The organism is Microbacterium testaceum (assembly GCF_003075375.1).
Classification (GTDB): domain Bacteria; phylum Actinomycetota; class Actinomycetes; order Actinomycetales; family Microbacteriaceae; genus Microbacterium; species Microbacterium testaceum_E.
This window is the reverse complement of record NZ_QDFT01000026.1, coordinates 1-46,453: the sequence shown is the minus strand read 5'-3', so window position 1 is coordinate 46,453 and position 46,453 is coordinate 1. Positions and strand designations below refer to the sequence as shown.

At 70.4% G+C, this 46,453-nt stretch carries 43 protein-coding genes, 4 tRNA genes and 1 pseudogene; 13 read left to right on the top strand and 35 right to left on the bottom strand.

Translation table 11 applies throughout. The annotated features are described in order from the left end of the window. From DC432_RS11055 to pdxS, 10 genes are all read right to left on the bottom strand, one after another. Positions 1 to 1,186: RelA/SpoT family protein (locus DC432_RS11055; RefSeq protein WP_133177924.1), on the bottom strand; the 1,186-nt coding region annotated here is incomplete at its 3' end. 90 nt (positions 1,187 to 1,276) lie between these two features. Then, the gene (gene secF, locus DC432_RS11050) at positions 1,277 to 2,263 is read right to left on the bottom strand and encodes a protein translocase subunit SecF (protein WP_108318172.1); all 987 of its coding nucleotides are present in this window, start codon (positions 2,261 to 2,263) and stop codon (positions 1,277 to 1,279) included. Next, positions 2,263 to 3,969, bottom strand: coding sequence for a protein translocase subunit SecD (gene secD, locus DC432_RS11045; RefSeq protein ID WP_116537936.1), 1,707 nt, complete (start codon positions 3,967 to 3,969; stop codon positions 2,263 to 2,265). The genes secF and secD overlap by 1 nt, the downstream gene beginning before the upstream one ends. Before the next feature lie 44 nt (positions 3,970 to 4,013). Further along, complete coding sequence (locus DC432_RS11040; RefSeq protein ID WP_116537935.1) at positions 4,014 to 4,466, bottom strand: preprotein translocase subunit YajC; 453 nt, start codon at positions 4,464 to 4,466, stop codon at positions 4,014 to 4,016. Between the two features lie 81 nt (positions 4,467 to 4,547). After that, entirely contained in the window at positions 4,548 to 5,594 is a 1,047-nt protein-coding gene (gene ruvB, locus DC432_RS11035) for a Holliday junction branch migration DNA helicase RuvB (protein ID WP_108318169.1), read from the bottom strand. Further along, on the bottom strand, positions 5,587 to 6,207 hold the full coding sequence (gene ruvA, locus DC432_RS11030) for a Holliday junction branch migration protein RuvA (RefSeq protein ID WP_116537934.1): 621 nt from the start codon (positions 6,205 to 6,207) through the stop codon (positions 5,587 to 5,589). Before ruvA ends, ruvB begins: the two co-directional genes overlap by 8 nt. Positions 6,208 to 6,216: 9 nt before the next feature. Further along, the gene (ruvC, locus tag DC432_RS11025; RefSeq protein WP_108318167.1) at positions 6,217 to 6,819 is read right to left on the bottom strand and encodes a crossover junction endodeoxyribonuclease RuvC; all 603 of its coding nucleotides are present in this window, start codon (positions 6,817 to 6,819) and stop codon (positions 6,217 to 6,219) included. Between the two features lie 49 nt (positions 6,820 to 6,868). Continuing rightward, the gene (locus tag DC432_RS11020) at positions 6,869 to 7,627 is read right to left on the bottom strand and encodes a YebC/PmpR family DNA-binding transcriptional regulator (protein ID WP_108318166.1); all 759 of its coding nucleotides are present in this window, start codon (positions 7,625 to 7,627) and stop codon (positions 6,869 to 6,871) included. A gap of 10 nt (positions 7,628 to 7,637) precedes the next feature. Further along, on the bottom strand, positions 7,638 to 8,258 hold the full coding sequence (gene pdxT, locus DC432_RS11015) for a pyridoxal 5'-phosphate synthase glutaminase subunit PdxT (protein WP_116537933.1): 621 nt from the start codon (positions 8,256 to 8,258) through the stop codon (positions 7,638 to 7,640). Beyond that, positions 8,248 to 9,132 (bottom strand): pyridoxal 5'-phosphate synthase lyase subunit PdxS, encoded by an 885-nt coding sequence (gene pdxS / locus DC432_RS11010; RefSeq protein ID WP_116537938.1) that lies wholly within the window; start codon positions 9,130 to 9,132, stop codon positions 8,248 to 8,250. The genes pdxT and pdxS overlap by 11 nt, the downstream gene beginning before the upstream one ends. A gap of 98 nt (positions 9,133 to 9,230) precedes the next feature. Between pdxS and DC432_RS11005 the strand changes: the two genes are divergently transcribed. Next, complete coding sequence (locus tag DC432_RS11005) at positions 9,231 to 10,580, top strand: aminotransferase class I/II-fold pyridoxal phosphate-dependent enzyme (RefSeq protein ID WP_116537932.1); 1,350 nt, start codon at positions 9,231 to 9,233, stop codon at positions 10,578 to 10,580. Then, positions 10,577 to 11,428: a pyridoxal kinase PdxY gene (gene pdxY / locus DC432_RS11000; protein WP_116537931.1), complete on the top strand. Its 852-nt coding sequence runs from the start codon at positions 10,577 to 10,579 to the stop codon at positions 11,426 to 11,428. Before DC432_RS11005 ends, pdxY begins: the two co-directional genes overlap by 4 nt. A 10-nt stretch (positions 11,429 to 11,438) precedes the next feature. Here pdxY and DC432_RS10995 read toward each other — a convergent pair whose 3' ends face one another. From DC432_RS10995 to thrS, 3 genes are all read right to left on the bottom strand, one after another. Beyond that, on the bottom strand, positions 11,439 to 12,044 hold the full coding sequence (locus DC432_RS10995; RefSeq protein ID WP_116537930.1) for a hypothetical protein: 606 nt from the start codon (positions 12,042 to 12,044) through the stop codon (positions 11,439 to 11,441). 123 nt (positions 12,045 to 12,167) lie between these two features. After that, positions 12,168 to 12,674, bottom strand: a complete 507-nt coding sequence (locus DC432_RS10990) for an HIT family protein (RefSeq protein ID WP_108317241.1) — start codon at positions 12,672 to 12,674, stop codon at positions 12,168 to 12,170. Positions 12,675 to 12,751: 77 nt separating this feature from the next. Beyond that, positions 12,752 to 14,737: a threonine--tRNA ligase gene (gene thrS, locus DC432_RS10985; protein ID WP_116537929.1), complete on the bottom strand. Its 1,986-nt coding sequence runs from the start codon at positions 14,735 to 14,737 to the stop codon at positions 12,752 to 12,754. A gap of 82 nt (positions 14,738 to 14,819) precedes the next feature. Between thrS and DC432_RS10980 the strand changes: the two genes are divergently transcribed. After that, positions 14,820 to 15,971 (top strand): SLC13 family permease, encoded by a 1,152-nt coding sequence (locus DC432_RS10980; RefSeq protein WP_116537928.1) that lies wholly within the window; start codon positions 14,820 to 14,822, stop codon positions 15,969 to 15,971. A gap of 4 nt (positions 15,972 to 15,975) precedes the next feature. On the opposite strand, the gene DC432_RS10975 is transcribed toward DC432_RS10980, so the two are convergent. The 7 genes from DC432_RS10975 to DC432_RS10940 all read right to left on the bottom strand — a co-directional run bounded on the left by DC432_RS10975 (position 15,976) and on the right by DC432_RS10940 (position 19,184). After that, positions 15,976 to 16,368, bottom strand: coding sequence for a TIGR03618 family F420-dependent PPOX class oxidoreductase (locus DC432_RS10975; RefSeq protein WP_116537927.1), 393 nt, complete (start codon positions 16,366 to 16,368; stop codon positions 15,976 to 15,978). A 39-nt stretch (positions 16,369 to 16,407) separates the two neighbouring features. Continuing rightward, on the bottom strand, positions 16,408 to 16,791 hold the full coding sequence (locus DC432_RS10965; protein ID WP_116537926.1) for an ATP-dependent DNA ligase: 384 nt from the start codon (positions 16,789 to 16,791) through the stop codon (positions 16,408 to 16,410). 186 nt (positions 16,792 to 16,977) lie between these two features. After that, positions 16,978 to 17,391 carry a PPOX class F420-dependent oxidoreductase gene (locus tag DC432_RS10960; RefSeq protein ID WP_116537925.1) on the bottom strand — a complete coding sequence of 138 codons (414 nt, stop codon included), beginning with the start codon at positions 17,389 to 17,391 and terminating at the stop codon, positions 16,978 to 16,980. A gap of 311 nt (positions 17,392 to 17,702) precedes the next feature. After that, entirely contained in the window at positions 17,703 to 18,755 is a 1,053-nt protein-coding gene (locus DC432_RS10955; RefSeq protein ID WP_116537924.1) for a hypothetical protein, read from the bottom strand. Positions 18,756 to 18,876: 121 nt separating this feature from the next. Beyond that, a tRNA-Val gene (locus DC432_RS10950) sits at positions 18,877 to 18,948 on the bottom strand. A gap of 27 nt (positions 18,949 to 18,975) precedes the next feature. Then, positions 18,976 to 19,046, bottom strand: a tRNA-Cys gene (locus DC432_RS10945). A gap of 65 nt (positions 19,047 to 19,111) precedes the next feature. After that, positions 19,112 to 19,184, bottom strand: a tRNA-Gly gene (locus DC432_RS10940). A 151-nt stretch (positions 19,185 to 19,335) separates the two neighbouring features. On the opposite strand from DC432_RS10940, the gene DC432_RS10935 reads away from it, so the two are divergent. After that, positions 19,336 to 19,408: transfer RNA gene (locus DC432_RS10935), tRNA-Val, on the top strand. 248 nt (positions 19,409 to 19,656) lie between these two features. On the opposite strand, the gene DC432_RS10930 is transcribed toward DC432_RS10935, so the two are convergent. From DC432_RS10930 to zapE, 6 genes are all read right to left on the bottom strand, one after another. Further along, positions 19,657 to 20,901, bottom strand: a complete 1,245-nt coding sequence (locus DC432_RS10930; RefSeq protein WP_116537923.1) for a hypothetical protein — start codon at positions 20,899 to 20,901, stop codon at positions 19,657 to 19,659. After that, positions 20,898 to 21,221, bottom strand: coding sequence for a type VII secretion target (locus DC432_RS10925; protein ID WP_165801252.1), 324 nt, complete (start codon positions 21,219 to 21,221; stop codon positions 20,898 to 20,900). The genes DC432_RS10930 and DC432_RS10925 overlap by 4 nt, the downstream gene beginning before the upstream one ends. Beyond that, the gene (locus tag DC432_RS16435; RefSeq protein WP_165801251.1) at positions 21,211 to 21,594 is read right to left on the bottom strand and encodes a YbaB/EbfC family nucleoid-associated protein; all 384 of its coding nucleotides are present in this window, start codon (positions 21,592 to 21,594) and stop codon (positions 21,211 to 21,213) included. Before DC432_RS16435 ends, DC432_RS10925 begins: the two co-directional genes overlap by 11 nt. 102 nt (positions 21,595 to 21,696) lie before the next feature. After that, entirely contained in the window at positions 21,697 to 22,218 is a 522-nt protein-coding gene (locus DC432_RS10920; RefSeq protein ID WP_116537921.1) for a type II toxin-antitoxin system PemK/MazF family toxin, read from the bottom strand. A gap of 150 nt (positions 22,219 to 22,368) precedes the next feature. Then, the gene (locus DC432_RS10915; protein WP_116537920.1) at positions 22,369 to 23,643 is read right to left on the bottom strand and encodes an ammonium transporter; all 1,275 of its coding nucleotides are present in this window, start codon (positions 23,641 to 23,643) and stop codon (positions 22,369 to 22,371) included. Positions 23,644 to 23,809: 166 nt separating this feature from the next. Further along, entirely contained in the window at positions 23,810 to 24,847 is a 1,038-nt protein-coding gene (gene zapE, locus DC432_RS10910; protein WP_116537919.1) for a cell division protein ZapE, read from the bottom strand. A gap of 118 nt (positions 24,848 to 24,965) precedes the next feature. On the opposite strand from zapE, the gene DC432_RS10905 reads away from it, so the two are divergent. After that, the gene (locus tag DC432_RS10905; RefSeq protein ID WP_116537918.1) at positions 24,966 to 25,868 is read left to right on the top strand and encodes a sulfurtransferase; all 903 of its coding nucleotides are present in this window, start codon (positions 24,966 to 24,968) and stop codon (positions 25,866 to 25,868) included. A 43-nt stretch (positions 25,869 to 25,911) separates the two neighbouring features. Continuing rightward, the gene (locus DC432_RS10900) at positions 25,912 to 26,352 is read left to right on the top strand and encodes a SufE family protein (protein ID WP_207770806.1); all 441 of its coding nucleotides are present in this window, start codon (positions 25,912 to 25,914) and stop codon (positions 26,350 to 26,352) included. A gap of 43 nt (positions 26,353 to 26,395) precedes the next feature. Here the strand turns inward: DC432_RS10900 and DC432_RS10895 are convergent, their stop codons facing one another. Further along, positions 26,396 to 27,601: an alpha/beta hydrolase family protein gene (locus tag DC432_RS10895; protein WP_116537916.1), complete on the bottom strand. Its 1,206-nt coding sequence runs from the start codon at positions 27,599 to 27,601 to the stop codon at positions 26,396 to 26,398. Between the two features lie 25 nt (positions 27,602 to 27,626). Between DC432_RS10895 and DC432_RS10890 the strand changes: the two genes are divergently transcribed. The 4 genes from DC432_RS10890 to DC432_RS10875 all read left to right on the top strand — a co-directional run bounded on the left by DC432_RS10890 (position 27,627) and on the right by DC432_RS10875 (position 32,821). Continuing rightward, positions 27,627 to 28,217, top strand: coding sequence for a DUF3000 domain-containing protein (locus tag DC432_RS10890; protein ID WP_116537937.1), 591 nt, complete (start codon positions 27,627 to 27,629; stop codon positions 28,215 to 28,217). Next, positions 28,210 to 29,406, top strand: coding sequence for a ribonuclease D (locus DC432_RS10885; RefSeq protein WP_116537915.1), 1,197 nt, complete (start codon positions 28,210 to 28,212; stop codon positions 29,404 to 29,406). The genes DC432_RS10890 and DC432_RS10885 overlap by 8 nt, the downstream gene beginning before the upstream one ends. Before the next feature lie 71 nt (positions 29,407 to 29,477). Further along, complete coding sequence (locus tag DC432_RS10880; RefSeq protein ID WP_116537914.1) at positions 29,478 to 30,686, top strand: thiolase family protein; 1,209 nt, start codon at positions 29,478 to 29,480, stop codon at positions 30,684 to 30,686. After that, positions 30,683 to 32,821 (top strand): 3-hydroxyacyl-CoA dehydrogenase NAD-binding domain-containing protein, encoded by a 2,139-nt coding sequence (locus DC432_RS10875; RefSeq protein WP_116537913.1) that lies wholly within the window; start codon positions 30,683 to 30,685, stop codon positions 32,819 to 32,821. Before DC432_RS10880 ends, DC432_RS10875 begins: the two co-directional genes overlap by 4 nt. 224 nt (positions 32,822 to 33,045) lie before the next feature. Here the strand turns inward: DC432_RS10875 and dxs are convergent, their stop codons facing one another. The 5 genes from dxs to dut form a co-directional block, all read right to left on the bottom strand. Further along, positions 33,046 to 34,995: a 1-deoxy-D-xylulose-5-phosphate synthase gene (dxs, locus tag DC432_RS10870; protein WP_116537912.1), complete on the bottom strand. Its 1,950-nt coding sequence runs from the start codon at positions 34,993 to 34,995 to the stop codon at positions 33,046 to 33,048. A gap of 200 nt (positions 34,996 to 35,195) precedes the next feature. Further along, positions 35,196 to 38,036, bottom strand: coding sequence for an aconitate hydratase AcnA (gene acnA / locus DC432_RS10865; RefSeq protein WP_108318995.1), 2,841 nt, complete (start codon positions 38,034 to 38,036; stop codon positions 35,196 to 35,198). A 133-nt stretch (positions 38,037 to 38,169) separates the two neighbouring features. Further along, positions 38,170 to 38,925 (bottom strand): DUF3159 domain-containing protein, encoded by a 756-nt coding sequence (locus tag DC432_RS10860; RefSeq protein ID WP_116537911.1) that lies wholly within the window; start codon positions 38,923 to 38,925, stop codon positions 38,170 to 38,172. After that, the gene (locus DC432_RS10855; protein ID WP_116537910.1) at positions 38,922 to 39,551 is read right to left on the bottom strand and encodes a DUF3710 domain-containing protein; all 630 of its coding nucleotides are present in this window, start codon (positions 39,549 to 39,551) and stop codon (positions 38,922 to 38,924) included. Before DC432_RS10855 ends, DC432_RS10860 begins: the two co-directional genes overlap by 4 nt. After that, positions 39,548 to 40,003, bottom strand: coding sequence for a dUTP diphosphatase (dut, locus tag DC432_RS10850; RefSeq protein ID WP_181373550.1), 456 nt, complete (start codon positions 40,001 to 40,003; stop codon positions 39,548 to 39,550). The genes DC432_RS10855 and dut overlap by 4 nt, the downstream gene beginning before the upstream one ends. Before the next feature lie 12 nt (positions 40,004 to 40,015). Here dut and DC432_RS10845 point away from each other — a divergent pair, with 12 nt between their 5' ends. Next, positions 40,016 to 40,507, top strand: coding sequence for a DUF3093 domain-containing protein (locus DC432_RS10845; RefSeq protein WP_116537909.1), 492 nt, complete (start codon positions 40,016 to 40,018; stop codon positions 40,505 to 40,507). Here DC432_RS10845 and DC432_RS10840 read toward each other — a convergent pair. Then, entirely contained in the window at positions 40,482 to 40,775 is a 294-nt protein-coding gene (locus tag DC432_RS10840; protein WP_058233180.1) for a DUF4193 domain-containing protein, read from the bottom strand. The genes DC432_RS10845 and DC432_RS10840 overlap by 26 nt on opposite strands. Positions 40,776 to 40,995: 220 nt before the next feature. Here DC432_RS10840 and sepH point away from each other — a divergent pair, with 220 nt between their 5' ends. Next, positions 40,996 to 42,036, top strand: coding sequence for a septation protein SepH (sepH, locus tag DC432_RS10835; RefSeq protein ID WP_116537908.1), 1,041 nt, complete (start codon positions 40,996 to 40,998; stop codon positions 42,034 to 42,036). A 54-nt stretch (positions 42,037 to 42,090) separates the two neighbouring features. Here the strand turns inward: sepH and DC432_RS10830 are convergent, their stop codons facing one another. Continuing rightward, the gene (locus tag DC432_RS10830; RefSeq protein ID WP_116537907.1) at positions 42,091 to 43,218 is read right to left on the bottom strand and encodes an alkaline phosphatase family protein; all 1,128 of its coding nucleotides are present in this window, start codon (positions 43,216 to 43,218) and stop codon (positions 42,091 to 42,093) included. A gap of 72 nt (positions 43,219 to 43,290) precedes the next feature. Between DC432_RS10830 and DC432_RS10825 the strand changes: the two genes are divergently transcribed. Next, entirely contained in the window at positions 43,291 to 45,747 is a 2,457-nt protein-coding gene (locus DC432_RS10825; RefSeq protein ID WP_116537906.1) for a DNA gyrase/topoisomerase IV subunit A, read from the top strand. Between the two features lie 234 nt (positions 45,748 to 45,981). Here DC432_RS10825 and DC432_RS10820 read toward each other — a convergent pair. Further along, positions 45,982 to 46,453 (bottom strand): annotated as a pseudogene (locus DC432_RS10820) (DNA topoisomerase IV subunit B); the annotation flags it as partial.

The window sequence follows — 46,453 nt, the reverse complement described above, 5'->3', positions numbered from 1 at the left end:
CCGCCTGCCAGTCCGAGATGTGGGCGATCCAGGCCATGTCGGCGTCGACGGCCTTGGCATCCGCCTTCCCGCCCGCCATGCGCTCCTTGTACTTCCAGTGCGCGGCGACGCCGAACTCGGCCTGCTGGTGCATCTCGTTGGTGCGGATCTGGATCTCGACGGTGCGACCGCCGGGCCCGATCACCGTCGTGTGCAGCGACTGGTAGAGGTTGAACTTGGGGGTGGCGATGTAGTCCTTGAACCGGCCGGGCAGGGGCGTCCACCGCGCGTGGATGGCGCCGAGCACCGCGTAGCAGTCGCGGACCGTGCCGACCAGGATGCGGATGCCGATCAGGTCGTAGATGTCGTCGAACTCGCGACCGCGCACGACCATCTTCTGGTACACGGAGTACAGCTGCTTGGGGCGCCCCATGACGCGACCGCGCACGCGGAGTTCGCGCAGGTCGGCGTCGACCGCGTCGATGACGTTCTGGACGTACTGCTCGCGCTGGGGCGTGCGCTGCTTGACCAGGCTGTCGATCTCGGCGTAGAGCTTGGGGTGCATCACGGCGAACGAGAGGTCCTCGAGCTCGCTCTTGATGGCCTGGATGCCGAGGCGGTGCGCGAGGGGCGCGTAGATCTCGAGGGTCTCGGTCGCCTTCTTCGCGGCCTTGTGCGGCGGGACGAACCCCCAGGTGCGGGCGTTGTGCAGGCGGTCGGCGAGCTTGATGAGCAGCACACGGATGTCTTTCGACATCGCCACGATCATCTTGCGGACGGTTTCGGCCTGCGCGCTGTCACCGTACTTGACCTTGTCGAGCTTGGTGACGCCGTCGACGAGCATGGCGACTTCGTCCCCGAAGTCGGCGGCGAGCTCGTCGAGCGGGTAGCCCGTGTCCTCGACGGTGTCGTGCAGCAGGGCGGCCGCGATGGCTTTGGGGCCGAGGCCCAGCTCGGCGAGGATCTGCGCGACGGCGAGCGGATGCGTGATGTACGGCTCGCCGCTCTGGCGCTTCTGGCCGTCGTGCGCCTTGTCGGCGACGGCGTAGGCGCGCTCGATGATCGCGAGATCGCCCTTGGGGTGGTGCGTGCGCACCGTGCGCAGCAGCTTGTCGACGTCATCGCGGCGGGCGGCGCGCGAGAAGATGCGCGGAACCAGGCGCCGCAGAGAGGACGGCGGTGGCGCGGAGGACGCGGTCTCGGTCATCGCCACACCTTCCTCACGGCCAGTCGGACAAGTCTATGCCCCGCGCGGCCCGGTGAGCGGGCCGCGCGGGGGCGGGAGCGGGTTGCGGCGTCAGGCCGGGACGCCGGCCTTCTCGCGCGCGGCGCGGACGCGACCGTCGCGCTGGGCGATCGGCTTCTCCTTCTCGCGCAGCAGCGCGTACATCGGCACGGCGACGAACAGCGTCGAGTAGGCCGCGACGATCGTGCCGACGAAGATCGACAGCGAGATGTCGCTCAGCGTGCGCGCCCCCAGGGGGACGCCGATGAAGAGGATCGCACCGACCGGCAGGATGGCGACGACCGTCGTGTTGATCGAGCGGATCAGCGTCTGGTTGGCGGCCAGGTTGACCGACTCGGCGAACGTGCGCCCCGAGATCTCGCCGTCCTCACGGGTGTTCTCGCGCACCTTGTCGAAGACGACGGTGGTGTCGTAGAGCGCGTACGAGAGGATCGTGAGGAAGCCGATGACGGCTGCCGGAGAGATCTCGAAACCGAACACGGCGTACACGCCGATCGTGATCACGAGGACGTCGACGAGACCGATGATCGCGGCGACCGACATCTTCCACGTGCGGAAGTACAGCGCGAGGATCAGGAACGTCAGCGCGAGGAAGATCGACAGACCCCACAGCGACTGCCGGGTGACGTCCGCACCCCAGGTCGGGCCGATGAACGAGTCGGTGACCTCGGAACGCGGCACCTCGTACGTGGTGGACAGGGCGGCAGAGACCGCCTGCGTCTCGTCGGGACCGAGCTGGTCGGTCTGCACGCGGATGGCCTGATCGCTGATCGTGGTCACACGCGTGGTCGCACCCGGTACGACCGACGTGACGGCCTGGGTCGCCAGACCCTGATCGAAGGATGCCGGGTTGGACACCGTGAACTGCGAACCGCCGGTGAACTCGATGGAGAACTGCACGGGGCGGAACAGCGGCACCAGCGCGGCGCCGATCACGAGGACCGCGGCGATGATGAACCACAGGCGACGACGCTGGACGAACGGGAAGGACGTCTTGCCCGAGTACAGGTCGTTGCCGAGCTGCGACATGGAGCGCATCAGTCGTCTCCCCCCTTCGTGGAGCGGCTATCGCCGCGGGCGGCGGCCAGCTCCGCCTGCTTGCGTTCGGCGATCGTCTGGCGACGGGCGGCCTCGCCGCGCGAGCGCTTGGCGCGACCGGCATCCGCCACGGGGGTCCGGAACTGCGCCCGGCCGCGGTAGACCGCGCCGAGGGCGTTGGGGTCCATGCCCGAGAGCGGGTGGCCCGAGCCGAAGAAGCGCGTGCGGGCGAGCAGCTGCATCACCGGGTGGGTGAACAGGATGAAGATCAGGACGTCGATCGCCGTCGTGAGGCCGAGCGTGAACGCGAAGCCCTTCACCGTGGCATCCGCGAGGATGTACAGCACCACCGCGGCGAGGACGTTGATCGACTTCGAGATGTAGATCGTCCGCTTCGCGCGCGACCAGCCGTCTTCGACCGCGGCCGTGATCGACTTGCCGTCGCGCAGCTCGTCGCGGATGCGTTCGAAGTAGACGATGAACGAGTCGGCGGTGAAGCCGATGGTCACGATCAGACCCGCGACGCCGGCGAGCGACAGGCGGAAGCCGGCGCGCCAGGCCAGGATGCACAGCGCCAGGTAGGTCAGTACCGCCATCACGGCGAGGGAGGCGATGATCACCGTCCCCAGCGCGCGGTAGACGATGAGCGAGTAGATCGCGACGAGGCCCAGACCGATCAGACCGGCGATGAAGCCGACCTGCAGCTGCTGGGAGCCCAGCGTCGCCGAGACGGTGTCGCTGCTGACGACCTGGAAGCTCAGGGGCAGGGCACCGTACTTGAGCTGGTCGGCGAGGGCCTTCGAGGACTCCTGCGTGAACGACCCGGTGATGCTGGGGCGGCCGTCGAGGATGATGCCGTTCATCGACGGCGCCGAGAGAACGCTGCCGTCGAGGACGAAGGCGAACTGGTTGAGCGGAGCCTGGGCGCCGTACAGGCGCTGGCTGATCTCGCCGAAGGTCTGGGTGCCCTGGTCGTTGAACGCCAGGTTGACCGCCCAGCGGCCGGTGTTCTGCTCCTGGCCGTTGGTCGCGTCGGTGATGTCGGTGCCGTCGAGCTCGACGGGGCCCAGGATGTACTTCTGTCCGTCGTTCAGTCCGCAGGTGATGAGCGGCTGGTCCGTGGGCGCCTGGGCGGGGTTGCTCGGCGGGTTGGCGCAGTCGTATGCCAGGAACTGGGCCTGGAGCGCGGGGGTGATGTACGCCGGGTCGCTGGCGTTGGTCGGCGATGCCGTCGGCGTGGCCGGCAGGCTCGGATCGGGCATGGGGTACGGCGTCGACTGCCCGTCCTCCCCCACGAACGTCGTGGCGGGCGAACCGGCGAACAGCACCGGTCGCAGCTGGAGCTGCGCCGAGCTCTGGATGCGCTCGCGCGTGGCGTCGTCGGCCTGACCGGGGATCTGCACGACGATGTTGCGTCCGCCCTCGGTGGCCACGTCGGCCTCGCCGACGCCCGAGGCGTCGACGCGCTGGCGGATGATCGTGACGGCCTGCTGAAGCTGCTCGGCGTCGGGCGCAGCGCCGTCGGTGGTCTGGGCCTGCAGGATGATCTGCGTGCCGCCCTGGAGGTCGAGCGCGAGCTCGGGGCTCCAGGAACTGGCGTTGTAGACGTACACGCCCAGCGCGTTGATGCCGAAGAGCACGCCGGTGATGGCGAGCAATCCGGTCAAGACGCGCCAGGCGTGACGGACGGGTGTTGAGGGCGCCACGGAGTCGGCTTTCTATGCGGCGGTGAACGGGAAAGTCGGGTCGGTCAGACCGCGGGGCGGTCCTTGTCGTCGCGGTCGGCGTCGGTGGCGCGGGAGGAGCGCTTGTCGTCGCTGATCGAGGTGATGTCGCCGTCGGCGACGCCCGCGACGTACTCTGCCTCGGCCTCTTCGGCCTCGATGTACTCGTCCTCGGTCACGGCGCCCTCGACGGGGTCGACGATGCGCAGGACGGCCTGGCTGTGCACCTTGATGACGACGCCCGGGGCGATCTCGACCAGGGCGGGCTTGTCGAGGTCCTCACCGTCGTAGTCGACGATGGTGCCGTAGAGGCCGCCCTGCAGCAGCACCTCGGCGCCGGGCACGGTCTCACGGGCCTTCTTCTCGAGCTCGGCCTTCTGCTTCTGCATGCGACGGCGCGAGCTGTAGAACATGAAGACCAGCAGGCCGATGAGCAGGATGATGAGACCGTAGTCGGAGAAGAACCGGGCGATATCCATCGAGGCGGTGCACCTTTCGAAATCAGGCGCGCCGTGCGGCACTGCCTAGCGGGGGTCGGGGAATCCCTCGCCGAGTATAGGTCATGACCCCTGACCGAACCGGAGCAGCCCGTCGGGGTGGGGGGCGCCCAGGTGGTCGTAGGCCTCGGGCGTGGCCACGCGGCCGCGGGGCGTTCGACCCATGAAGCCGATGCGCACGAGGTACGGCTCGACGACGGATTCGATCGTCTCGGGCTCTTCGCCCACGGACACCGCGAGCGTGCTCAGCCCGACCGGTCCCCCGCGGAACCGGCGGACGAGAGCGTCCAGGACGGCGCGGTCGAGGCGGTCCAGTCCGATCGCGTCGACGTCGTAGAGGTCGAGGGCGGCGCCGACGACCCGGACGTCCGCGTGCCCGTCGTCGGAACCGGCGGAGGGTCCGTTCACGACCAGGTAGTCGCGCACGCGACGCAGCAGGCGGTTGGCGATGCGGGGCGTTCCGCGCGAGCGCCGGGCGATCTCGGACCGCGCGGTGCCGGGCAGGCCGACGTCGAGCATCGACGCCGAGCGCTGGACCACCTGCTCGAGCTCCTCGGGTTCGTAGTACTCGAGGTGCGCCGTGAAGCCGAATCTGTCGCGCAGGGGGTTGGGGAGGAGCCCCGCGCGCGTGGTCGCCCCCACGAGGGTGAAGGGGGCCAGGTCGAGGGGGATGCTCGTCGCCCCCGCGCCCTTGCCCACCATGATGTCGATGCGGAAGTCCTCCATCGCGAGGTACAGCATCTCTTCGGCGGACCGGGCCATGCGGTGGATCTCGTCGATGAAGAGGACCTCGCCGGGCGTCAATGACGACAGCAGGGCGGCGAGATCGCCGGCGTGCTGGATCGCCGGACCGCTCGACAGTCGCAGGGGCCGACCGCTCTCGTGGGCGACGATCATCGCGAGCGTGGTCTTGCCGAGTCCGGGTGGGCCCGACAGCAGGATGTGGTCGGGCGAGCGCTGCTGGATGCGCGCGGCATCGAGCAGCAGCTGCAGCTGACCGCGCACCTTGTGCTGGCCGACGAACTCGTCGAGCGAGGCGGGCCGCAGGGCCCCCTCGATCGCGAGCTCGGTCTCGTCGTCGGGGGTGCCGGCGTCGCGGACGTCAGCCACCCACGGTCTCCTTGCGGGCGGGGCCGAGCAGCGCGAGCGTGAGTCGGAGCAGCGACTGCACCGAGGCGCGGTCGGCCTCGGAGGCGTTCTCGGTGACGGATGCCACGGCCTCGGCCGCGGTGCGCTCGTTCCAGCCCAGGCCGATGAGCGCCTGCGTGACCTGCATCGGCACCTCTCCCTGCGTCGGGAGGGCGGCGGGGGCGGCGGCGGGCACGACGGCGAGCTTTCCCGCGAGCTGGACCACGATCAGCTTGGCGGTCTTGGGGCCGATGCCCGACACCCGGCGGAAGGGGGCGTCGTCGTCGTCCGCCACCGCCTGCGCGATCTGCGGGACGGTCAGCGACGACAGCACGCCGAGGGCGGACTTGGGTCCGACCCCCGTCACGCTGATCAGCTGAGTGAAGACGGTGAGCTCCTCGCGGGTGTCGAACCCGAACAGCGACAGGGCGTCCTCGCGGACGATGAGGTTCGTGTGCAGGTGGACGTCGTCGCCCACGTGCAGCACGCGCGCCGTCTGCGCCGTCACGGCGACCGAGAATCCGACTCCCCCGACGACGACGACCAATGAATCGTCGGCGACGTGCGCCACCGCACCGTGCAACGAAGAGATCATGCGACCAGCCTACGCGCCGCTTCGTACATGTGTTCGAGCGACACGGGGCAGGGGGCCGCGGCGCTTCTCGGCGTCGCGCCAGGCGCGCTGAGCGGGGGTGAGCGCCGTCTCGGACGAGGGGGATGCCGCTCCCCCGCGCCACGCGTGGCACAGCGCTATCGCGAGGGCGTCCGCGGCATCCGCGGGTTGAGGCAGTTCGGCGAGTCGCAGGACGCGCGCGACCATCGTCTGCACCTGCAGCTTGTCGGCCGAGCCGTACCCCGTGATCGCGGCCTTGACCTCGCTGGGGGTGTGGGTCGCGGCCGGGATGCCGTGCTCCGCGGCCAGCAGCAGGGCGATACCGCTCGCTTGCGCCGTTCCCATCACGGAGTGACGGTTGTTCTGCGCGAAGACGCGCTCGACGGCGACGACCTGCGGGTCATGGGTCGAGAGCACGGAACGGATGCCGGCGGCGATGGCCGCGAGGCGCTTCTCGATCGGGTCGGTGGGAGCCGAGCGCGCGACGCCCACGTGGACGAGCGTCGCGGTGCGGTCGGGTGCGACGTCGACGACGCCGATCCCGCAGCGGGTGAGGCCGGGGTCGATGCCGAGGACGCGCAGAGAACGGGACACGGCCCCCACGCTAAGCGCAGGGGCCGTGTGCACGAGAGAGGGCGCGCCCTTACTCGTCGTTCTCGAGCTCGGCCTGGACCTCGGGGGTCATGTCGAAGTTCGTGTAGACGTTCTGCACGTCGTCGCTGTCTTCGAGGGCGTCGATCAGGCGGAAGACCTTGCGCGCGGTGTCGGCGTCGACCTCGACCTTGAGGGACGGGACGAACTCGACGTCGGCGGAGTCGTACTCGATGCCGGCATCCTGCAGCGCGGAGCGCACCGATACCAGATCGCTCGCCTCGGTGATGACGCCGAAGCCCTCGCCGTGCGGCTCGACCTCTTCGGCGCCGGCCTCGAGCACGGCGAGCATGACGTCGTCTTCGGTGGTGCCCTCGGAGGGGACGACGATGACGCCCTTGCGGCTGAAGTTGTAGGCGACGCTGCCGGGATCGGCGAGGGTGCCGCCGTTACGGCTGAGGGCGGTGCGCACCTCGGCCGCGGCGCGGTTCTTGTTGTCGGTCAGACACTCGATGAGGAAGGCGACGCCGTTGGGACCGTAGCCCTCGTACATGATCGACGAGTACTCGACGGCCTCGCCGCCGATGCCGGCGCCGCGCTTGATCGCACGGTCGATGTTGTCTTTGGGGACCGAGGTCTTCTTGGCCTTCAGAACGGCGTCGAAGAGCGTCGGGTTGCCCTGGAGGTCGGCTCCACCGAGCTTCGCCGCGACCTCGATGTTCTTGATGAGCTTGGCCCACGACTTGGCGCGACGGGAGTCGATGACCGCCTTCTTGTGCTTGGTCGTGGCCCATTTGGAGTGTCCGGACATAGCTTCCAGTCTAGAGCGCGGGGGCGGAGATGCCGCGTCGGCTGTGGACGCGCGAGAGGAATCTGTCGTGGAACCGCGTCTCGCCCGTCGATTCGGGGTGGAACGCGGTACCCAGCAGCGCGCCCTGCTCGATCGCCACGACGCGTCCATCCGAGAGGGATGCCAGGGGCACGGCATCCGGACCCCACTCGACGACCGCGGGGGCCCGGATGAACGCGGCGTGCACCGGCGGCTCGCCGAGGGCGGGCACGTCGAGGTCGGTCTCGAACGACGCGGTCTGGCTGCCGAAGGCGTTGCGTGCGACACGGGCGTCGATGCCGCCGAAGGTGCGCTGACCGGTGATCGCCCCGTCGATGCGGTCGGCGAGCAGGATCAGGCCGGCGCAGGTGCCGTACATCGGCATCCCGTCCGCGATGGCGGCGCGGATCGGATCGAAGAGGCCGAAGGCGCGGGCGAGCTTGTCGATCACGCTCGACTCCCCGCCGGGGAGGACGAGGCCCTCCACGGCGGAGAGTTCCTCGAGGCGACGCACGGGATGCGCGTCCGCCCCGAGGGCGCGCAGCACGGCGAGGTGCTCGCGCACGTCGCCCTGCAGCGCGAGAACCCCGACGCGAAGAGCGTTACCAGCCACGCTCGGAGAGGCGGTGCGGGGCGGGCAGATCGGCCACGTTGATGCCGACCATCGCCTCGCCGAGACCGCGCGAGGCCTCGGCGACGACCTTGGGGTCGTCGTGGAACGTGGTGGCCTTGACGATGGCGGCCGCGCGCTGGGCCGGGTTGCCCGACTTGAAGATGCCCGAGCCGACGAAGACGCCGTCGGCGCCGAGCTGCATCATCATGGCGGCGTCGGCGGGCGTGGCAACTCCCCCGGCGGTGAACAGCACGACCGGGAGCTTTCCGGTCTCGGCGATCTCGACGACCAGGTCGTACGGTGCCTGCAGCTCCTTCGCGGCGACGTACAGCTCGTCCTTGGTCTTGGCGCGCAGGGCGTTAATCTCGCCGGTGATGGTGCGGATGTGCTTGGTGGCCTCGGACACGTCACCGGTGCCGGCCTCTCCCTTGGAGCGGATCATCGCCGCGCCCTCGGTGATGCGGCGCAGCGCCTCGCCCAGATTGGTCGCGCCGCACACGAACGGCACGGTGAAGTCGTACTTGTCGATGTGGTTGACGTAGTCGGCGGGCGAGAGAACCTCGGACTCGTCGATGTAGTCGACGCCGAGCTCCTGCAGGATCTGCGCCTCGACGAAGTGTCCGATGCGCGCCTTGGCCATGACCGGGATCGAGACCGAGGCGATGATGTCGTCGATGAGGTCGGGGTCGCTCATGCGCGCCACGCCGCCCTGCGCCCGGATGTCGGCCGGCACGCGCTCGAGCGCCATGACGGCGACGGCGCCGGCGTCCTCGGCGATGCGTGCCTGCTCGGCGGTGACGACGTCCATGATGACGCCGCCCTTGAGCATCTCGGCGAGTCCGCGCTTGACGCGGGGGGTTCCGATGTCGGTCATGTCCACTCCGATCCGTGCGCGCTCGGGAGGCGCGATTATTGGCTTAGGCCAAACCGTAGCATGGCTCAGGACATAGGCTGGTCGTACTCTGGGGGCGTATGACCATCGACATCACCGGGCGCTCGGCATCCGAGATCTCCGCCGATCTGCGCACGCGCATCGAACGCGGCGAGCTCGCGCCGGGCACCCTGCTGCCACCGGTCCGCACGCTCGCGACCGACCTCGGCGTCAACCGCAACACCGTGGTGGCGGCCTACCGGCAGCTCGCGCAGGCCGGCCTGGTCGAGGCGCGCGGGCGCGGAGGCACGCGCGTCGCCGACCGCGCGGCCGTCGCCCAAGAGGGCTACGCGCCCGACACGGTGCTGCGCGACGTCGGGACCGGAAACCCCGATCCCGCGCGCATCCCCGACCCCACCGCGGCCCTCGCACGCTCCGCCCGCCCTGTGCTTTACGGAGAACCCGTGATCGACCCGGGTCTCGAGGCGTGGGCCCGGGGGTGGATGACCGAGGAGCTCCCCCAGGACGACGTGCGCATCACGGTCACGAGCGGGGCGAGCGACGCGATCGAGCGTCTGCTCGCTCAAGCTCTGCAGCGCGACGACGCGGTCGCCCTCGAAGACCCCTGCTTCCTCTCGGCGCTGCACACGGTCCGTACCGGCGGGTATCGCGCCGTCCCCGTGCCGGTGGATGCCGAGGGCATGACGGTGGACGGCTTGCGCGCGGCGCTGGCTGCGGGTGTGCGCGCGGTCGTGTGCACCCCGCGCGCCCACAACCCGACCGGAGCGAGCCTGAGCGCCGAACGCGCCGCGCAGTTGCGCGCGGTGCTGGCCGCGCATCCGTACGTCCTGGTGATCGAGGACGATCACTTCTCGCTCCTCTCGCGTGCGCCGCTGCACTCGGTCATCGGTCCTTCGCAGCGACGCTGGGCGCGGATCCGGTCGATGTCGAAGTTCCTCGGCCCCGACACGTGCCTGGCCGTCACGGCATCCGATCCCGACACCGCCGACGGTCTGGGCGTGCGCCTGACCCCCGGCACCACCTGGGTGAGCCACATCCTGCAGCGGTTGACGCTCGCGCTCGTCACCGACGACGAGGTGCGGGCCGGGATCGAAGAGGCCGCAGAGCACTACGCGCGCCGCAATGCGGCGTTCGCCGAGGCTCTGACCGCGCGCGGCCTCGCCGTGCGGCCGGGCGACGGCCTCAACCTCTGGGTGCCGCTGCCCGTTCCGGCGGCGGGCGTGCGCGAGGACCTCATGCACCGCGGCTGGCTGGTCCGCGAGGGGGATCCGTTCTTCCTGGGCGAGGGCGAGCGCGGTTCGTTCCTGCGCCTGACCGTGCACGACCTCGACGAAGAAGCCGCGAGGACTCTCGCCGACGACATCGCCGCTGTCGCGGGTGTCTCGGGCGCGCGGCGACCGGGCGCCCGAGGTGGAAGGATCGAGGTATGAAGGTTCTCTCGATCCAGTCCGCCGTCGCCTACGGGCACGTCGGCAACTCGGCCGCGGTGTTCCCCCTCCAGCGCATCGGCGTCGAGGTCCTGCCGGTGTACACGGTCACCTTCTCGAACCACACCGGGTACGGGGCCTGGCGTGGTCCGCTGATCTCGCCCGCGGACGTCGCCGAGGTGATCGCCGGTATCGAGGACCGCGGCGTCTTCCCCGAGATCGACGTGGTGCTCTCGGGCTACCAGGGCGGCGAGGGGATCGGCGACGTCATCATCGACGCGGTGGCGCGGGTGAAGAAGGCGAATCCGGATGCCGTCTACGCCTGCGATCCCGTCATGGGCAACGCGAAGTCGGGCTGCTTCGTCGCTCCGGCGATCCCCGAGCTGCTGCGCGAGCGCGTCGTGCCCGTCGCCGACATCATCACGCCGAACCAGTTCGAGCTCGGCTTCCTGACCGGGACCGAGCCCGGAAGCATCGAATCGACCCTCGCCTCGGCCGACATGGTGCGCGCCCGCGGTCCGCGCACGGTGCTCGTCACGAGCGTCGAGCGGCCCGATCGCGAAGCCGACACGATTGAGATGATGGTCGTCGACGACGCGGGTGCCTGGATCGTCCAGACGCCGCTCATCCCGATGAAGGCCAACGGCTCGGGCGACGTCACCGCTGCCCTGTTCACCGCGCACTATCGCCGCACGAACGACGCCGCCGACGCACTGGCTCGCACCGCGTCGAGCGTTTTCGACCTGCTCTCGAACACGTACGACGCGGGCTCGCGCGAACTGCGACTCATCGAGTCGCAAGAGGCGTACGCGCACCCGCGGCTGCAGTTCACCGTGCGTCAGGTGCGCTGACCCACCCCGGTCAGCCGCCGTACACGTCCTGATAGGCGGCCACCCACGCGTCGCCGTCCTCGGGGCAGAGGAAGGTCGCGCCGAACACCATCACGCTCGCGATCGGCGCTTCGGCCTGGGTGCGTGCTTCGCCCTGCGCGTCCGCGGAGATCAGCTGGGCGAACAACGGCGACGTCGAGACGTGGGCGATGAGGGTGGACGCGTCCACTTCGTGACGGCTCAGGATCGCCGTCTCGCACGCGTCGCCGGCCAGAGCGAGGGCCAGGCTCTCGTCCTGGGCGGACCACGACAGGCCCTGCTGCTCCACGTAGGCGCGCTGCTCGGCGATGAACTGCTGCTGCGCCGGGGTCACCGCCACCAACGGGGTGCCGTCCATGGGCAGCTGCTGCTCGCGGAAGAACTCGTCGCGCTCGGCGAAGACGTCCTCGAAGGAATCGGGATCGACCGTCGCATCGTTGCTCGGACTCGCCGTGTCCGCGGCGGCGGGCGTGGGTCGGGACGCCGACCCCGCGGCATCCGGTTCGAGAGGGCTGGGTAGCGCCAGACACCCCGTCGTGCCGACGAGGATCGCGGCCAGCGTGAGCGACAGCAGGGCGGGGCGAGTGGCGGCGTGCATGCGCCCACGGTAGTCATCCCGACGACCGTGCCGATGGGGGTTGTGGATGACGGGGGGAGCACCGTCGCACGCGACACGCGTGCTGGTCGACGTCCGTGCGGCGGCGGGAGGGCGACGCTCCGCTCAGGCGTCCCAGGCGTCGGCCACGGCGCGCCGGACGTCGCCGAGCAGCTGCGGCAGGGCCTTCGTCTTGGCGATGATGGGGAAGAAGTTCGCGTCCGAGGCCCAGCGGGGCACGATGTGCTGGTGCAGGTGGGCATCGACCCCGGCTCCGGCGATCGCACCCTGGTTCATGCCCAGGTTGAAGCCGTCGCAGTTCGACACGGCGCGCAGCACGCGCATGCCGCGCTGCGTCAGTGCGCCGATCTCGGCGACCTCCTCATCGGTGGCCTGGTCGTACGTGGCGATATGACGGTAGGGGCAGACCAGCAGGTGACCCGAGTTGTACGGGAAGAGGTTGAGCAGGACGTACGCCGTCCTCCCCCGCGCGACGATCAGTCCGTCTTCATCGCTCTTGTCGGGAGCCGCGCAGAACGGGCAGTTCTTCTCCATCGGCTCGCGGCCGGCCGAGATGTAGGCCATGCGGTGCGGCGTCCACAGGCGCTGGAACTCGTCGGGAACCCCGGCCATGCTCGCGGCGTCCACGAGCTCGGGGCCGTCCGCGGCCGACGCCTCGGCGTCGGCCGGGACGGCGTCCGGAGCGTCGGTCACGCCAGGTCCTCGGCGGTGTTGACCAGGGTGCGCTGAGCGATGGCCCCCGTGATGCGGGCCACGGCCTCTTCGACCGGGATGCCGTTGAGCTGCGTTCCGTCGCGGAAGCGGAACGACACGGTGCCGTTCGACCGGTCCTGCTCTCCGGCGATCAGCATCAGCGGCACCTTCTGCGTGGTGTGCGTGCGGATCTTCTTCTGCATGCGGTCGTCGCTGTGGTCGGCCTCGGCGCGGACGCCCCGCATCTTGAGGTCGGCGACGATGCCCTGCAGGTAGTCTCCGTACTCCGCGGCCACCGGCACGGCCACGACCTGCACCGGGGCGAGCCACACGGGGAACGCACCGGCGTAGTGCTCGAGCAGGATCGCGAAGAAGCGCTCGACCGAACCGAACAGCGCCCGGTGGATCATGACGGGGCGGTGCTTCTCGCCGTCGGGCCCGGTGTACTCGAGCTCGAAGCGCTCGGGCTGGTTGAAGTCGAGCTGGATGGTCGACATCTGCCACGTGCGGCCGATGGCATCCCGAGCCTGCACCGAGATCTTGGGGCCGTAGAACGCCGCGCCACCCGGGTCGGGCACGAGCTCGAGGCCCGAGGCCTCGGCGACCTCGCGCAGCGTGTCGGTCGCCTCGGTCCACAGCGCGTCGTCGCCGATGAACTTGGGGTTGCCCTCTTCTTTCGTCGACAGCTCGAGATAGAAGTCGTTCAGGCCGTAGTCGCGAAGGGTCTGCAGCACGAAGTCGAGGCTGTGGGTGAGCTCGCCCTTGACCTGGTCGGCCGTGACGTAGATGTGGGTGTCGTCCTGGGTCATGCCGCGCACGCGCGTCAGACCGGCCAGGGTGCCGCTCTTCTCGTAGCGGTAGACCGACCCGAACTCGCTCAGCCGCAGCGGCAGCTCGCGGTAGCTGCGACCCCGCGAGCGGAAGATCAGGTTGTGGAACGGGCAGTTCATGGGCTTGAGGTAGTACTCCTGGCCCTCGCGCGAGACGTGGCCGTCGGCATCCACCACCTCGTCCAGGACCATCGGGGGGTACATCCCGTCGGCGTACCACTGCAGGTGACCGCTGGTCATGAACAGGTCGCCCTTGGTGATGTGCGGGGTGTTGACGACCTCGTACCCGCTGGCGAGCAGACGCTCGCGCATGTAGCGCTCGATCTCGTAGCGGATGATGCCGCCCTTGGGGTGGAAGACGCTCAGTCCCGGGCCGATCTCGTCGGGGAACGAGAACAGGTCGAGCTCCTTGCCGAGCTTGCGGTGGTCGCGCTTCGCGGCCTCTTCGAGGCGGTGCTGGTACGCGCGCAGCTCGTCCTTCGTGGGCCACGCGGTTCCGTAGATGCGCTGCAGCTGCGGGTTCTTCTCACTGCCGCGCCAGTAGGCGCCGGCGATGCGGGTGAGGTCCCACCCGTTCCCGATCAGACGCGTACCGGGCACGTGGGGTCCGCGGCAGAGGTCCTTCCACGCGGTCTCGCCGTCACGGGTGACGTTGTCGTAGATCGTCAACTCACCGGCGCCGACCTCGACCGAGGCGCCCTCGGCGGCTTCGGCGGACCCGCCCTTGAGCCCGATCAGCTCGAGCTTGAACGGTTCGTCGGAGAGCTCGGCGCGCGCCTCGTCATCGGTGACGACGCGCCGCACGAACCGCTGGTTCTCGCGGACGATGCGCTCCATCTCCTTCTTGATGACCTTGAGGTCGTCGGGGGTGAAGGGCTCGTCGACCTGGAAGTCGTAGTAGAAGCCGTCGGTGACGGGCGGACCGATGCCCAGGTTGGCCTGGGGCTTGACACGCTGGACCGCCTGAGCCAGCACGTGCGCCGTGGAGTGGCGCAGGATCGACAGGCCGTCGGCGCTGTCGATCGTGACCGGCTCGACCCGGTCGTCGGCCGTCACGGTCGTGGCCAGGTCTTTCAGCTCCCCGTTGACGCGCAGGGCGACGACCGAACGGTCGGGGAAGAGGGCGAAGCCATCGGCGGGGAAATCAGTCACAGAACATCTCCTGAAGGGGTCTGCTCCAGGCTACCGGGCGGGCGTGGCCGCGATCGCATCGCGCGTGCCCCATAGTGGAGCGGTGACTCTGGCCATCATCGGCGGCGTGCTCTGGATCCTCGGGATCGTGGCGCTGCTCACCGGCGCCCTCCCCGCCGACGACGCCCTCGCCGTCGCCGACCGGGTGTGGCCCATCCTGCTGTTCGTCGTGGCGGTGACGATCGTCGCCGAACTCGCCTCGAAGGCGGGACTGTTCGACGTCGTCGCCGCGCGGCTGGCGAAGCTCGCGCGTGGTCGTACCGCGCTGCTGTGGGTGCTGGTGGTGGGGCTGGCGACCGTGGCGACGGCGTTCCTCTCACTCGACACCACAGCGGTGCTGTTGACGCCGGTGGTGGTTGCCATGGCGGTGGCGCGCAGGCTCGACCCGCTGCCGTTCGCGTTCGTCACAGTGGTGCTGGCCAACACGGCCTCGCTGGTTCTGCCCGTGTCGAACCTCACCAACCTGCTCGCCTCCGAAGCCCTGGGCGGGGGACACGACCCGATCGCGTTCCTCGCGCTCCTGGGGCCGTCGGCCCTCATCGCGATCGCGGTGTCGGTGGTCGTGCTGACGGTGGTCTTCCTGCGCCGCCTCCCCCGCACCTACCCGGACGCCGCCGCCCCCACCGTGTCGGACCGGGTCCTGCTGCGCTTCTCGGGCATCGTCACGCTCGCGCTGCTGCCGCTGCTGGTCGTCGGACTGGAACCGTGGATGCCGGCCGTCGCCGCCGCCGTCGTGCTCATCGCGGCGTTCGCCGTGCGTGCGCCCGGGGCGCTCGGCATCCGTCTGGTGCCCTGGTCCCTGCTGGTCTTCGCGGGCGGGCTGTTCTTGGCGGTCGGTGCACTCGAGGCGCTCGGGATCGGCGGGGTCACCTCGGTGCTGGCGGGAACCGGTGACGACCTGGTGTCGCTGTGGCAGCTGGCGGGCGTGGGGGCACTGGCGGCCAACGGCATCAACAATCTGCCGGCCTACCTGGCCCTCGAGTCGGTCGCGGGCTCCCCCGTGCGCCTGGCCGCCCTGCTCATCGGGGTCAACGCCGGTCCCATCGTGACGCCGTGGGCGTCGCTGGCGACCCTGCTGTGGCACGACCGGCTCGTCGCCGCGGGCATCGAGGTGCGGTGGAGCCGTTTCGTCGTTCTGGGTGCGGTGATCGCCCCGCTGATCCTCTTGCTCGGCGTGCTCCCGCTGGTGTGGTGAGCGCTCAGTCCTCGTAGGTGCGCGACCACGCCTTGCGCGGTTCGATGAACCACACCGCGAGACCCTCGCGCAGGTCGTAGGGCTCTCCGGTGTACTGCGTCGAGATGCGGTCGACGTACGGCAGCGCAGTCTCGCCGTCGATGCGCTCGACGGCGACACCGCGGACGAAGGCCGATGCGTAGGGGTTGTCGGCGCCGGTCACCGAGATCGCGACGCGGGGGTCGCGGCGGATGTTGCGGTCCTTCAGGGTGTCCGTCACCGTGAAGACCATGAGCCGGTCACCGTCGACGCCGACCCACAGCGGGATCGAATGCGGCGACCCGTCGTGCATCAGGGTGGACAGGTGCGCCACGGCATCCGTCTCGAAGAAGGGCTTCGCGTCGTCCCAGTCGGTCATGCTGCGGGCAACGATCGACGCGTGGTGGGCATTCCCCGTTCAGGAGTGCGCGGGCGCGCCGACCTGATCGTTCGGCACCTCGCGGAAAGTCATCTCCTCGCGCGGCGCGCTCTCGCGCGGGGCGGATTCGTCGGGCTCGGGGATGACGTAGAGCCCGCGTCCCGAGTTCGCGTTGTATGTGAGGGCGTGCAGCCACGCGGGGCTCAGCTGCGGGCTGCGGCTGCCGTGGTACTTGAACACCAGCGACACGTTCGGGTGGATGTAGACGGTCGTGCGGCCTCCACCGGTGCTGATGTCGTCTTTCCACGTGAAGGGGAAGCTCTCCCCCCGGCGCACCTTGGCCATGATCACCGCCTGCAGGTGGGCGAGCAGGCGGTCTTCGAAGTCGACCTTGATGTTGCTGTCGTAGATGAACTTGCCCATGGCGTCTCCTGAACCGGCCCCCGTGTCGTGCGCATCTCCAGGCGAGAAGTCGAACGCGGCAGGCCCGGGGGTGGCGGCCGTCGTACCTGCAGAGTCCCGCGGAAGGACGAGGACCGCAAACCCCCTTGCCCTCACCGCGGTTCGCGGATAGGCGCTGTCGCAATCGGGCCCATCCGCAGGGGTGGCTCAGTCGCGTCGGGAGATGCGGAGCATCACGCGGTCGCCGGGCTTGCGCTGCACGCGTCGCACCAGTCTCTCGAACCCGAGGATGGCCGTGTACTGCCACCGGTACTTACGGCGCAGGGCGGAATCGGCGCGGGCATCCTCGGTCGCCGGTCCGGCGATGCGGCCGTGCGCCTCGACGGTGATGGCGTCGGGCTCGACGGCGCCCATGCGGCTGCAGGGTCGCAGCACGACGCGGGAGTCGTTGCGCAGTCGCTTGACCTTGCCGGTGGTGCGCTCGCTCGTGACGACGAGTTCATCGCCGTCACGCGCGATCCACACCGGCACAGAGACCAGGGCGCCGTTGCGTCGGTACGTACCGAGAGAGACGAAGGGGGATGCCGCGATCTCGCGCCAAAGGGTGTCGGGGACCGCCATGCCGCAACGCTACTGCGCGGGTAGCTGCTTCGTCGGTGGTTGCGCCCGACGGCTGGCGGGTGCAGGCCGCCGGGTTTCTCAGGGCCACCGCAAGATCAGCGCAATGCTTGCGCAAGATGCCGGATTTCGTGTCCCCCATTCGGGGGACATGCCCTAGCGTCGAAGTGTTCCCGCCGCCAGGCACTCCGCAGCCCCCCTTTCTGGCGGCGGGAACAGCCACTCCCCCTCTCGAGCGGATCGAGGCGGCGTCTCTCCGCTCGCGGGATCGCTCGTCTCGGCCCTGGTTCGTGGCGCTGTCCGGTGCACCCGCGTCAGATGTCCAGGACGCCGCCGACCGCCGTCCCGATCGTCGGGAGTCTGCCCGTGGCGAGGTCCTCCATCAGGTGCACCGATGCGTACAGTGGCGGCGCAAATCGTCCCGCGGCGTCGAAGACGCGGAGAACCCGCCGCATCCGTCCCTCCGGAAAGTACGGATGCCGGAAGCTCACCTCGACGCGCGTGGCGGGCCACTCCCCCCGCACCTCGACACGGGGTTCGCTGAGACCGGAGACGAGGGGCGCCGGGTCCTCGGAAGGGCCCGTCCAGTACCGGTCGAGATGAGCGAACTCGTCGGTCACCGCCGTGACCGCGGCCGCGATGTCCGCGGTGCGCAGGGACGCCGGCCTCCACGACGCACGGGGGTCGTCCTCGGCGCGCGGCACGCGTTGCGGGACGAGCGCGCTCATCGCCGTCATGATCTCCGCGTCGTCGACGGGGCGAAGGGGTCGGTCCTGCGTGCGGAGTTCCGCCGGCAGAGGTCCGGGTGACAGGACGAACTCGGCGGTCGCGTAGATCCACCCCCTTGGCGACCAGCGAGGCGGCTCCGTGTGCACGGCCACGCGCGCGCCGGAGGCTCCGGCGTCGATGACCCACGCGATGCGACGGTCCACGCTCATGCGGTGCGACGCGCCGCGCGCCGAGCGGATCTGCACATTGTCCCGCAGCCAGGCGTCGGCTTCATCCGGGTCGCTCGATGCCGCCGGATCACGCAGCCAGAGACCGTGAACGGTCGCGCCGATCAGCTGCGCATCGCCCAGGGGCGCGGCGAACCCGACCGAGGCATCGAGTCCGACATGCACCGCGGCACTGCGGCCGGGTGCGATCGCCTCGTCCTGAGCCTCCTGCGGGCGGTACACGACCCACACTCCCGCCGAGGTGGACAGCACGGTCGCGTCCGCCGCCCGTGCTCCCAGATCGAGGTCGGGCCACGTCGCCACACGTTCGCGCCCGTCCGGGCCGCGCACGACGGCGATCGGCTCGTCGGCCGCGACGGAGATCGTCGCGTTTCCGACGCGGATCCGCTGCCACCCGTACTCCCCCGGCATCCCGTCAGTCTGGCAGGATCGTGCGCCGACAGCCCCATGACAGCTGCCCTTCGCGGCAGTCGTCACCCCCGGGGTATGGAGAAACGAAAAAACCCCCGGCAGAACCGGGGGTTTCATTCGGTGCGCGATACTGGGATCGAACCAGTGACCTCTTCCGTGTCAGGGAAGCGCGCTACCGCTGCGCCAATCGCGCCTATACAGGCTGTTCTGTTGTGAGTTGAGGTGGCGACGGGATTCGAACCCGTGTAAACGGCTTTGCAGGCCGGTGCCTAGCCGCTCGGCCACGCCACCGTGTGTGGTTCGACCCACGTGTCGTGATCCTCCGTCGGTTTCCCAGACGGAGATCCCTCCACTCGAGCGGATGACGAGACTCGAACTCGCGACCCCAACCTTGGCAAGGTTGTGCGCTACCAACTGCGCTACATCCGCATTTCGTTCCCGGGGCTTGCCCCGAGCACTCGTAAGACATTACCCGATCTGAGCGTGTGCGCAAAACGAGGCGCGGCCCGCGCGTGTCTCACCGGATGGTTCGAAGCACGTCTCGGCATCCGGTACGATCGATGAGTCCCGTTCGGGATGCGGGCGATTGGCGCAGTTGGTAGCGCGCTTCCTTCACACGGAAGAGGTCATCAGTTCGAGTCTGGTATCGCCCACCGCAAGGCCCCCGGTTCGCCGGGGGCCTTTCTGGTTCATGTGGTGCTGTCGGTATACGCGAGGTCGGGCGGCCAGACGACGCGAAAGCGTTCGAAGACGATGTCGTCGCTCTCGATCCAGGGAGTCGGCCACGCGGAACCGACGCGCGAGAAGTACCGTCGGTGCCCTCCCGCCGCAGGGACGCGGCGTGAACGCTCGCGATGGGCGCGGTGCTCACACCCTCATGCTGACAGACGCCTCGCGCGGGTCAGGTGTCGGCATCCTGGATCACCACGCGCAGGTCGCGACGACGCTGGCCCAGGCGCGAGCGGGAGCTCGCGGGAGGCGCTCCGGTGCCCGCAACGGGTGCCCGTAGCCCCCCGATCCCCGTCCCTGCTGTCGTCGCCCGGGGTGCGGCGGCGGCCGCCGTCCCGCCGACGGCGCCGCCGAGCAGCCCACCCGTGACCCCGCCGAGCGTGCCGGGCACGGGACCGACGCCGGGCGACGAGCCAGCGTGTCCGAGCGGCGATGTCGGACCGGGACGCGACACGTCGAGGGTGGCGCGGCCGTCCAGGGGGCCGTCGGCGGTGGGCTCCACGCCCGAGAGGGCGACACCGCTCCCGACGCCCGCGACCGTCAGGGGCGCGAAGGCACGGGTCATGGCGTCCGCGCGTTGTCCGGCGGCGCGCAGGTCGTGTGCGGCCGTGCTCGCGTAGCGCGTCGCCGCCGAGGCGTCGACGACCGGGCCCGCATCCAGACGCACCGTCTGCGCTCCCCCGCGCAGCGCCGCGGTGGTGGTGGTGGACATCTCGTCGAACACGCCCCGCAGACGCCGCACGAGCCCCGTCAGGGCCGTCACCGACCCCAGCACGGCCCGCAGCGGGCGAACGACTCTGGTGACCATCTCGTTGACCTTCGTGACGACACGCGCGATCGCGTAGCCCATTCCCAGACCGAACGACGCGGCGACCACCGCCATGGCCTCGATGGCGGTCGCGACGACCTTGGAGATCGCCGTCTTGACCACGCCCTGCATGCGGGTCACGAGAGTGGATGCCGAGACCAGTCCGCTCGCGGCCGCCTCGGCCCATTCGCCCGAGGCGCCGAGGTGCCGCGCGGCGTCGGTGGCGAACCGCACATAGGCCGCGATGCTGCCGCCGCTCATGCCGTCGAGGTCGGTGAGCCGCCGCGAGAGGTCGTCGCCCGCCCGGCGCATCGACGCGCCCGTCGAGGTCCACTGCGCGGCGACCTGCGCGACGTTCGCGGCACTGCCGGTCAGCTGCTCGAGCCACGTGCTGAGCGGCTTCAGATGCTCCATGACCCAGCCCAGTCCGCACGACGTCAGGGTGGCGATGGGGTCCGTCAGCGCAGCCGCGGCATCGCCCAGAGTGTCGAGCAGAGCGGTTCCCCCCTCGAGCCACCGCCCGTCGCGCACGGCGTCGGCCAGGGCCCGGCCGGAGTCGATCACCCGCGAGCCCGAGAACGTCGTCCCGGGCGCCACCTGGGCGCTCATCGCGCACCCATCGCCGCATCGAGCGCGCGCAGCGCCTTGACGGTGTCGTCCTCGAAGCGCTCCCACTGCTCGGCGGTGCGCCGCAGCTCGCCCGCGGTCCGCATCAGCATCGATGCGTCCTCGCCCAGCAGGCCGGTCGCCGCGGCCGAGAGCGCCTGTCCCGGGGGCACGAGAAAGGCGCACAGCAGACCGAAGGCGTCGGGCAGCAGGTCGCCGCCGCGCAGCGCCGAGAGCGCCGATTCCACGTCCCCCACGAGCGAGTCGACGAAAGCCGCGTGCTGACGCAGCAGGTCGACGTCGACGGCGATGTCATCGGCCATGGGCGGTCCTCTCGGAAGCGACGGGGGCGGCGGCATCCCGCAACTGGGCGACGATGGGGTCGTCGGCGCCGAGCAGATCCGACACCGCCCGTAAGGTCGCCCGGTGCGCGTCCGCCTCGGCATCGCGGATCGTCGCGAGCAGGTCGGCCGCCAGACGGCTCGCGCCCCGGGCCAGTGCGGCCTCGCTCAGCCGCAGGTCGACGACGCGCCCGCCCGCATCGACCTGCACGACGATGTCGCGGGCACGCGAACGCCCCGTGCCGCGTGCCGCCGCGATCGCGGCTTCGAACGCGGGCATCTGCGCCGCCCGGATCTCGGCGCGACGCACGTCGGCCTCGACCTGCGCGAAGGCGTCTTCGGGATCCAGGGGCACGCGATCACGCTAGTGTCGCCGCGCGCCGAAACGTAGCGTCGGCAGATGCTTCTTCGCGCAGATGAGAGGACTCTCACACCGCTCTCATGGAGGCGGCTGAGTTCAGCCGCGCGTCCAGCCGTAGCGCGCGCGCAGCGCCGACGCGACGGTGTCGAACCGGGCGCGGTCCAGAGCGGCGGCCTCGCGGCGCATCGCGGCGTCGGGAACGAGGTACAGCTGCTCGACGTCGACCCATGACGGACGCCGCTGCGGGTCCCACTCCCCCGTGCCGAGGGCGAGATACTGACGGTCGCCGTCGTGCGGCTTGCTCGTCAGGCGCACGGCGTAGGAGCGGGTGGCATCCGCTCGTCCGATCACCAGCACGGGGCGGTCCTTTCCGCGTCCGTCGCGTTCTTCGTAGGGCACCCAGGTCCAGACGATCTCGCCCCCGTCGGGGGCGTTGTCGCGCTGCGGCGCGTACGAGAGGGTCAGACGCCTCGGCGGGTCGATCTCGACCGTCTGCGCGCCGGAAGGAGCCGCGGTGGGGCGCCCGGCGGGCGCCCGGGTCGATGCCGGGCGTGCGGGGGCGGGCGCCGAGCGGAAGAGCCCGAGCAGCGCGGACACGAGACGAGACGTGGTTCCCATACCCACACCCTAGGCAGACGCGCGCGTGGCGGATGCCGGCTCGCGCAACCGACGGTGGATGCCGTTCGCACGGGCACCTCAAGACCGCCGGCGCACGGCGAAGGGGGCGCCGCCGACGGATCGGCGACGCCCCCCTCGAGGGGTGGGGACTCAGCCCCGGGTGTCCGAGAGGACGTAGCCCTCTTCACCGTGCACGACGGTGTCGATACCGGCGATCTCGTCCTCGTTCTTGACGCGGAAGCCGATCGTCTTCTCAATCGCGAAGCCGATGATGAAGGCGAGCACGAAGGAGTAGACCAGCACCGCGAGAGCGGCGATCGCCTGCACCAGCAGCTGCGTGAGCGTTCCGCTGTAGATGAGGCCCGTGCCGTTGGCGAAGATGCCGAGGTACAGGGTTCCGAGCAGACCGCCCACGAGGTGGATGCCGACGACATCGAGCGAGTCGTCGAAGCCGAGCTTGAACTTCAGCTCGATCGCGAGGGCGCACACGGCACCGGCGAGGAGGCCGAGGACGATGGCCCAGAACGGCGTCAGCGATGCGCAGGCGGGCGTGATGGCGACCAGGCCGGCGACCGCACCCGAGGCCGCGCCGACCGACGTGGGCTTTCCGTCCTTGATCTTCTCGACGATCAGCCACGACAGCAGCGCGGCGGCAGGGGCGGCGATCGTGTTGACGAAAGCGAGGGCGGCGGTGTTGTCGGCGGCGAGCTCCGAGCCCGCGTTGAAGCCGAACCAGCCGAACCACAGCAGACCGGCGCCGAGCAGGACGAACGGCGGGTTGTGGGGGACGTGGGCGCCCTTCTGGAAGCCGACGCGCTTGCCGAGCACCAGCGCCAGGGCGAGGGCGGCGGCACCGGCGTTGATGTGAACCGCGGTTCCACCGGCGAAGTCGATCGCTCCGACGCCGAAGACGTCCTGCAGACCGTGGGTGATCCAGCCGCCGTAGGCGAAGGAACCGTCATCGGCGAGGCCGAAGTTGAAGACCCAGCTCGCGACCGGGAAGTACACGACGGTGGCCCAGATGGCGGCGAAGATCATCCACGCACCGAACTTGGCGCGGTCGGCGATGGCACCCGAGACCAGGGCGACGGTGATGATCGCGAAGGTGGCCTGGAAGGCGACGAACGCCAGCGGCGGGTACGCCGCACCCTCGGGCGTGGTCAGGACGTTGGCGAGGCCGAAGTCGGCGCCGTCGATGTGCCACGGGGCCTGCGTCGTGCCCTCATCGGTGGCGGGGAACGCGATCGCGTACCCGTAGAGCACCCACAGGACGCCCATGAGGCCCATCGCGCCGAAGCTCATCATCATCATGCTGATGACGCTCTTGGCCTTGACGAGACCGCCGTAGAAGAACGCGAGTCCTGGCGTCATGAGCAGCACGAGTGCCGCTGCTATCAGGATGAATGCGGTGTTGCCTTGATCCATCTCGGAGGAAACCTCTCTGCAGGGACGCAGGTAAAGCGTCGGGTCCCCCCAGTGTTCACAGCCCCGGTTTCCATCGGCGTTCGACTCGTGTTTCAGGGTCGTTACAGGGATGCCCCCGAAGTAAACATCGCGTTTCGCGCACCCGAGAGCGGGTGATGAGAGCGGGTCAGGAGTGCGTGAGCGCCACGAGGCGCGACACCGCGCGCAGGTACTTCTTGCGGTACCCGCCGGCGAGCATCTCGTCGCTGAACACGGTGTTCAGTGGAGCTCCGGTCGCGCGGATCGGGATCTGCGCATCGTAGGCGCGGTCGATGAAGGCGACCAGGCGCAGCGCGGCCGACTGGTCGTGCAGCACCTGCACGGCGCGCAGTCCGATCGTGCTCACACCGTCGATGAGCCGGATGAAGCGCGAGGGGTGCACCCGCGCGAGGTGGCCCACGAGGTCCGCGAACGGATCGTCGGATGCCACTCCTCCGGCCGCGGCGGCATCCATCGCCGTCTGGTAGTCGTCCTCGGACAGCACCTTCGCCTCGCCGTCGATGGCGCGCTGGCGGAAGTCGGTGCCGTCGATGCGGATCGTGCGGAAGCTGTCGGCCATGGACTGGATCTCGCGCAGGAAGTCCTGCGCGGCGAACCGTCCCTCGCCCAGCGCGTTCGGAGGGGTGTTCGACGTCGCGGCGAGTCGGGTTCCGGATGCCACGAGCTCCCCCAGCAGGCGGGTCATGACCATCGTGTCGCCCGGGTCGTCGAGCTCGAACTCGTCGATGCAGAGCAGGTCCGATCCGCGGAACAGCTCCACGGCCTTGGCGTAGCCCAGGACGCCGACGAGGGCGGTGTACTCGATGAACGAGCCGAAGTACTTCCGTCGCGCGGGCATGGCGTGGTAGATCGCGGCCAGCAGGTGGGTCTTTCCGACGCCGAAGCCGCCATCGAGGTACACGCCGGGCTTGACCGGAGGGGTCTTCTCGGCGCGTCGGAAGAAGCCGCCCTTCTTCGCGGGGGCGGACTGCTTTCCGGCGAAGGCCTGCAGCAGCTCCTTCGCCTCCTGCTGCGAGGGGTAGGCGTCGTCCGCCCGGTACGACTCGAAGGTCGCGCCGTCGAACTGCGGCGGCGGCACCAGGGCGCTGACCATCTCGGCGCCCGTGACCGCGGGGACGCGGTCGGTGAGGTGGATGAGGCCGGTCGTCGCGGGCGTAGAGGTCATGGCCGTCCTGTGTCGCAGTCTTACGGGGAGGGTGCGTGCCCCTTGCCGCGGATCTAGGGTCGAAGGTGCGGTGTCCACCCTATGCCGCCGCATCCGCCGTCCCGACCGAGGAGACACCGTGACCGTCGAGTTCGACACCACCTCCCCCAAGTTCGCCGACTACTCCGAGCCGGGCCGGCTCGTCACCGGCGAGTGGCTCCAGCAGCGTCTGGGGCAACCGGGTCTGGTCGTGGTCGAATCCGACGAGGACGTCCTGCTGTACGAGACCGGGCACATCCCCGGCGCGGTCAAGGTGGACTGGCACACCGAGCTGAACGATCCCGTCGTGCGCGACTACGTCGACGGCGAGGGTTTCGCGGCCCTGCTCAGCCGCAAGGGCATCTCGCGCGACGACACCGTCGTGATCTACGGCGACAAGAACAACTGGTGGGCCGCGTACGCGCTGTGGGTCTTCTCGCTGTTCGGTCACGAGGACGTGCGCCTGCTCGACGGAGGCCGTGACAAGTGGATCGCCGAGGGGCGCCCGCTGACGGCCGACAAGACCGAGGTCGCCGCCACCGACTACCCCGTCGTCGAGCGCGACGACTCCCTGCTGCGCGCGTACAAGGACGACGTGCTCACCCACCTCGGCAATCCCCTGATCGACGTCCGCTCCCCCGAGGAGTACTCGGGCGAGCGCACCACCGCGCCGGCCTATCCCGAAGAGGGGGCGCTGCGCGCCGGCCACATCCCGAGCGCCCAGAGCGTGCCGTGGGGCAAGGCCGTGGCCGAGGACGGCGGTTTCAAGTCGCGCGCCGAGCTGGATGCCATCTACCGCGACGGCGCGGGGCTGAACGACGGCGACAAGATCGTCGCCTATTGCCGCATCGGCGAGCGGTCCAGCCACACCTGGTTCGTGCTCAAGCACTTGCTCGGCTTCGATGACGTGCGCAACTACGACGGCTCGTGGACCGAGTGGGGCAGCGCGGTGCGGGTGCCGATCGTCTCGGGCTCCGAGCCGGGCGAGGTCGCGGGGCGCTGACCCCGCCGACCCGGTCGGGCGCGGGCGTGGGAGGATGACGGAGATGTCCGACACCGCCCTCCCCGCCCGCCTCGCCGAGATCCGCGACGAGTTCCTCGAGCTCGACGAACCCGACCGGCTGCAGCTGCTGCTGGAGTTCTCTCAAGAGCTCCCCGACGTGCCGGCCGAGTACGCCGACCACCCCGAGCTCGCCGAGCGCGTCGCCGAGTGCCAGTCGCCGGTGTTCATCATCGTCACGGTCGACGACGACGACCGCGTCGCGATGCACGCGACGGCGCCCGCCGAGGCGCCGACCACGCGCGGTTTCGCCAGCATCCTGTCGCAAGGACTCACGGGGCTGACGGCCGACGAGATGCTGGCCGTCCCCGACGACTTCCCCCAGAGCATCGGTCTGACCCGCGCGGTCAGCCCCCTGCGCATCGCGGGCATGACCGGCATGCTCATGCGCGCCAAGCGTCAGGTACGCGCTAAGCGCCCCTCCTGAGGTCGGCCTCCTCGGATTCGCCGTCGGTGCGCGGCATCCGTCGTCAAGACCGCGCGAGCCCCTGGGCCTCGACCCAGTCGCGGATCGCCTCGGACCACCGCGTCTCGTCGTAGTTCCACAGCTTGGTGTGGCGCGCCACCGAGAAGGTCTGCATCGTCACGAGGTCGGGGCGCGCCGCCACCAACGCGTGCGAGGCGTCGGCGGGGACGAAACCGTCGTCGTCGCTGTGCAGGACGAGGATCGGATGCCGCAGCTCCCCCGCGCGGGCCACGCCGTCGAGGCGGTCGAGCGGGATCGGCTCGCCGCTGCCGAGAACCGCGGCCCCCCAGTTCGACACCATCGTGCTCTGGGCCAGCGCCACGACGGGAGCGGGCAGGCGCATGAGGCGACCCTGGAACGACAGGACCGTGCGCCAGTCCACCACCGGGGACTCCAGCACCAGGCCGGCGATCACGTCGCCGTGCGGTGACTCCAGCGCGGCCTGCAGAGCGAGCGCCCCGCCCATGGACCAGCCCATCACGATCACGCGCCGCGCGCCCTGACGGCGGGCGTAGCCGATCGCGGCATCCAGGTCCCGCCACTCGGTGGCGCCGAGCGCGTACGTGCCCGACGGGCTGCGCGGGGCTTCGCCGTCGTTGCGGTACGACACCACGAGGCTCGAGATGCCGAGGGCGTGGAAGACGGGGACGGCGCGCAGGGTCTCGGCGCGCGTGGTCCCGCGGCCGTGCACCTGCACCACCCACACGTCGGTGTCGCCCGACGCCGGGAACTCCCACGCCGGGCAGGCGCCCACGCCGGTGTCGATGTCGACGTCGCGGAACGGCAGGTGCAGCTGCTCGGGGGCGTCGTAGTACCAGCCGCTGAACGCGGCCTCGGCGGCCAGGTCGCCGTCGGTGGGCACGTGGGTGAGGAGCTTGCGCGTGACCGTCGCGTCGTCCTCGGCCACGACCGCGCCCAGGCGCAGGTACGACGCCGACCCGACCGTGAACAGCCCGTAGCGCCCGGGGAGCTCGGTGTCGGGGGTGCGCGCGAGCGTGATCGTCTGGGCCGCGGCGTCCACGCGGACGATCCGCACGTCCGGCACCCGTCCGGCGGGACGCACCACCGTGCGGGCGACGCGGTAGGACACCGCACCCAGGGCCCCGGCCGAGGCGGCGAGAGCGAACCCGAGGGTCGAGAGGGCCACGAGGATGCCGCTCGCGCGACGTCGCGTTGCGCGAGCGCCCGCGGCGCGCCTGGGAGCGTTCATCGAGGCCTCACTCTAGTCTGTGGCCGTGAGTGACCATCGCCCGGCGGACGCCGTCGGACCGTTCGCGCGTGCCGCCGAGGAGGTGCGCGCCACGACGTTCCGCGAGGATCTGGTGGTCCGCGAGATTCCGTCGCCCGCCGGTCTGGCGCCGTTCTCGCTCGCCCTGGCCGGTGACGTCCGGCCCGAGGAGCACGCCACGGACTCGCCCTTCGGCACGGGCCGCTTCATCCTGCTGCACGACCCCGAGGAGCCCGAGCCCTGGGGTGGGGCATGGCGCATCGTCTGCTTCGCGCAGGCACCGCTCGAGCCCGAGATCGGCGTCGACCCGTTGCTGGCTGAGGTGGCGTGGTCGTGGCTCATCGACGCGCTCGACTCCCGCGGCGCCGACCGGCATTCCGAGTCCGGCACCGCCACCAAGACCCTGTCGACCGGTTTCGGCGCCCTCGCGGCGCAGGGCGAGGGGTCGCAGATCGAACTTCGCGCGTCATGGTCGCCGCGCGGTCCCTTCCGCCCGCACCTCGAGGCGTGGGCGGAACTCGTCTGCATGCTCGCCGGCCTCCCCCCGGGGTCGGAGGGCGTCGCTGTGTTCGGAGCCCGGAGGCCCACGCGTGGTTGAGTACATCGTCATCGAGGATGCCGCGGGATTCCGCGCCGCCTGCGAGACCCTGGCCGCCGGGAGCGGTCCCGTCGCGGTCGACGTCGAGCGGGCGTCGGGGTTCCGCTACTCGCAGCGCGCGTACCTCATCCAGGTGTTCCGTCGGGATGCCGGGGTGTTCCTGTTCGACCCGTCGACCATCGAGGACTTCGCGCCGCTGCAGGAGGCGATCGGCGACATCGAGTGGGTGTTCCACGCCGCGAGCCAGGACCTGCCGTCGCTGCGCGAGCGCGGCCTGGAGCCCCCGCGCATCTTCGACACCGAGCTGGGCTCCCGCCTGCTGGGACATGAACGCGTCGGCCTGGGCGCGGTGGTCGAGCAGACGCTCGGCATCACCCTCGCCAAGGCGCACTCCGCCGCCGACTGGTCCACGCGGCCCCTCCCGGCGTCGTGGCTCGAGTACGCGGCCCTCGACGTCGAGCACCTCATCGACGTCCGCGATGTCCTGGTGTCAGAGCTCGACGAGCAGGGCAAGACCGAGTTCGCGCGCCAGGAGTTCCAGTCCGTGCTCGAGCGCCGGCCCAAGCCCGCCCGCGACGACCCCTGGCGCCGACTGAGCGGACTGCACACCGTACGCGGTCGCCGCGCCCTGGCGGTGGCGCGCTCGCTCTGGCAGGCCCGCGAGGACTACGCCCGCGAGCAGGACGTCGCTCCCGGCCGCCTGGTGCCCGATCGCGCGCTGGTCGCCGCGGTGCTGGCCGACCCGGCGAGCAAGCAGGCCCTGGCCGGGGTCAAGGAGTTCAACGGGAGGGCGAGCCGCACGCAGCTCGATCGATGGTGGAACGCCATCGTCGCCGGCCGCGAGACCACGGACCTGCCGGCCGACCGGGTGCCCAGCGACACGCTGCCCCCGCCCCGGGCATGGGCGGACCGCAACCCCGACGCCGACCGCCGTCTCAAGGCCGCGCGGCCGGCCGTCGAGGCGCGCGCCGAAGAACTGCGGATGCCGACCGAGAACCTGCTGACGCCCGAGACCCTGCGCCGGGTGGCCTGGGCGCCGCCGGCCGAGGTGACGCCGGCGTCGATCGGATCCGCCCTGGCCGAGCTCGGGGCTCGCGCCTGGCAGATTGACCAGACCGCACAGGTGATCGCAGATAGTTTTGTAGCTTCCCTCAACGAGGTCGACGACGCCTCCGGATCGGATTCGTAGGTTCGGACAAGCGATTCCGTCCGCCGCGGCGGTCTTCCTAGGCTGGGGGCATCCCAAACTATGGAGGCAGAGTGGCCGAGATGACGGACGTCTTCTTCGTCGACGGAGTACGCACCCCTTTCGGGCGCGCCGGCGAGAAGGGCATGTACTGGAACACCCGCGCCGACGACCTGGTCGTCAAGGCGATCATCGGGTTGATGGAGCGCAACGGCGACGTGCCGAAGGACCGGATCGACGACGTGGCCATCGCCGCGACCTCGCAGACCGGTGACCAGGGACTGACCCTGGGGCGGACGGCGGCGATCCTCGCGGGTCTGCCGATGACCGTGCCCGGCCTGGCGGTCGAGCGCATGTGCGCCGGCGCCATGACGAGCGTCACGACCATGGGCGCGTCGATCGGCGTCGGCATGTACGACCTCGCCCTCGCCGGCGGCGTCGAGCACATGGGGCGACACCCCATCGGCGGCAACGTCGACCCGAACCCCCGGTTCGTCGCCGAGCGTCTGGTCGACCCGGGCGCCCTCAACATGGGTGTGACGGCCGAGCGCATCCACGACCGGTTCCCGCACCTCACCAAGGAGCGCGCCGATCGCTTCGGCGTGGCCAGTCAGCACAAGGTTCAGGCCGCCTACGAGGCCGGCAAGATCCAGCCCGACCTGGTGCCGGTGGCCGTCAAGGACGCCGACGGCGCCTGGGGCCTCGCCACCGAGGACGAGGGACGCCGCCCCGAGACGACCCTCGAGGGCCTCGCGACGCTCAAGACGCCGTTCCGCCCCCACGGTCGCGTCACGGCGGGCACCTCGTCGCCGCTCACCGATGGCGCGACCATCAGCCTGCTCGCCGGGTCGGACGCGGTGAAGGAGTTCGGTCTCGCGCCCAAGATGCGCATGGTGTCGTTCGCCTTCGCCGGTGTCGAGCCCGAGATCATGGGCATCGGTCCGATCCCCTCGACCGAGAAGGCACTGAAGAAGGCCGGGCTGACGATCGACGACATCGGCCTGTTCGAACTGAACGAGGCGTTCGCGATCCAGGTCATCTCGCTGCTGGACCACTTCGGCATCGCCGACGACGATCCGCGCGTCAATCAGTGGGGCGGGGCCATCGCCCTGGGACACCCGCTCGCGGCATCCGGTGTCCGTCTCATGATCCAGCTGGCGGCGCAGTTCGCCGAGCGGCCCGACGTGCGCTACGGGCTCACCGCGATGTGCGTGGGCCTGGGCCAGGGCGGCTCGGTCATCTGGGAGAACCCGTTCTTCGACGGAAAGAAGAAGCGCAAGTGACCGACTACGCATCCATCGACTTCAGTCCCCTCGACGCCCTCACCGGCGACGAGGTGGTGACCCACTCCCCCGTCCGCGACGTGCGTCTGCCGTCGGGCAACGTGCTGGCGCTCATCACGCTCGACAACGGCCGCGATCACACGCGCCCCAACACGCTGGGCCCGGCGACGCTCGCCGAGCTCGGCGAGACGCTCGCGACGCTGAAGCGCCGCGCGGCGGCGGGAGAGATCCACGCCGTCGCGATCACCGGCAAGCAGTACATCCTGGCTGCCGGTGCCGACCTGTCCGACATCGCGAAGCTGCCGTCGAGAGAGGTCGCCCGCCTCGTCGCGCAGCGCGGTCACCAGGTGTTCGGCTCGCTCTCCGAGCTGGGCGTGCCCTCGTTCGCGTTCGTGAACGGCCTCGCCCTGGGCGGCGGTCTCGAGATCGCCCTCAACTCCACCTACCGCACGGTGGACGCCTCGGCCGCGGCCGTCGCACTGCCCGAGGTGTTCATGGGCATCATCCCCGGCTGGGGCGGCGCCTACCTGCTGCCGAACCTCATCGGCATCGAGAACGCGCTCGAGGTCGTGGTCTCGAACCCGCTCAAGCAGAACCGCATGCTCAAGCCCCAGCAGGCGTTCGACCTCGGGATCATGGATGCCATCTTCCCGGCGGCCAGTTACCTCGAGGACTCGCTGCGCTGGGCCGACGGCGTGCTCACCGGTCGCGTGAAGGTCGAGCGCAAGAACGAGCCCGGCAAGCTCGAGCGCCTGACCAAGTGGCCGATCGCGATCAAGGTCGCCCGCTCGATGCTCGAGTCGAAGATCGGCACCGTCCCCCGCTCCCCCTACGTCGCTCTCGACCTGCTCGACAAGGCGAAGAGCGGCACGAAGGCCGAGGGCTTCGCGCGCGAGGACGAGGCGCTGGCCGATCTGATCACGGGCGACCAGTTCGCGGCATCCATGTACGCCTTCGATCTGGTGCAGAAGCGCGCCAAGCGTCCGGTCGGGGCCCCCGACAAGGCGCTCGCGAAGAAGGTCACCAAGGTCGGCGTCATCGGCGCGGGCCTCATGGCCTCGCAGTTCGCGCTGCTGTTCGTGCGAAAGCTCCGGGTGCCGGTGATCATCACCGACCTCGATCAGGGCCGCGTCGACAAGGGCGTGGCATCCATTCGCGAAGAGATCGGCAAGCTCGAAGCCAAGGGTCGCCTGGACGGCGACACCGCGAACCAGCTGCGCGCCCTGGTGCACGGAACGACCGACCGCACCGAGTTCGCCGACTGCGACTTCGTCATCGAGGCCGTGTTCGAAGAGGTCGGCGTCAAGCAGGAGGTCTTCTCGGCGATCGAGAAGATCGTCGCCGACGACGCGATCCTCGCGACCAACACCTCGTCGCTCTCGGTCGCCGAGATCGGATCGGTGCTGCAGAACCCCGAGCGCCTGGTGGGCTTCCACTTCTTCAACCCGGTCGCCGTCATGCCGCTCATCGAGGTCGTGAAGACGGATGCCACGTCCGACGCCGCGCTCTCGACGGCGTTCGTGGTGGCCAAGGGCCTCGGCAAGAACGCGGTGCTGACCGCCGACGCGCCCGGCTTCGTCGTGAACCGCCTGCTCGCGAAGGTCATGGGCGAGGCGGCACGCGCTGTCTACGAGGGCACGCCGATCGCGGTCGTCGAGAAGGCGTTCGCGCCGCTCGGACTGCCGATGGGGCCGTTCCAGCTCATCGACCTCGTCGGCTGGAAAGTTGCTGCGCACGTGCAGGACACGATGGCGCACGCCTTCCCGGACCGGTTCTTCTCGTCCGAGAACTTCCACGAGCTCGCGGCCCTGCCCGAGGTCGTCGAGAAGGACAAGGGCGGCCGCGTGACCGGCTGGACCAAGGCCGCTCAGAAGGTGCTCGTCACGGGCAAGACGCCGGTCGCGCCCGAGACGATCCTCGCCCGTGTGCAGGACGGCCTCGCGCAGGAGATCAGGATCATGCTGGACGAGGGCGTCGTGCCCGAGGTGCAGGACATCGACCTGTGCCTCATCCTCGGCGCCGGCTGGCCGTTCATCGACGGAGGGGCTTCGCCCTACCTCGACCGCGAGGGGGCGTCGGGGCGCGCCTTCGGTGACACATTCCACCACCCGCCCATCCGCGGCATCGGGGCCTGACGGTCCTTCTCACGACGGCGTCGTCCCCACGGGGCGGCGCCGTCGTCGTTCGCTCGGGCGTTCGTCGCCGCCAGAACAGGCGGCGCGACGAGAACAGGGCGTCTACGGCGATCTCTTCCTGTTCTGGGTGCTCTCTCCTGTCCTCGTGACAGAAAGGAACCGCACTCAGACGAAGAACAGGCCGGGATGCGGGGATCCCGGCCTGTTCCGCGTCGCATCGGCGCTTACGGGCGCGTCTGCTCCCACTCGGCGATCGTGGGGATCGAGCCCGTGGGGGTCTGCCGGGCCATGGGGATGCGCGTGCCGAGCACCTGCGCCACCACGTCCTGGGCGATCTTGGAGGCCGTGAGGCCGGCATCCTCGAGGATCTGCTCCCGCGAGGCGTGGTCGATGAATTCGTCCGGGATGCCGAGCTCGTCGACGGCCGTGTCGACCCCTGCTTCGCGCAGCACCTGTCGCACGCGCGTGCCGACGCCGCCGACGCGGATGCCGTCCTCGATCGTGATCACCAGACGGTGCTCGCGGGCGAGGTCGACGATCGACGGCTGCACGGGGATCGCCCAGCGCGGATCGATGACCGTCGCGCCGATGCCCTGGGCCTCGAGACGCTCGGCGACCTCCATCGCGAGGTGCACCATCGGTCCGATGCCGACCAGCAGGACGTCTTCGCCCGCCCCGCGCGCGAGGACATCGACTCCGTCGTCGAGGCGCTCGATCGCCTCGACGTCGTCGTTCACCGTGCCCTTGGGGTAGCGGACGACCGTGGGTGCGTCCTCGACCGCCGTCGCCTCGCGGAACACCTCGCGCAGACGCGCGGCGTCGCGGGGCGCGGCGATGCGGATGCCGGGGACGAGCTGCAGCATCGCAAGGTCCCAGATGCCGTGGTGGCTGGGACCGTCGGGCCCGGTGACCCCCGCGCGGTCGAGGACGAAGGTGACACCGGCCTTGTGCAGGCCGACATCCATCATGACCTGATCGAAGGCGCGGTTCATGAACGTCGCGTAGATCGCGACGACGGGGTGCAACCCGCCGAAGGCGAGTCCCGCGGCCGAGGTCACCGCGTGCTGCTCGGCGATGCCGACGTCGTACACGCGCTCGGGGAAGCGCTCCGAGAACTTCTGCAGACCGGTGGGGCGCAGCATCGCCGCGGTCATCGCGATGATGTCGTCGCGCTCGGATCCGACCGCGACGAGCTCGTCGGCGAACACGTCGGTCCACTGGGTGCCGCCGCCCGAGCCGAGCGCCTCGCCCGTGATCGGGTCGATCTTGCCGACGGCGTGGAACTGGTCGGCCTCGTCGCTCATCGCCGGGGCGTAGCCGCTGCCCTTGTCGGTGATGGCGTGCACGATGACCGGTGCCCCGTACGACTTGGCGAGCTCGAGCGTCTCGATGAGCGATTCGAAGTCGTGACCGTCGATGGGGCCGAGGTACTTGATGTCGAGGTTGCTGTAGAGCGCCTCGTTGTTCGTGAAGCGCGAGAGGAAGCCGTGGGTGCCGCCGCGGACGCCGCGGTACACCGCACGCGCGGCGGGACCGAGGCGGCGGAAGAGGGTGTCGGAGCCGCGGTGCAGCGTGCGGTACGCCTCGTTCGTGCGGACACGGTTGAGGTAGCGTGCCATGCCGCCGATGGTCGGAGCATAGGAACGACCGTTGTCGTTGACGACGATGACCAGGTTGCGGTCGTTGTCGTCGCTGATGTTGTTCAGCGCCTCCCACGTCATGCCGCCGGTGAGCGCACCGTCGCCGACGACGGCGACGACGTGACGGTCGCGGCGCCCGGTGCGGCTGAAGGCGCGCGAGACGCCGTCCGCCCAGCTCAGCGAGCTGGAGGCGTGCGAGGACTCGACCACGTCGTGCTCGCTCTCGGACCGCTGCGGGTAGCCCGCCAGACCGCCGCGCGAGCGCAGCTTCGAGAAGTCCTGGCGGCCGGTGAGCATCTTGTGCACGTAGGACTGGTGACCGGTGTCGAAGATGATGGGGTCGGCGGGCGAGTCGAACACCCGGTGCAGGGCGATCGTCAGCTCGACGACGCCGAGGTTGGGACCGAGGTGACCGCCCGTCCGGGCGACGTTCTCGACGAGGAACGACCGGACCTCGGTGGCCAGTTGACGCAGTTCGTCGGGCGTGAGGGCATCGAGATCGCGGGGTCCGCGGATGCCGGGCAGGAGAGCCATGCGACTCCTCTCGTGGGGTGCGCGCGGTGTCGCGCGTACGGGTCGATTCTAGTCTCCGGGGGCCTGAGGGGCCCGGCAACGGCTTGCGTTCAGCGCCGTCCCGTGCGCGCGCGGCGGGGTGGACAGCCGGCGCGAGCGGTCGCCGTAACGCCGATGTGCCCCGGAAGCGCGGGGCTTCCGGGGCACATCGGTCAGCGGGATCAGACCAGCGAACGCAGCACGTACTGCAGGATGCCGCCGTTGCGGTAGTAGTCGGCCTCACCGGGGGTGTCGATGCGGACCACGGCGTCGAACGTCACGGTCTGCTTGCCCGCGGGCGAGAAGTCGCTGGGCTCGGCCGTGACCTTCACCGTCTTGGGCGTGACGCCCTCGTTCAGCTGCTCGAGGCCCTCGATCGAGACGATCTCGGTGCCGTCGAGGCCCAGGGACTTCCAGCTCTCGCCGGCCGGGAACTGCAGAGGCACGACGCCCATGCCGATGAGGTTCGAGCGGTGGATGCGCTCGAAGCTCTCGGTGATGACCGCCTTGACGCCCAGCAGGTTGGTGCCCTTGGCCGCCCAGTCACGCGACGAGCCCGAGCCGTACTCCTTGCCGCCGAAGATGACCAGCGGGGTGCCCTGCGCCTGGTAGTTCTGGCTCGCGTCGAAGATGTACGACTGCGGGCCGCCCTCCTGGGTGAAGTCGCGGGTGTAACCGCCCTCGACGACCGTGCCGTCGTTGACCGCAGCGGTGAGCTCGTTCTTCAGACGGATGTTCGCGAACGTGCCGCGGATCATCACCTCGTGGTTGCCACGGCGCGAGCCGTACGAGTTGAAGTCCTTCTGCGCGACGCCGTGCTCGGTCAGGTACTGCGCGGCGGGGGTGCCCGCCTTGATGTTGCCGGCCGGGCTGATGTGGTCGGTGGTCACCGAGTCGCCCAGCGTCGCCATGACGCGCGCACCGGTGATGTCGGTGACCGGCGAGGGCTCCATCGACATGCCGTCGAAGTAGGGCGCCTTGCGCACGTAGGTGGAGTCGGCATCCCAGTCGAAGACGGGGCCGGTCGGCGTGGGCAGGTTCTTCCAGCGCTCGTCGCCCTCGAAGACGGTGGCGTACTGCTGGATGAACTGCTCGCGCGAGATCGACGCGTCGATGATCGTCTGCACCTGGTCGGGGGCCGGCCAGATGTCCTTGAGGAAGACGTCGTCGCCGTTCTGGTCCTTGCCCAGGGCGTCGGTCTCGAAGTCGAAGTTCATCGAACCGGCCAGCGCGTAGGCGACCACCAGGGGCGGGGATGCCAGGTAGTTCATCTTGACGTCGGGGCTGATGCGACCCTCGAAGTTGCGGTTGCCCGAGAGGACGGCCGACACGGCCAGGTCGTTCTCGTTGATCGCCTCGGAGACCTCCTCGATGAGGGGGCCGGAGTTGCCGATGCAGATCGTGCAGCCGTAGCCGACGGTGTAGAAGTCGAGGCCCTCGAGCGCCTTGTCGAGACCGGACTTCTCGTAGTAGTCCGTGACCACCTTCGAGCCGGGTCCGAGCGTCGTCTTGACCCACGGCTTGCGCTTGAGGCCCTTGTCGACGGCGTTCTTGGCGAGCAGGCCCGCCGCGATCATGACCGAGGGGTTCGAGGTGTTCGTGCACGAGGTGATGGCCGCGAGGGTGACCGCACCGTTGTCGAGCAGGTACGACTGCCCGTCGGGCGTGGTGACCTTGACCGGCTTGGAGGCGTTGACCGGGTGGCCGGACGAGATGAGGACGTCGCTCTCGGTGACGTCTTCGCTCTCTTCGCCGGGGACGGCGCCGGGGTCGGATGCCGGGAAGGTGCCGTCGACCTCGAGGTCGACGACCGAGTCGGTGGTCGACACGGCCGCGTAGTTGAGGATGTCCTTCTCGAACTGCGACTTGGCCTCGGACAGCAGGATGCGGTCCTGCGGGCGCTTCGGGCCGGCGATCGAGGGGACGACCGTCGAGAGGTCGAGCTCCATGTACTCGCTGAAGACGAGCTCGCGCGCCGGGTCGTGCCAGAGCTTCTGCTCCTTGGCGTAGGCCTCGACGAGGGCGACGGTCTGCTCGTCGCGACCGGTCAGGCGCAGGTAGTCGAGCGTGACGTCGTCGATGGGGAACATCGCGGCCGTCGAGCCGAACTCGGGGCTCATGTTGCCGATGGTGGCGCGGTTGGCCAGCGGCACCGAGGCGACGCCCTCGCCGTAGAACTCGACGAACTTGCCGACCACGCCGTGCTGGCGCAGCATGTCGGTGATGGTGAGGACGACGTCGGTCGCGGTCACGCCGGCGGGGATCTCGCCGCTGAGCTTGAAGCCGACCACGCGCGGGATCAGCATCGACACGGGCTGACCGAGCATCGCGGCCTCGGCCTCGATGCCGCCGACGCCCCAGCCCAGTACACCCAGGCCGTTGACCATCGTGGTGTGCGAGTCGGTGCCGACGCAGGTGTCGGGGTAGGCGCGCAGGACGCCGTCGACCGAGCGGTCGTAGACGACCTTGGCGAGGTGCTCGATGTTGACCTGGTGCACGATGCCGGTTCCCGGGGGCACGACCTTGAAGTCGTCGAAGGCCGTCTGGCCCCAGCGCAGGAACTGGTACCGCTCGCCGTTGCGCTCGTACTCGATCTCGACGTTGCGCTCGAGGGCGTTCTCGCTGCCGAACAGGTCGGCGATGACCGAGTGGTCGATGACCATCTCGGCAGGCGAGAGCGGGTTGATCTTGTTGGGGTCGCCGCCGAGGGCGGTGACGGCCTCGCGCATGGTGGCGAGGTCGACGATGCAGGGCACACCGGTGAAGTCCTGCATGACCACGCGCGCCGGCGTGAACTGGATCTCGGTGTCGGGGTCGGCCGTGGGGACCCACGAGCCGAGAGCCTGGATCTGCTCCTTGGTGACGTTGGCGCCGTCCTCCGTGCGCAGGAGGTTCTCGAGCAGCACCTTCAAGCTGAAGGGAAGCTTCTCGTAACCGGCGACCGTGTCGATCCGGAAGATCTCGTAGTCGGTGCTGCCGACCGTCAGGGTGCTCTTGGCACCGAAGCTGTCAACCGTGGACACGATCGTCTCCTTCGTCGGCGAATGCGCAGGCGTCAGCCCGCATTTCCCATCTTCCCCGGGCCGTGCGATCGGCACCAGCAAGGCCGACCTAACCGTTCCGGGGGGACGGATTTATCTTGATGTCAAGATAATATCAGGACTCTCGGCGAGGTGAGAGAGATCGCACGACGAGCCACGTCACGGCGAGCATCGGCGCGAACAGGGGCAGCCCCATCACGATCTTCAGCGTGCCGAGCGCCGTGACGTCACCCGCGAAGTACAGCGGCAGCTGCACGATCAGCCGCGCGGCGAACAACGCGGCCCACGCGACCGAGAGCCACGTGTAGGCGCGCTTCTTGCGCCGGTCGGCGCGCCAGCGGGTGCCCTCCCCCATCAGGTATCCGGCGGCCAGGCCGATGAGCGGCCAGCCGACGAGCGCGCTCACCAGGAACGCCGTGCCGTAGGCGCCGTTGGTGAAGAAGCCCAGCACGAAGTTGTCCTGCCCGCGGCCGGTCAGCAGCGCGAGGGCGGCGGCGCCGGCCGTCGCGAGCAAGCCGCCGATCGCGGCGCTCGGGGGCGACTTGGCGATCAGGCGCGCGAGGGTGAAGACGACCGCCAGGCCGACCGAGACGCCCAGGCTCACCCACAGGTTGCCCTGCCGTGTCTCGGGGTCGATCGTGACGGTGAACAGCACCACGAAGGCCAGTGACGGCAGGACGGATTCGAGGATGCCGCGCCACCCGCCCATCGCCGACCACACCGCGGCGCCGGTCGTCGCATGCGCCGCGGGGTCGAGGCCCGCGCGCCGGGCGGCACCGCCGAGGGCGGCGCCGAGCGTGTCGGCCGCGGACGGCGGTTCGAGCGGCACGCGGTCCCCGTCGCGCGCGGGGCGGGCGGAGTCGTCGCTCATGCCGTGCCGGGGGTCGACGGCATCCGGAGAGGAATCAGGTCGCGCGGCGGCATCGGCGACGTTCCTCGGACGACGACGATCGAGCGGAAGAGGTCTTCGACGGCCGCCGCCGCCTCGATGTCGCTCGTGGCGGCGCCCCCCACGACGCCGCGCAGGAACCACCGGGGGCCGTCGACCCCGACGAAGCGCGCGAGACGCTTTCCGGCGCCGTCCGCGCCCGCTACGGGGACCTCGGCCAGGAGCTCCGGCCCCAGGGGGCCCTCGCGCTCTTCGACGCGGCCGCCCTGCTGCTTGACCTGCTGGCGGATCTGCTCGCGCGTCTCTTCCCACAGGCCGCTCGAGCGCGGCGCCGCGAACGGCTGCACCTGCAGGGTCGATTCGGCGTAGTCCAGACCGACGGCGACGATGCGCTTGGTCTGCTCCTCGACCTCGAGGCGCAGGTTCAGCCCCTCGCGCGGCAGGATCTTGATGCCGCCGAGGTCGATGTAGGGGCGCACCGGGTTGGCCTCGGCTTCGTCGAACGGGCCGGCGCTGTCGCGATCGGCCGGAGCGCTCTTGGCGGGGGGTGCGGGCTCGAGGGCGGTCTGCTCGTCCTCGGGTGTGGTCTGCGACGCGTCGTCGGTCATCGGGTGCTCCCTTGCAGGGTCTGGTATCCGCTCGATCCGAAGCCGCCGTCGCCGCGCACGCTGTCGGGAAGGTCGTCGACGGGGACGAAGCGCACGGGCGGGACGGGCATCACGATGAGCTGGGCGATGCGGTCTCCGACCGCGATGTCGTATGCCTCGTCGAGGTCGGTGTTGAGCAGGGCCACCTTGATCTCGCCGCGGTAGCCGGCGTCGATGGTCCCCGGGGAGTTGACGATGGTGATGCCGTGCTTGGCGGCCAGGCCGCTGCGCGGGACCACGAAGGCCGCGTACCCCTCGGGCAGTGCGATGCGCACCCCCGTCGAGACGAGGGCGCGGCGGCCGGGTTCGAGCCTCAGCGCTTCGGCGGAGGTCAGGTCGGCTCCGGCGTCGCCGGGGTGGGCGAAGACCGGGGGCTCGGATGCGACAATGAGGACGTCCACCGTTTCGGTCACCCCACGAGGGTAATGCAGAAGAGGGGGTGCGGCATCCGCACCGCAGTCGAGTACCGCGAGCGTCTCAGCCCGTCGCTGTGGGCGCTGGTCGCCGCCGCCGTGTGCGGCCCGATGGCCGCCGTCGTCTTCTCGCCCCTCGACACGACCCTGGCCCTCTTCATCGGGCTGATCGTGTCGGTGGGCATCGTGGCCGCGCTGCTCGCGCTGGCGCCCGTGGTCGAGGTGAGCGGTGGAGAACTGCGCGCCGGGCGGGCGCACATCCCCGTGGATCTGCTGGGCGTCCCCTCGGGGGTCGTCGCCGAAGAGGCCCGCACGGCCCGTGGGAGTGGTCTCGACCACCGGGCCTGGCATGTCATCCGGGGCGGGATCGACGGCATCGTCACGGTTCCCGTGACCGATCCCGACGACCCGACCCCGTACTGGGTGGTGTCCACCCGCACGCCGGATCGCCTCATCGCGGCGATCCAGCGCGCTCAGGTCAGGCTGCGCACTCCAGGCAGATGAAGCCGGGGCCGCTCTCTTCCGCGATCTGAGAGCGGTGCTTCACGAGGAAGCAGCTCATGCAGGTGAACTCGTCCTCCTGGGCGGGCAGGACGACGACATCGAGCTCGATGTCGGAGAGGTCGGCGCCGGGCAGTTCAAAGCCCGAGGGGTTGTCGGCATCCTCGTTGTCGATCGACCCCGACGCCTTGTCGGGCACGCGCTCCTTGAGGGCCTCGATCGACTCGCTGTCGTCCTCGGTCTTGCGCGGTGCGTCGTAATCGGTTGCCATGCGTGCAGGTCTCTACTTCCGGATTTCGTGGTGCTGTGCCGGTCGGGTTCCCGATCGGGCGGGCATAGTTTGCATGACACGTCTGCGATAAGCAAATGCTCGTGCGCTCGCGTGCGTGTCGAGCCAGAGCGGAAACTCGCGGCGCGCCCGCGATATTCCCGCAACCGGGCGGCGCGCATGTCAGCATGGGCGCTGACCGCAGATCGGAGGGGTGTTTCGCATGGAACAGCTCAAAGTCATCGGAACCGAGGATGACGTCCTCGTCGTGGCGACTCAGGCGGGCGAACGCTTCGCCCTTCCGCTCGACGAGGTGTTGCGCGCGGAAGCGCGGCGCGCCCGTCGGGACCGCGAAGACGACGACCGCGCCCCGCGTCCCAGCCCGCGCGAGATCCAGGCGCACATCCGCGCCGGACTCTCGGCCCGCGAGGTGGCGACGCTGCTGAACGCGCGCGTCGAAGACGTCCAGCGCTTCGAGCCGCCCGTCCTCGCCGAGCGCGAGCACGTCGTCGGTCAGGCGCTGGCGGTCCCCGTCCTGCTGGGCGGCACCCTCGAGCACGACGCTCCGATCACCTTCGGCGCCGCCGTGCGCGCCAAGCTCGCCGAGGCCGGCGCGTCCGCCGAGCGGTGGACGAGCTGGAAGGAGAGCACGGGCTGGATGGTCAAGCTCGAGTTCACCGCCAACGGGATCGAGCACGACGCCCGGTGGGGCTTCGAGCCCCGGCGCAGCACGCTGTCGCCCCAGAACGCCGACGCGATCCAGCTCTCCCGCCAGGGCTCGCTGCCCGAGGGACTGATCCCGCGACTGCGCGCCCTGGACAGCGTGCCGAAGGACGACTCCCGCTTCGACAGCGGCGCCTTCGGCCCGCGTCGTCTCGATATCGACGACGAACCCGGCGTCGAGGCGACCGGGCCCGTCGCCGCGGCCGTGCAGGCGGCGGCGATCAAGCGCGCGCCCGATGCCCCGGTGACGTCGTCCGAGACCGCCGACCTGCTCGAGGCGCTGCGTCGTCGGCGTGGTCAGCGCGAGCCCCTGCCCGGTGTCGAGGCCGAGCCCGAGCCGCGCCCCTCCAGCGCCCCGGTCTCCCTGTTCGAGCCGGCCCCCGAGCCCGCCCGCCCCGAGCCCGCCCGTCCCGAGGAACGCGCCGAACCGGCGCCCGAGGCGGAGCGCCCGGCATCCGACCCCGCGCGACGCGCCAAGGGGCGGCCGTCCATGCCCTCGTGGGACGAGATCGTCTTCGGGGCCCGGTCCGACGAGAGCTGAGGCCCCTCGGCCTCACCGAGTCGGGGCGACGGGATGCCGTCGGCCCGACCTACGTCAGGCGAAGGCGCCGAGGCGCAGCAGCGGAACGGTGCGCTCCTCGTCCGTGAGCGACCCGTGCTGCCCGACCATGCGCTGGGGGCGCTTGTCGGACTCGCGGTCGTCGTAATAGGCGAAGCGTCCGCGCGCGGCGACCACGACGTCGCCGATGCGCGGCAGGACGTCGGCGTCGACGTCGCCGAAGAGCCCGGCGGCGACGGCCTCGTCGCGCGTCAGCACCCAGGCGCGCGCGGCCTCGCTCTGGGCCCAGCGGCGGGCCACGGCATCCATCCGCCCCTCCGCCGTGTACACGTGCAGCATGCGGGGTTCACCGCCGAGCAGCGTGACGTCCTCGAGCAGCGCGTCGCCGTCGCGGAGCAGCACGTGCTTGTGCGCGGGCACGTCGACCATTCCGTGATCGGCCGTGACGATGACGCCCGTGCGCGCCGAGAGCAGCCCCGCGAGGCGGCGGGCGGCGGCATCCACCCGCTCCAGCGCGTCGGTCCAGCGGTCGGACTCCCATCCGTCGCGGTGACCGGCCGTGTCGAGCTCGGGCGCGTACAGATAGGTGATCGAGCCGGGGTGACGTGCGGCGAGATCGGCGGCGAGGGCCACGCGCTCGTCGAGGTCGTCCGAAGGGTGGAAGCGCGCCCCGCGCAGGGTCGCCTCGGTGAACCCGGTGCCGGTGTAGCCGGGCCGCGACACGACGAAGGCGTCCCGCCCGGATGCCGCGTGCGCGGCGAAGAGGGGCGTCCGGCGCTGCCACGTGTGCGGGTCGAGGCCGTCGGTCTCCCAACCGTGCAACTGGTTCGGCGCGGTGTCGGTGCCCGGGACGCGGACGCGGTACCCGGCGATGCCGTGGGTGCCGGGGTCGGCGCCGGTGAGCAGGCTCGTGAGCGCTGCCGCCGTCGTCGAGGGGAACACCGTGCGCGCGACGTCGCGTCGGCCGCCGACCGCACCGAGGAACCGCGCGTGACCGCGGCGCGCCGCGAGATTGTGCGCGCCGAGCCCGTCGACCAGGAAGACGATCGCGCTCTCGGCGGGCGCGAACCAGTCCGATCGGCCCGTCACCGCGGCGATCGTCTGCGCCATCACGTCGGTGAGGCTCCGGGAGCGCGGCGGGTCCGCCGGTAGGCTGAGTGACATCGGAGCAAGTCTTCCACACGGCTCCCGACCCCGTCCGTTCGCGGACGCCCGCCCGACCCGAGGCCGCATCCCATGCCCGATTCCCGTTCCTCCTCCCCCGCGACCGTCGAACGCATCGAAGACGTCGATGTCTCGACGGAGATGCAGGGGTCCTTCCTCGAGTACGCGTACTCCGTGATCTACTCGCGCGCCCTGCCCGACGCGCGCGACGGTCTCAAGCCCGTGCAGCGGCGCATCCTGTACCAGATGGCCGAGATGGGCCTGCGCCCCGACCGCGGGCACGTCAAGAGCGCCCGCGTCGTCGGCGAAGTGATGGGAAAGCTCCACCCCCACGGTGACGCTCCCATCTACGACGCGCTCGTCCGGCTCGCGCAGTACTTCTCGCTGCGCGTGCCGCTGATCGACGGGCACGGCAACTTCGGTTCGCTCGACGACGGTCCCGCCGCCCCGCGCTACACCGAAGCGCGTCTCGCGCCGCCCGCGCTCGCGCTGACCGAGAACCTCGACGAGGACGTCGTCGACTTCATCCCCAACTACGACGGACAGTTCCAGCAGCCCGAGGTCCTGCCGGCGGCCTTCCCGAACCTGCTCGTCAACGGCGCGACGGGTATCGCGGTCGGCATGGCGACCAACATGGCGCCGCACAACCTCATCGAGGTGGTCGCCGCGGCCACGCACCTGCTGCAGAATCCGGATGCCACCGTCGACGAACTGATGGAGTTCGTCCCGGGCCCCGATCTGCCCTCGGGCGGCATCATCGTCGGCCTCGACGGCATCAAGGACGCCTACACCAACGGGCGCGGGACGTTCCGCACCCGCGCGAAAGCGTCGATCGAGTCCCTCGGACCGCGTCGAACCGGCATCGTCATCACCGAGCTGCCCTACCTCGTCGGTCCCGAGCGCGTCATCGAGAAGATCAAGGACGCCGTCCAGGCCAAGAAGCTGACCGGCATCGCCGACGTCACCGACCTGACCGACCGCAACAACGGCCTGCGCCTGGTCGTCGGCATCAAGACCGGCTTCGACGCCAAGGCCGTCCTCGAGCAGCTGTATCGCCTCACCCCGCTCGAGGACTCGTTCGGCATCAACAACGTCGCCCTCGTCGACGGTCAGCCGCAGACCCTCGGTCTGCGCGACATGCTGCGGGTGTACGTCGACCACCGCCTGCGCGTGGTCACGCGACGCAGCGAGTACCGCCTGGCGCGCAAGCGCGAGCGCCTGCACCTCGTCGAGGGGCTGCTCATCGCGATCCTCGACATCGACGAGGTCATCCAGGTCATCCGCTCCTCGGACGACGGGGAGCAGGCGCGCACCAAGCTGCAGGAGGTGTTCGACCTCTCGCACCCTCAGGCCGAGTACATCCTCGAGCTGCGACTGCGCCGGCTGACGAAGTTCTCGCGGATCGAGCTCGAGGCCGAGCGCGACCAGTTGAACGCCGAGATCGCGCAACTGGTCGAGCTCCTCGGCAGCGAGACGCTCCTGCGCCAGCAGGTGGCGCGGGAACTGGATGCCGCGGCCGAGGCGTACGGCACGCCCCGGCGCACGCTGCTGCTGAACGGTGGTCCGGTGCAGCCGCGGTCGGCCAAGGCGGCCGCCGCCGCCGATCTGCGGATCGCCGACGCCCCGTGCCGCGTGTACCTGTCGGCGACCGGCCGCATGGTGCGCGCCGAACTGATCGCCGACGCGCCGGGCGGTGGAGTCGTCCCGCCCGCCCGCCGGTCCAAGCACGATGCGATCCTCTCGAGCGTCGACACCACCACGCGCGGCGACATCGGCGCGGTCACCTCCGCCGGGCGGCTCGTCCGCTTCTCGCCCGTCGACCTGCCCTCGGTGCCGGCGAACTCCGTGCAGGTGGCGGCGGGCACCAAGGTCGAGCAGTACCTCGCGCTCGCGAAGGGCGAGAAGGTCGTGGCGATCGTCCCGCTGGTCGATGCGCCGACGATCGCGCTCGGTACCGAGCAGGGCGTCGTCAAGCGCGTCGCCGCCACGGAGCTGGGCGCCAAGGACGAGATCGAGATCATCTCGCTGCGCGACGGCGACCGGGTGGTGGGCGCGGCCCCCGCCGGCGACAACGCGGAGCTCGTGTTCGTCGCGAGCGACGCCCAGCTGCTGCGGTTCGACGCGTCGTCGGTGCGGCCGCAGGGGCGCTCGGCGGGCGGCATGGCCGGCATCCGCCTCTCGGACGGCGCGCGGGTGATCGCGTTCGCGGTCGTCGGGGCCTCGGCCTTCGACGCGGTGGTGGTCACGGTGGCGGGGTCGTCCGCGGCGCTGCCCGGAACCGACGCCGGATCGGCCAAGGTCTCGGCCTTCACCGAGTTCCCCGCCAAGGGGCGGGCGACCGGCGGCGTGCGCGCGCAGCGTCTGCTGCGCGGAGAGGATGCCCTGACGCTCGCCTGGGTCGGCACCGAACCGCGGGCCGTGGGATCGGACGGTTCGGTGCGCACCCTGCCCGAGGCGGGCGCGAAGCGCGACGCGTCGGGTCAGCCCCTCGACGCCGTGGTCGCCGCGGTCGGGACCGTCGTCCGCTGACCCCGGGGGCCGGGCCGGGGCTCTTCCTCGAGCCTGCCCAGCCGTTCCCGCCCGTGCACAACGGCGGGAGTCGTGGCGGACACGCCGTCCGACGTGACCCGCCCGACGGCGTGTCGGGGCAGGGGCCCGCGGTTGTGCTCGGGCGCGTGCCGCGGGCCGACCGCGGCGGGCAAGGCGCGGGCCCGTGGTTGTGCTCCGACGCGGCGCGGCCGCGACGGACGAGGCGCGGTCGGGTCAGACGTCGATGCGCTCGCGCGCGAGCCGGTCGCTCGAGTCGATGATGAACTCGCGGCGCGGAGCGACGTCACTGCCCATCAGCAGATCGAACACGGATGCCGCGGCCTCCATGTCCTGCACCCGCACACGGCGCAGCATGCGCCCGGCGCGGTCCATGGTCGTGGTGGCGAGCTGGTCGGCATCCATCTCGCCCAGCCCCTTGTACCGCTGCACGGGCTCCTGCCACCGCTTGTTGGACCGCTTGAGCCTGGTCAGCAGCTGGTGCAGCTCTTGCTCGCTGTAGGTGTAGACGGTCTCGTTCGGCTTCGAACCGGGATTCATCACGATCACGCGGTGCAGGGGCGGTACCGCGGCGAAGACACGGCCCTCTTCGACCAGCGGGCGCATATACCGGAAGAACAGCGTGAGCAGCAGCGTCCGGATGTGCGCGCCGTCGACGTCGGCGTCGCTCATCAGGATGATCTTGCCG

Coding starts and splice junctions, on each gene's coding strand:
- DC432_RS10960 (WP_116537925.1), bottom strand. CDS start 17,391: ATGGCGGTCCCCGACACCCTTTGGCGCGAGATCGCGGCATCCCCCTTC.
- DC432_RS10995 (WP_116537930.1), bottom strand. CDS start 12,044: ATGCACGCCGCCACTCGCCCCGCCCTGCTGTCGCTCACGCTGGCCGCG.
- DC432_RS10860 (WP_116537911.1), bottom strand. CDS start 38,925: ATGAGCGACGACTCCGCCCGCCCCGCGCGCGACGGGGACCGCGTGCCG.
- sepH (WP_116537908.1), top strand. CDS start 40,996: ATGGAACAGCTCAAAGTCATCGGAACCGAGGATGACGTCCTCGTCGTG.
- DC432_RS10975 (WP_116537927.1), bottom strand. CDS start 16,368: ATGACCGACTGGGACGACGCGAAGCCCTTCTTCGAGACGGATGCCGTG.
- DC432_RS10990 (WP_108317241.1), bottom strand. CDS start 12,674: ATGGCCGGGGTTCCCGACGAGTTCCAGCGCCTGTGGACGCCGCACCGC.
- DC432_RS11040 (WP_116537935.1), bottom strand. CDS start 4,466: ATGGATATCGCCCGGTTCTTCTCCGACTACGGTCTCATCATCCTGCTC.
- pdxS (WP_116537938.1), bottom strand. CDS start 9,132: ATGACCGACATCGGAACCCCCCGCGTCAAGCGCGGACTCGCCGAGATG.
- DC432_RS10955 (WP_116537924.1), bottom strand. CDS start 18,755: ATGCCGGGGGAGTACGGGTGGCAGCGGATCCGCGTCGGAAACGCGACG.
- DC432_RS10930 (WP_116537923.1), bottom strand. CDS start 20,901: ATGAGCGCCCAGGTGGCGCCCGGGACGACGTTCTCGGGCTCGCGGGTG.
- DC432_RS10920 (WP_116537921.1), bottom strand. CDS start 22,218: ATGGGAACCACGTCTCGTCTCGTGTCCGCGCTGCTCGGGCTCTTCCGC.
- DC432_RS10965 (WP_116537926.1), bottom strand. CDS start 16,791: ATGGGCAAGTTCATCTACGACAGCAACATCAAGGTCGACTTCGAAGAC.
- DC432_RS10845 (WP_116537909.1), top strand. CDS start 40,016: ATGCAGAAGAGGGGGTGCGGCATCCGCACCGCAGTCGAGTACCGCGAG.
- DC432_RS11005 (WP_116537932.1), top strand. CDS start 9,231: ATGACCATCGACATCACCGGGCGCTCGGCATCCGAGATCTCCGCCGAT.
- ruvA (WP_116537934.1), bottom strand. CDS start 6,207: ATGATCTCTTCGTTGCACGGTGCGGTGGCGCACGTCGCCGACGATTCA.
- DC432_RS10825 (WP_116537906.1), top strand. CDS start 43,291: ATGCCCGATTCCCGTTCCTCCTCCCCCGCGACCGTCGAACGCATCGAA.
- DC432_RS10855 (WP_116537910.1), bottom strand. CDS start 39,551: ATGACCGACGACGCGTCGCAGACCACACCCGAGGACGAGCAGACCGCC.
- DC432_RS10830 (WP_116537907.1), bottom strand. CDS start 43,218: ATGTCACTCAGCCTACCGGCGGACCCGCCGCGCTCCCGGAGCCTCACC.
- pdxY (WP_116537931.1), top strand. CDS start 10,577: ATGAAGGTTCTCTCGATCCAGTCCGCCGTCGCCTACGGGCACGTCGGC.
- dxs (WP_116537912.1), bottom strand. CDS start 34,995: ATGGCTCTCCTGCCCGGCATCCGCGGACCCCGCGATCTCGATGCCCTC.
- DC432_RS10925 (WP_165801252.1), bottom strand. CDS start 21,221: ATGGCCGATGACATCGCCGTCGACGTCGACCTGCTGCGTCAGCACGCG.
- DC432_RS11020 (WP_108318166.1), bottom strand. CDS start 7,627: ATGTCCGGACACTCCAAATGGGCCACGACCAAGCACAAGAAGGCGGTC.
- DC432_RS10840 (WP_058233180.1), bottom strand. CDS start 40,775: ATGGCAACCGATTACGACGCACCGCGCAAGACCGAGGACGACAGCGAG.
- DC432_RS10895 (WP_116537916.1), bottom strand. CDS start 27,601: ATGAACGCTCCCAGGCGCGCCGCGGGCGCTCGCGCAACGCGACGTCGC.
- DC432_RS10915 (WP_116537920.1), bottom strand. CDS start 23,643: ATGGATCAAGGCAACACCGCATTCATCCTGATAGCAGCGGCACTCGTG.
- DC432_RS10900 (WP_207770806.1), top strand. CDS start 25,912: ATGTCCGACACCGCCCTCCCCGCCCGCCTCGCCGAGATCCGCGACGAG.
- zapE (WP_116537919.1), bottom strand. CDS start 24,847: ATGACCTCTACGCCCGCGACGACCGGCCTCATCCACCTCACCGACCGC.
- secF (WP_108318172.1), bottom strand. CDS start 2,263: ATGCGCTCCATGTCGCAGCTCGGCAACGACCTGTACTCGGGCAAGACG.